The sequence below is a fragment of the Hymenobacter duratus genome, assembly GCF_014698995.1.
Taxonomy (GTDB): domain Bacteria; phylum Bacteroidota; class Bacteroidia; order Cytophagales; family Hymenobacteraceae; genus Hymenobacter; species Hymenobacter duratus.
In genome coordinates, this window is sequence record NZ_JACWZZ010000002.1 from 287,953 (window position 1) to 344,990 (window position 57,038).

General features: G+C 60.1%; 50 protein-coding genes (2 of these 50 only partly in view). 17 read left to right on the forward strand and 33 right to left on the reverse strand.

What is annotated here, in order from left to right; all coding sequences use genetic code 11:
- The 5 genes from IC231_RS09130 to IC231_RS09150 form a co-directional block, all read right to left on the reverse strand.
- Positions 1–1,165, reverse strand: partial view of an ABC transporter permease gene (locus IC231_RS09130; protein WP_190784224.1) — the 5' portion only. It extends 26 nt beyond the left edge of the window; only the first 1,165 of its 1,191 coding nucleotides appear in the window; it begins with the start codon at positions 1,163–1,165; its stop codon lies off the left edge, out of view.
- 2 nt (positions 1,166–1,167) lie between these two features.
- Positions 1,168–1,425, reverse strand: coding sequence for a helix-turn-helix domain-containing protein (locus IC231_RS09135; protein ID WP_185886943.1), 258 nt, complete (start codon positions 1,423–1,425; stop codon positions 1,168–1,170).
- A 247-nt stretch (positions 1,426–1,672) separates the two neighbouring features.
- A complete protein-coding gene (locus tag IC231_RS09140) occupies positions 1,673–3,667 on the reverse strand; it encodes a pectate lyase family protein (RefSeq protein ID WP_190784225.1) in 1,995 nt (664 codons plus the stop codon).
- A gap of 390 nt (positions 3,668–4,057) precedes the next feature.
- Positions 4,058–5,221 (reverse strand): glycosyltransferase, encoded by a 1,164-nt coding sequence (locus IC231_RS09145; protein WP_190784226.1) that lies wholly within the window; start codon positions 5,219–5,221, stop codon positions 4,058–4,060.
- Positions 5,218–6,288, reverse strand: a complete 1,071-nt coding sequence (locus IC231_RS09150; RefSeq protein WP_190784227.1) for a lysylphosphatidylglycerol synthase transmembrane domain-containing protein — start codon at positions 6,286–6,288, stop codon at positions 5,218–5,220. The genes IC231_RS09145 and IC231_RS09150 overlap by 4 nt, the downstream gene beginning before the upstream one ends.
- A gap of 92 nt (positions 6,289–6,380) precedes the next feature.
- Between IC231_RS09150 and ruvC the strand changes: the two genes are divergently transcribed.
- From ruvC to IC231_RS09170, 4 genes are all read left to right on the forward strand, one after another.
- Positions 6,381–7,013, forward strand: a complete 633-nt coding sequence (gene ruvC / locus IC231_RS09155) for a crossover junction endodeoxyribonuclease RuvC (protein ID WP_190784228.1) — start codon at positions 6,381–6,383, stop codon at positions 7,011–7,013.
- 77 nt (positions 7,014–7,090) lie between these two features.
- Positions 7,091–7,306 (forward strand): KTSC domain-containing protein, encoded by a 216-nt coding sequence (locus tag IC231_RS09160; RefSeq protein ID WP_190784229.1) that lies wholly within the window; start codon positions 7,091–7,093, stop codon positions 7,304–7,306.
- Positions 7,307–7,447: 141 nt separating this feature from the next.
- The gene (locus IC231_RS09165) at positions 7,448–8,719 is read left to right on the forward strand and encodes an LVIVD repeat-containing protein (protein ID WP_190784230.1); all 1,272 of its coding nucleotides are present in this window, start codon (positions 7,448–7,450) and stop codon (positions 8,717–8,719) included.
- Positions 8,719–9,405 carry a hypothetical protein gene (locus tag IC231_RS09170; protein ID WP_190784231.1) on the forward strand — a complete coding sequence of 229 codons (687 nt, stop codon included), beginning with the start codon at positions 8,719–8,721 and terminating at the stop codon, positions 9,403–9,405. The genes IC231_RS09165 and IC231_RS09170 overlap by 1 nt, the downstream gene beginning before the upstream one ends.
- 125 nt (positions 9,406–9,530) lie before the next feature.
- Here the strand turns inward: IC231_RS09170 and IC231_RS09175 are convergent, their stop codons facing one another.
- Positions 9,531–10,325, reverse strand: coding sequence for a PhzF family phenazine biosynthesis protein (locus IC231_RS09175; protein ID WP_190784232.1), 795 nt, complete (start codon positions 10,323–10,325; stop codon positions 9,531–9,533).
- A gap of 228 nt (positions 10,326–10,553) precedes the next feature.
- On the opposite strand from IC231_RS09175, the gene IC231_RS09180 reads away from it, so the two are divergent.
- The 3 genes from IC231_RS09180 to IC231_RS09190 all read left to right on the forward strand — a co-directional run bounded on the left by IC231_RS09180 (position 10,554) and on the right by IC231_RS09190 (position 13,701).
- Entirely contained in the window at positions 10,554–11,102 is a 549-nt protein-coding gene (locus IC231_RS09180; protein WP_190784233.1) for an RNA polymerase sigma factor, read from the forward strand.
- An 800-nt stretch (positions 11,103–11,902) separates the two neighbouring features.
- Positions 11,903–12,655: an outer membrane beta-barrel protein gene (locus IC231_RS09185; RefSeq protein ID WP_190784234.1), complete on the forward strand. Its 753-nt coding sequence runs from the start codon at positions 11,903–11,905 to the stop codon at positions 12,653–12,655.
- 68 nt (positions 12,656–12,723) lie between these two features.
- Positions 12,724–13,701: a hypothetical protein gene (locus IC231_RS09190; RefSeq protein ID WP_190784235.1), complete on the forward strand. Its 978-nt coding sequence runs from the start codon at positions 12,724–12,726 to the stop codon at positions 13,699–13,701.
- Between the two features lie 73 nt (positions 13,702–13,774).
- Here the strand turns inward: IC231_RS09190 and hutI are convergent, their stop codons facing one another.
- A complete protein-coding gene (gene hutI, locus IC231_RS09195) occupies positions 13,775–15,028 on the reverse strand; it encodes an imidazolonepropionase (protein ID WP_190784236.1) in 1,254 nt (417 codons plus the stop codon).
- A 291-nt stretch (positions 15,029–15,319) separates the two neighbouring features.
- Here hutI and IC231_RS09200 point away from each other — a divergent pair, with 291 nt between their 5' ends.
- The gene (locus IC231_RS09200; protein ID WP_190784237.1) at positions 15,320–16,906 is read left to right on the forward strand and encodes a T9SS type A sorting domain-containing protein; all 1,587 of its coding nucleotides are present in this window, start codon (positions 15,320–15,322) and stop codon (positions 16,904–16,906) included.
- A 101-nt stretch (positions 16,907–17,007) separates the two neighbouring features.
- Positions 17,008–17,523 carry a 2'-5' RNA ligase family protein gene (locus tag IC231_RS09205; protein ID WP_190784238.1) on the forward strand — a complete coding sequence of 172 codons (516 nt, stop codon included), beginning with the start codon at positions 17,008–17,010 and terminating at the stop codon, positions 17,521–17,523.
- Positions 17,524–17,616: 93 nt separating this feature from the next.
- Here the strand turns inward: IC231_RS09205 and IC231_RS09210 are convergent, their stop codons facing one another.
- The 16 genes from IC231_RS09210 to kduD form a co-directional block, all read right to left on the reverse strand.
- Positions 17,617–19,155, reverse strand: a complete 1,539-nt coding sequence (locus tag IC231_RS09210) for an aldehyde dehydrogenase family protein (RefSeq protein WP_190784239.1) — start codon at positions 19,153–19,155, stop codon at positions 17,617–17,619.
- Between the two features lie 83 nt (positions 19,156–19,238).
- Entirely contained in the window at positions 19,239–20,594 is a 1,356-nt protein-coding gene (locus IC231_RS09215) for a Gfo/Idh/MocA family oxidoreductase (protein ID WP_190784240.1), read from the reverse strand.
- A gap of 48 nt (positions 20,595–20,642) precedes the next feature.
- On the reverse strand, positions 20,643–21,662 hold the full coding sequence (gene fbp, locus IC231_RS09220; RefSeq protein WP_190784241.1) for a class 1 fructose-bisphosphatase: 1,020 nt from the start codon (positions 21,660–21,662) through the stop codon (positions 20,643–20,645).
- Between the two features lie 157 nt (positions 21,663–21,819).
- The gene (locus IC231_RS09225) at positions 21,820–22,284 is read right to left on the reverse strand and encodes a nuclear transport factor 2 family protein (RefSeq protein ID WP_190784242.1); all 465 of its coding nucleotides are present in this window, start codon (positions 22,282–22,284) and stop codon (positions 21,820–21,822) included.
- An 18-nt stretch (positions 22,285–22,302) separates the two neighbouring features.
- The gene (locus tag IC231_RS09230; RefSeq protein WP_190784243.1) at positions 22,303–23,658 is read right to left on the reverse strand and encodes an MFS transporter; all 1,356 of its coding nucleotides are present in this window, start codon (positions 23,656–23,658) and stop codon (positions 22,303–22,305) included.
- An 81-nt stretch (positions 23,659–23,739) separates the two neighbouring features.
- A complete protein-coding gene (locus IC231_RS09235) occupies positions 23,740–24,393 on the reverse strand; it encodes a beta/alpha barrel domain-containing protein (RefSeq protein ID WP_190784244.1) in 654 nt (217 codons plus the stop codon).
- Between the two features lie 54 nt (positions 24,394–24,447).
- The gene (locus IC231_RS09240) at positions 24,448–25,458 is read right to left on the reverse strand and encodes a sugar kinase (RefSeq protein ID WP_211538968.1); all 1,011 of its coding nucleotides are present in this window, start codon (positions 25,456–25,458) and stop codon (positions 24,448–24,450) included.
- Between the two features lie 36 nt (positions 25,459–25,494).
- Complete coding sequence (uxaC, locus tag IC231_RS09245) at positions 25,495–26,931, reverse strand: glucuronate isomerase (protein WP_190784245.1); 1,437 nt, start codon at positions 26,929–26,931, stop codon at positions 25,495–25,497.
- Between the two features lie 159 nt (positions 26,932–27,090).
- The gene (locus IC231_RS09250) at positions 27,091–28,743 is read right to left on the reverse strand and encodes a UxaA family hydrolase (protein ID WP_190784246.1); all 1,653 of its coding nucleotides are present in this window, start codon (positions 28,741–28,743) and stop codon (positions 27,091–27,093) included.
- Between the two features lie 106 nt (positions 28,744–28,849).
- Positions 28,850–30,373 (reverse strand): tagaturonate reductase, encoded by a 1,524-nt coding sequence (locus IC231_RS09255; RefSeq protein WP_190784247.1) that lies wholly within the window; start codon positions 30,371–30,373, stop codon positions 28,850–28,852.
- 8 nt (positions 30,374–30,381) lie between these two features.
- Positions 30,382–32,502 (reverse strand): pectate lyase, encoded by a 2,121-nt coding sequence (gene pelA, locus IC231_RS20025; RefSeq protein ID WP_211538969.1) that lies wholly within the window; start codon positions 32,500–32,502, stop codon positions 30,382–30,384.
- A 71-nt stretch (positions 32,503–32,573) separates the two neighbouring features.
- Entirely contained in the window at positions 32,574–32,915 is a 342-nt protein-coding gene (locus IC231_RS09270) for a cupin domain-containing protein (protein WP_190784248.1), read from the reverse strand.
- Between the two features lie 15 nt (positions 32,916–32,930).
- A complete protein-coding gene (locus IC231_RS09275; RefSeq protein ID WP_190784249.1) occupies positions 32,931–34,799 on the reverse strand; it encodes a RagB/SusD family nutrient uptake outer membrane protein in 1,869 nt (622 codons plus the stop codon).
- A gap of 19 nt (positions 34,800–34,818) precedes the next feature.
- Positions 34,819–38,073 carry a SusC/RagA family TonB-linked outer membrane protein gene (locus IC231_RS09280; RefSeq protein ID WP_190784250.1) on the reverse strand — a complete coding sequence of 1,085 codons (3,255 nt, stop codon included), beginning with the start codon at positions 38,071–38,073 and terminating at the stop codon, positions 34,819–34,821.
- A gap of 43 nt (positions 38,074–38,116) precedes the next feature.
- Positions 38,117–38,947 (reverse strand): 5-dehydro-4-deoxy-D-glucuronate isomerase, encoded by an 831-nt coding sequence (gene kduI / locus IC231_RS09285; protein ID WP_190784251.1) that lies wholly within the window; start codon positions 38,945–38,947, stop codon positions 38,117–38,119.
- 36 nt (positions 38,948–38,983) lie between these two features.
- Positions 38,984–39,754 carry a 2-dehydro-3-deoxy-D-gluconate 5-dehydrogenase KduD gene (kduD, locus tag IC231_RS09290; RefSeq protein WP_190784252.1) on the reverse strand — a complete coding sequence of 257 codons (771 nt, stop codon included), beginning with the start codon at positions 39,752–39,754 and terminating at the stop codon, positions 38,984–38,986.
- Between the two features lie 303 nt (positions 39,755–40,057).
- Here kduD and IC231_RS09295 point away from each other — a divergent pair, with 303 nt between their 5' ends.
- Positions 40,058–41,107 carry a LacI family DNA-binding transcriptional regulator gene (locus IC231_RS09295; protein WP_190784253.1) on the forward strand — a complete coding sequence of 350 codons (1,050 nt, stop codon included), beginning with the start codon at positions 40,058–40,060 and terminating at the stop codon, positions 41,105–41,107.
- A gap of 92 nt (positions 41,108–41,199) precedes the next feature.
- Here the strand turns inward: IC231_RS09295 and IC231_RS09300 are convergent, their stop codons facing one another.
- Together IC231_RS09300 and IC231_RS09305 are read right to left on the reverse strand one after the other, a co-directional pair.
- The gene (locus tag IC231_RS09300) at positions 41,200–43,131 is read right to left on the reverse strand and encodes a DUF4350 domain-containing protein (protein ID WP_190784254.1); all 1,932 of its coding nucleotides are present in this window, start codon (positions 43,129–43,131) and stop codon (positions 41,200–41,202) included.
- A 272-nt stretch (positions 43,132–43,403) separates the two neighbouring features.
- The gene (locus tag IC231_RS09305) at positions 43,404–45,743 is read right to left on the reverse strand and encodes a glycosyl hydrolase family 28 protein (protein WP_190784255.1); all 2,340 of its coding nucleotides are present in this window, start codon (positions 45,741–45,743) and stop codon (positions 43,404–43,406) included.
- Between the two features lie 375 nt (positions 45,744–46,118).
- Between IC231_RS09305 and pncA the strand changes: the two genes are divergently transcribed.
- Positions 46,119–46,730 (forward strand): bifunctional nicotinamidase/pyrazinamidase, encoded by a 612-nt coding sequence (gene pncA, locus IC231_RS09310; protein WP_190784256.1) that lies wholly within the window; start codon positions 46,119–46,121, stop codon positions 46,728–46,730.
- A 2-nt stretch (positions 46,731–46,732) separates the two neighbouring features.
- Here the strand turns inward: pncA and IC231_RS09315 are convergent, their stop codons facing one another.
- Together IC231_RS09315 and IC231_RS09320 are read right to left on the reverse strand one after the other, a co-directional pair.
- On the reverse strand, positions 46,733–47,539 hold the full coding sequence (locus tag IC231_RS09315; RefSeq protein ID WP_190784257.1) for a class I SAM-dependent methyltransferase: 807 nt from the start codon (positions 47,537–47,539) through the stop codon (positions 46,733–46,735).
- 9 nt (positions 47,540–47,548) lie between these two features.
- Positions 47,549–47,977 carry a BLUF domain-containing protein gene (locus tag IC231_RS09320; RefSeq protein ID WP_190784258.1) on the reverse strand — a complete coding sequence of 143 codons (429 nt, stop codon included), beginning with the start codon at positions 47,975–47,977 and terminating at the stop codon, positions 47,549–47,551.
- Positions 47,978–48,194: 217 nt separating this feature from the next.
- Between IC231_RS09320 and IC231_RS09325 the strand changes: the two genes are divergently transcribed.
- The gene (locus IC231_RS09325) at positions 48,195–49,298 is read left to right on the forward strand and encodes a mechanosensitive ion channel family protein (protein ID WP_211538970.1); all 1,104 of its coding nucleotides are present in this window, start codon (positions 48,195–48,197) and stop codon (positions 49,296–49,298) included.
- Positions 49,299–49,326: 28 nt separating this feature from the next.
- Here the strand turns inward: IC231_RS09325 and IC231_RS09330 are convergent, their stop codons facing one another.
- Positions 49,327–50,037: a hypothetical protein gene (locus IC231_RS09330; protein ID WP_190784259.1), complete on the reverse strand. Its 711-nt coding sequence runs from the start codon at positions 50,035–50,037 to the stop codon at positions 49,327–49,329.
- A gap of 227 nt (positions 50,038–50,264) precedes the next feature.
- On the opposite strand from IC231_RS09330, the gene IC231_RS09335 reads away from it, so the two are divergent.
- A complete protein-coding gene (locus IC231_RS09335; RefSeq protein WP_190784260.1) occupies positions 50,265–50,804 on the forward strand; it encodes a GNAT family N-acetyltransferase in 540 nt (179 codons plus the stop codon).
- 87 nt (positions 50,805–50,891) lie between these two features.
- Here the strand turns inward: IC231_RS09335 and IC231_RS20185 are convergent, their stop codons facing one another.
- Complete coding sequence (locus tag IC231_RS20185) at positions 50,892–51,026, reverse strand: hypothetical protein (RefSeq protein WP_262892759.1); 135 nt, start codon at positions 51,024–51,026, stop codon at positions 50,892–50,894.
- Positions 51,027–51,162: 136 nt separating this feature from the next.
- Between IC231_RS20185 and IC231_RS09340 the strand changes: the two genes are divergently transcribed.
- Positions 51,163–52,674 carry a malate:quinone oxidoreductase gene (locus IC231_RS09340; protein ID WP_190784261.1) on the forward strand — a complete coding sequence of 504 codons (1,512 nt, stop codon included), beginning with the start codon at positions 51,163–51,165 and terminating at the stop codon, positions 52,672–52,674.
- 88 nt (positions 52,675–52,762) lie between these two features.
- On the opposite strand, the gene ctlX is transcribed toward IC231_RS09340, so the two are convergent.
- Positions 52,763–53,692, reverse strand: a complete 930-nt coding sequence (ctlX, locus tag IC231_RS09345) for a citrulline utilization hydrolase CtlX (protein ID WP_211538971.1) — start codon at positions 53,690–53,692, stop codon at positions 52,763–52,765.
- Positions 53,693–53,829: 137 nt separating this feature from the next.
- Between ctlX and IC231_RS09350 the strand changes: the two genes are divergently transcribed.
- Together IC231_RS09350 and IC231_RS09355 are read left to right on the forward strand one after the other, a co-directional pair.
- A complete protein-coding gene (locus tag IC231_RS09350; protein ID WP_190784263.1) occupies positions 53,830–54,231 on the forward strand; it encodes a hypothetical protein in 402 nt (133 codons plus the stop codon).
- A 54-nt stretch (positions 54,232–54,285) separates the two neighbouring features.
- Positions 54,286–55,119, forward strand: coding sequence for an ion transporter (locus tag IC231_RS09355; RefSeq protein WP_190784264.1), 834 nt, complete (start codon positions 54,286–54,288; stop codon positions 55,117–55,119).
- 12 nt (positions 55,120–55,131) lie between these two features.
- On the opposite strand, the gene IC231_RS09360 is transcribed toward IC231_RS09355, so the two are convergent.
- The 3 genes from IC231_RS09360 to IC231_RS09370 all read right to left on the reverse strand — a co-directional run bounded on the left by IC231_RS09360 (position 55,132) and on the right by IC231_RS09370 (position 56,478).
- Positions 55,132–55,500 (reverse strand): hypothetical protein, encoded by a 369-nt coding sequence (locus IC231_RS09360; RefSeq protein WP_190784265.1) that lies wholly within the window; start codon positions 55,498–55,500, stop codon positions 55,132–55,134.
- 110 nt (positions 55,501–55,610) lie between these two features.
- Positions 55,611–56,054, reverse strand: coding sequence for a BLUF domain-containing protein (locus IC231_RS09365; protein WP_190784266.1), 444 nt, complete (start codon positions 56,052–56,054; stop codon positions 55,611–55,613).
- A 232-nt stretch (positions 56,055–56,286) separates the two neighbouring features.
- On the reverse strand, positions 56,287–56,478 hold the full coding sequence (locus tag IC231_RS09370; protein WP_073287653.1) for a cold-shock protein: 192 nt from the start codon (positions 56,476–56,478) through the stop codon (positions 56,287–56,289).
- A 524-nt stretch (positions 56,479–57,002) separates the two neighbouring features.
- On the opposite strand from IC231_RS09370, the gene IC231_RS09375 reads away from it, so the two are divergent.
- Positions 57,003–57,038, forward strand: partial view of a hypothetical protein gene (locus IC231_RS09375; RefSeq protein ID WP_190784267.1) — the start only. The gene runs 549 nt beyond the window's last position; the window shows 36 of its 585 coding nt (coding positions 1–36); the start codon lies at positions 57,003–57,005; the stop codon falls past the right edge of the window.

Below are 57,038 nucleotides of genomic sequence, written 5' to 3' on the forward strand. Positions count from 1 at the left end.
CGTAGGCGTCGCGCAGGCCATTGCCGAGCAGGTTGAAGCTAAGCACCAGCAGGCTGATAGCCAAGCCTGGCAGCAGCGTGAGCCACAGGCCGGCTTCGGTACCCAGCAGTTGAAACCCTTCATTCACCATCAGGCCCCACGAGGGCGAGGGTGGCTGCACGCCCAGGCCCAGGAAGCTCAACCCGGCTTCGAGCAGAATAGCCGCCGCGAAGTTACTGGTTGCAATGACGATGAGCGGACCGGTCATGTTGGGCAGCAGATGCCGGATGATGAGGCGGCTTTGCGGCAAACCCAGCACGCGGCCGGCTTCCACAAAGGTTTTCTCGCGCAGGCTCAACATCTGGCCGCGCACCACCCGGGCCACATCTACCCACATGGTGAGGCCCACAGCTACAAACGACGTCCAGACGCCTTTGCTGTCGAGGGCCAGGGAAATGGCAATAACCAGCATGATGCCCGGAATGCTCCACACCACGGTCATCACGCCCAGCAGCAGACTATCGACCCAGCCGCCCACGTAGCCGGCCACGGCCCCGATAGCCATGCCCAGCACCACCGAAATCAGTACAGCTACCAGCCCGATGCCCAGGCTCACGCGGGTGCCCAGCAACAGCCGGCTTAGCTCGTCCCGCCCCGATTTGTCGGTACCCAGCCAGTACGTGCGCTTCGTGATGCGCTCCTGCTCGACTATGGGGCGCAACTCGGCCGCCGGCCCGCTTTGGCCCGCTACCTGCGCCAGCGAATAGCGCCGGGGCGCATCGGCCAGGGCCGAATGGTTCTTATAGGGAGCTATGAAAACGGAGTCACCCTGAATGCGGTAACCGCCAATGGGCACTTCCTGGTAGCGCGGCGCACGGCCGTAGAGCCAGGTGTGGAAGATGTTGTCGGAAGCGGCACGGGCCGAATCCGGCATGGGCATACGCAATACCGTGGCCTGAAAGCCGGGTGCTTCCTTCTGCAACTGTACAAGGCTGTTGTTGGCGTTGGGCGAGTTGTCGGGCAGTACCCAGTAGCCCAGCACCCCAATCAAAGCACACAGCACAATAAACCCCAGCCCGGCCATGGCAGGTCGGTTCTGGAGCAGGCGCTGGCGCACGTAGTAGCCCGGCGGCCGGGCGGCCGGCGCGCTGGCTACGGGAGCAGCAGAAACAACAGGCCCGGCCACGACTAGCGGGTATTGTGCTGAAGCAGGCCTTCCTTGGAAGCCAGGAAAAAGCAGTCCTGGCTCAGAGCACCGAAGGAGCTTTCCTCGTAGGCCAGCTCGGTATCGGGGTCGGGCCAGAAGCTGCGGATGAGCCCCTGCTCCAGCAGACCGCGCAGGTGCTGGGTCAGCTCAGCGGCCGGCAGCCGGGTTTTCTGGCTCAGGTCGCGGAAGGAAGTGACGAAGTACAGCTCGTCGAGAATATCGAATTGGGGGTCAGTCACGGACAAAAGGGCAAACAGCGGGAATAGTACCCAAAGGTAGCAGCCCGGCCGGTATCCGCCGATATGTGCTAGTATCCGTTTCGATTCATGGCCTCACTCAGTTATGGTAGTGCCTTGTATCTGGGGTGAATACAGCGCGTAACCTGATGAATTCAGGCTGAAAAGCCTCTTTTTAACAACTGGTAATGCATAAAAAAGAGGATGCAGACTTGTACTGCGTCCTCTTTCTCATCTTGCTGCCCGAGGGCTATTCTACCAGCAGCTTGCCCGAACAGGTTTCGTGGCCGGTTTCCAGTATGTAGTAGTACATGCCGGCCGGCAGCGCCGGGTTCTGGCAGCGCAGCTGGTGCGAGCCGGCTGGCAGCAGCCGGCCACCGGGCAGCAGGTCGGCTACTTTTGCGCCGGCAGCGGAATACAGCGCTGCCTGCACGCGGCCGGCGCGGCGCAGGGTCACATCAAACGTGAAAGCCGATTTGCCGGGATTCGGGTAAACCTGCACCACGGCCGCCGCGCCGCGCGGGGCCTTCACGGGCAGCACGCCGGTGATGGTACCTACCGCGCTGGCACAGTTGGCAGCCACCAGGCGCGTACCCGAAACCTCCAGCCAGTCGATATCCGCGAAAGAAGCCGTCTGGGTGGTTTCCAGCCTGATTTCGTTGACGCCCGGCCCCAGCGTCACGTCCAGGGTGGCCAGCGCGAAAGTGGTGCTGTTGGAAGTGCGTGGAAATGGTACAGCCGGGTTTACTTCCGTACCGTTGATGCTTAGCTTCGCCGTGAAAGCTGAAGAAGCACTGCTGTTCACGTAGCGCCATTTAAGCTGATAGAGGCCTGCCGGCGCCACTTCTACTTTCCAGGTGATACCCCGCCCGCTGGAATTGGTCAGGTTGATAACCGAGCCGTTGTCGGCGCCGCTGTTGGTGCTCACCACTCCATCGAAGCTGCACAGGCCCGTGGTCGGCAAAGCCGAGTCCTCGATGCGGACCAGACTACCCGGCGCACCCGGCGTGGTGCTTTGCGTGAAAGTGGCGGTGAGGGCGCGGCTGCGGCGCACCGGAAACGTGAGCGGGTTGGTGGTAGCCATCGTGTCGCCGGACCAGCCCGCGAACTGCCAGCCGGAAGCCGGCGTGGCGGTCAGCGTCAGCAGCTGGCCCTGGTTGTAGACGCCGCTGGCCGGGCTTACACTCCCCTGCCCTACTACGGCCGTGCTCACCTGAAACGTGCCCGGAGCCAGCGTAGGCCCTACTATCCCGATACCGGCGTTGGCCAGCACCAGCGCCGGCACATCGGCAGCCGGATTCAGCACACTGGCATACGTGTAAGGGATGGTGGCCGTGCAGACGGGCAGTACGCGCACGTCGGAAGCATACACGAATGGGCTGTTCACCAGCACATTGCCCGACACATCCCCGAAGCCATCCTGGGCGCTGTAGGCCGTCACGTAGGGGTTGCGGGCGTTGTCGAAGTAGTTGTTCTCGATTTTCACGCAGGCTCCCATGCGCGAATTGATGCTGGTGGAGGCAATGTCTTTGTAGTAGTTGTTGAACACGTGGCCGCTGCCAAAGCGAAACAGGGGCAGGCGGGAGTTGATGTTCTCGAAGCGGTTGTGGTGATAGGTGATTTTACGGTCGAAATTGTCGGTATCCGTGAAGCCCATCAGGCTGGCTTTCCAGGCGTCGTGAAGGTAGTTCCAGGAAAAGGTCAGGTACTCGCAGTCGGATTTGGCGTCCAGCAGGCCGTCGTAATCATCAACACCTGCGCCCTGGTATACATTGTACAGTTCGCAGTGGTCTACCCACACGTGGCTGGCCGGCCCCTCGATGCTGATACAGTCGCCGTCGCCGAAAGAAGCCAGCACGTGGTGCACCTTCAGGTTCTGCAGAATAATGTTATTGGCCCGGAATACCTTGATACCGATACCGTTGAACTCACCCAGCGTCGCGAAGCCGATAATGGAAATATCGTTTTTATTCTTGACCTCAATCTTGTCGAGGCCCGGTGAATTGGCGGGCGTGATGGTGCCGTTGATGTAGATGGTGAGCGGCTGCGCGCCTTTGCCGTTGATGGCTGTCTGCAGGGCCGCACCGGTGTTCACGGTAACAGAAGTGCCGCCTGCGCCGCCAGTAGTGCCCGTGGTGGCACCCGCGTAGCCAAACAGGCCAAAGGTGGCGCCAGGCGTCTGGGCGCGGCTGCCCGGCCCGGCCAGCAGCAGAGCCAGCAGCAGAAAGAGTAGTGGTTTATTCATGGGAACTTATAGGTAGTGGAAAGATTGAGCGCGGCTATAGATGCTTGTCCGGCTGGATTCCAACATGTTGCTCCCGGCCCCACTCCTGCTTTCTGTTACGCGCAAGCACCTATCTATCAATAGTATCTCATTCCGGAGCGGAAAACGCCGGTTCACACGCCTTTCTTTGCGCAATCGATGCCGGGAACGTTGCCAAGTGGCAGGTCAGGTTGAAAGCCGTGCGAGCCGCTCAGCCCGTTGCTGCTTTTCCGCCCGGTGCCACGCGCTGGGCGAGGATGGAGTTGAGCTTAATTTTCACGTAATCAGCAGCTGACAGCTACGGTAAAGCTGTAACTTACTTCCCTCTTAAAACAGGCAAATTGGTGCCTGCGGGCTTGGCTGTTGCTGCTTCTACCGTACAGCGCGGCCTTTCCAGACGTAGCCGCCGCGCAGCCCGGCCAGGCCCACGGCCAGCGCGTAGGGCGCATAGGCCAGCTGCAGCACCGGCACCCACCACAGCCAGCGCCGCCGCTCCAGAAAAGCCAGCACCGGACTCAGAAACCATATATCGGCACCCAACTTGAGCAGCCAGGCTGTGGCCGCCCAGGGAGCCAGCGTCGGCAGCCACGGCAGGGCCAGCGCGCCGGCAGCCAGGGCCACGTTGGCCAGCAGCACCAGCACCGCCAGCTGCTGCGAGGCCGGGTGCCGGTAGTGCCGCCACTTGCTGGCCCAGCGCACCCGCTGCCGCAACAACGCCGCCAGCGTGGACGGGCCGGCCGTGCGTACCAGCGCCGCCGGATGCTTCAAAAATCGGATGCTCCCCGGAAACGCTGCGTGCAGCTTGTGCATCAGAAACTCGTCGTCGCCGCTGGCTAGGTGCTCGTTGCCGGCGAAGCCTGCTACGGCCGCAAAAGCGTCGCGGCGGTAGGCCAGGTTGGCGCCGTTGCACATCGTGGGCAATTCGGCGCCTATGCTGGCCGCGCCCGTACCCACCAGGCCGGCAAATTCCAGTCCGGAGAGGCTGTGCAGAAGTGTTTCGGGCCCCGTCAGCAGCACCGGGCCGCTTACCAAGCGGACTTCCGGTCCGGCTTCATCCAGCAGCGCGGCATAGCTGAGGAGCCAGTCGGGCTGTACGCGGCAGTCGGCATCGGTGCAGACAATCCAGGGGGCGCGGGCCTGGGCCAGAGCGGCCTGCAGGGCAGCTTTCTTGCCGGTGTCGGCTCCCGGCACCTCGGCCAGTTGAATAACACGTAATGCAAACGGCACCTTGAATGCAGCGGCTACTGTGGCTGTGGCATCCGTGGAATGGTCATCGACAATCAGCACCTCAAACTGCTGCACGGGTAAGGTTTGGCAGGCGAGGTCGGCCAGCAGCAGCGGCAGATTCTCAGCTTCGTTGCGAGCAGCTATAATTACCGAGAAGCGCAACGACTCACCCTGCAAGGCTGTACTACTTGCTGAAGCCGGTGGCAGCATAGGCACCGGCAGCCGGTCCCAGGCGCGGCGGAGCGCCAGCATCCGGGCCGCGTACAGAACCGGCGCGGCCAGCAGCAACATTCCCAGCCATGTGCTCATGCGGCCGGGTTCCGGGGGCTGGCTTCCGTAGACGCAGCGCTGGCGGGAGTATTGTTGCGCTTACGAAGCACCTTTAGCCGCAGCACAAATACCAGTCCGGCGGCGCTTGGCAAGGCAATGTTGAGAATCCAGAGGCTAAGGCTGGCACTGAGTACTGGCAGCGCCGGCTCGCCCAGCAGCCCAAACAGGTGCGTAGCCGACAGTTCGCGCACACCTACATCGGCCAGGGCATTGAGCGAGGGCACCAGTGACTTCAGCAGAAACGTGGACGCCACGGCCGCCGCGCCTGGCAGCAGCTGCGCCTGCGTTCCGTAGGCTTTCAGCAGCAGCCCAAACTGCGCGCAAAACACCACGTACCGCAGCCCCGATAGGGCCAGCACCGCATGAATGGCGCGGGCCGGATACGTAGGCATTACGGCCAGAAACCGGCGAAACCGGCGTAGCGGCCTGATAGCTGACAGCACTGCCAGCAGCAGCCGTGAGCGGTACAGCGGCAGCAAAACCGCCGCATTTATCAGCGCAACCGCTACTACCACGCCTAGCTTGGAGGCCGCGTAACCCTCCAAATAATACGCCAGCAGAAAGTACAGCAGTCCGGCAGTGCCCGCCAACACCGTCACGACGAGTTGGGCGTAGCGGCCCAGAAACACCGCACCCAATGCATCGAGGCGGCGGCTTTTCAGCTCGATGATGCGGCCGGCATAGTCGCCGACGCGGTTGGGCGTCACGAAGCCGAGCGTGAGGCCCACCAGCACCGCCCGAAAGCTGCGTCGGAACGACACGGGCTCCAGATGCCGGGCCAGCCGCCACCATTTCCAGGCCTCCACCCCCCAGTTTACGGGCACCAGCGCCAGCGCCAGCAGCACCGGCCCACGCCCGGCCCCCGTGAAAGTGGCCGCCAGCAGGCCGCGCCAGGCCGCCGCCGTGGCCACATCGGCAAACACCGAATGGTAGAGCAGCCCCAGCGTGAGGGCCGTGATGAGCAGCTTGCCGGCCACCACCCACCAGCGCCGCCGCGAGGCGGCAACTTCCGGCTTTTGGACGTAGTTTTGTAGATGAGTGGACAAGACGGCGGCAGGGTATTCGGTTGAATGCGGCAAGTTACCGACGAAAATCAACGACAGCTCTACCTCCTTCCCTTCTCCTCCCGCTACCGCGCATGATTCTTCCCCTCGCCCCCACCGATCTGCTGCCCAAAGTCATTATGGGTGTCGACCCCGGCACGCAGATAATGGGCTATGCCGTGATAGAGGTGCAGGGCCAGCGCGTGCGCATGCTCCAGTACGACGTCATTGATATGCGCAAGCTGGGCACCAATCATGCCCTCAAGCTCAAGAAGATATTTGAGCGGATGACCGAGCTGATTGACGAGTTCTTGCCCGATGAGTTGGCCATTGAAGCGCCGTTTTTCGGGGTGAACGTGCAGAGTATGCTCAAGCTAGGCCGGGCACAGGGCGTGGCTATTGCCGCTTGCCTCGCCCGCCAGATTCCGTACGTGGAATACGCGCCGACCAAGGTAAAACAGTCGGTAACGGGCTCCGGCAACGCCACCAAGGAACAGGTGGCCCACATGCTACGCCAGACCCTGAAACTGCCACCCCTGGAAGAAGCGCCCAAATTTCTAGATGCTACCGATGCGCTGGCCGTGGCCATGTGCCACCATTACCAGAAGGGCAACAACGTAAAAGCCGGCGGCAAAAGCTGGGGCAAGTTCCTGGCCGATAACCCCGGCAAGCTCGCCGCCACTACCACCGTCAAGAAGGCGCCGTCCCGCAAAAAACCCGCGGCCTGACTTTCCTTATCGGCCGGCCTGCGCTGTAGTCTGTTGCCCAAGAGTATCTTGCTGAGCAACTTCAGTTAGTTACTTCTATGCAGCGCCGTCCTATCCGTTCTACCTCGCTCAAAGCCGTTGGCTACGACGAAGCCACCCAAACACTGGAACTCGAATACCGCCACGGCGGGCTGGTGCGCTACACCGGCGTGCCTGAAACCATGTACCGGGCGCTGCTGGAGGTGCCGGGCAAGGCTATGTTTGTAGAGCAGGTAGTGGAGCGCGGCGGCTACGGGCGGGAGCAAGTACGCTGAGTGTCTGGCACTACTATATTTGGTTGGTAAAATATTCTGATTGAATTGCAACTTCTACTCAGAATAGCGGCTCTGAAAGAGGGAGGCCAAGCCTTGGCTAGCTTCCCGACCCTCATCTGCCACTTTTATCATCACTGGTGTATGCTCAAAATCTTTACTTATCTGTCTGGCCTGTTGCTGCTGCTGGGCACGCAGTCCTGCTCCAACGACGAACCCCAACCCACTACCGCCTACTACGACGGCTATTGCCCGCAACTCATGGACCGTGCGGTGCTGGAGCAGTCGGTGGCGGCCTTGGCGGCCCGGCCCATGCACAACACCGGCAAAATCTACCTGTATGGCCGCTACCTGTTCATCAATGAGCGGTACGAAGGCGTGCATATCATTGACAACCAAAACCCGGCGCTGCCACGCATTATCGGCTTCATCCGGATTCCTGGCAACGTGGATATTGCGGTGAAGGGCAACCTGCTCTATGCCGACAACGGGCCCGACCTCGTGACGATTGACATATCGAATCCGGCGGCCGTGCAGGTGCAGAGCCGGGTACGAGACGCCTTCCGTGAACTGCCGATGCCCGAAATGGCCGGCATGCCTTCCGAATGCTTCCCCGAAAACCGTCCGGCTAACGCGGTGGTGGTAGGCTGGCAGAAAGTGAAGATTCCGTATACCATCAATCCGCGGCCTGGCACCGGGTGGGGCGGCTTTAATGACCGGGTGACCTTCAACACAACGGCTACCGCGTCAGCGCCAGGAACCACCGGAAAAGGCGGCTCGCTGGCTCGCTTCGCCATTCTGGGCCAGACGCTCTACACCGTGGACGAGCAAAGCCTGCGGCCTTTCAGCCTGGGAAATCCGAACCAGCCGGCTCCCGGCACCAAAATCCAGCTGCAGTTTGGCGTCGAAACCATCTTCCCCAAAGACCATTATCTGTTCCTGGGCACGCAGCGCGGCATGTACATCTTCGACGCGGCCACGCCCCAGTCGCCGCGGCAAGTGGCGTATTACCAGCACGTAGTAAGCTGCGACCCAGTGGTGGTAGACAACCGCTATGCTTACGTGACCCTGCGCAACGGCCGCAACTGTGGCGGCGGGTCCAATCAGCTCCAGGTGATAGATCTGAACAACATGAGCCAGCCGCGCCTGGCCCAGACGTACCCCATGAGCGGGCCACAGGGCTTGGGCGTAGATGGCAACCAGCTATTTGTCTGCGACAGTGACGGGCTGAAGGTGTTCGATACCAGCCAAGCCCCGGTGCTCACGCAGCAGCAATTCTTCCCGATACAGGTAGTAGATGTAATTCCGGATGGCGGCACGCTCATGGCCATTGGCGCTGCTGGCCTGTATCAGTATAACTACACCGGCACTACGCTGCAGCAACTGAGTCTGCTGCCCATTACGCCGCTACCCTGATGCTGCTCTATCGTTGCCTTGTACTTGGGGGCCTGCTGCTGCGGGTGGGTACGGCGGCGGCGCAGGAAAGCACTTTCCAGCTCAACCTGTTGCTGAAAGCAGCACCGCAACATGTGGTGGTAAGTGGCTACTGGCTGGAAGTGGAAAAGCGCTGGAATCAGCAGCCGCGCCATAGCTTCATCATCACGCCCCAGCTCTATGCCGGCCCCACCGGCCAGCCCGACGTGGAGGCCGCCAGCCGCCGCATTGCCCGCAACGAATCGGTGCGGGGTGCCGGCCTGCAGGTGCAGCACCGCTGGTATATATGCGCAGCAGAAGCAGTCTACCCGGCCGGGTTATACATCAGCGCAGGACCTGTTTTCCAGCACTTCGCCGTTTCGCGCGACGAGCAGGGCTGGACGGAGGTGGTAGACCCCACCGGCCTGCCGCGCTACGAATACCGCGACATCCGGCGTACCGAAACCATTAACCGCTACGGCGCTACGGCGCAGCTAGGCTATCAGGCACCGCTGCCGCCGGGTCGGGTGTTTCTGGACCTGTACGCGGGTGTGGGGTGGCGCATGAGCCAGAGCAGCCACAGCCCAGACCCCGAAAGCGGCAGCCGCTACCAGTCCGGCCCTTCCGACTACGGCCATGCGGGTTTCTACGTCCCGGCCGGCTTCAAAATAGGTGTTGCGCTGCGGTAAACGTTGCCTTTGGCGTTTCCAAAGTAAAAGAGCCGTTCTAAAGACAATAATCTGGTTTTAGTCAGATACTGTCTTCAGAACGGCTCTTTACATTTCGTCTTGGTTGGGTTTTGCTTTCAGGTGTTTCACATCTCTATCTCCCCCCGCAGATACGTTACGGCGTAGCCGCTGATGTGCACCCGCTCTTCCAGCAGCTCACACCACAACTCCCCGCCTCGCGCCGATACCTGCCGGGCTTTGAGCGTGGTTTTGCCCAGCCGTGCGGCCCAATACGGGATGAGCGTGGTATGCGCTGAGCCCGTTACCGGGTCTTCGGGCACGCCCACCCGCGGACCGAAAAAGCGCGACACGAAGTCGGTTTCCGGATCGGCGGCGGGGGCCGTTGCAATGATGCCGCGGTATTCTATCTGAGCCAGACGCGCCTGGTCGGGGCGCAAAGCCCGCACCTCGGCTTCGGAGTTGAACACGGCTATCAGGTCGGGGCCGGCCAGTACGTGGAGCGGCGTGGCCCGCAGGCCGTCGGCGAGGCCATCGGGGTGGCCCGCGAGAGGCTGAGGCGGCCGGCTGGGAAAGTCCAGTGTGAGGCGGCCATCGGTTTCGCGTAGTACCCGGAGCAGGCCGCTTTGCGAGTGAAACACGATTTCCGGTCCCTGAAAGCCCAGATGCTGGTGCAGCACGTGCGCCGAGGCCAGCGTGGCGTGTCCGCACAGCTCCACTTCCACGGCCGGCGTAAACCACCGGATTTCATACTCGTGGCCCTGACGGGGCACGAAAAAGGCGGTTTCGGCAAGGTTGTTTTCGGCGGCAATGGCCTGCATGGTTTCGGCGGGCAGCCACTCGCTTAAAGGGCACACAGCGGCCGGGTTGCCGGCAAAAGGCCGGGCCGAAAAAGCATCGACCTGATAGATAGGAAGGGGCATGGCGCAGAGAAACGGGTGAGTGGAATAACGGGCTGAATCTACATATTGCCGGTCGTAGTACTGAAGAGCGACACCGTACAAGATTGATTTTTAGGTGTAGTACGGGCTCCTTTCCCACCTTTCCAGGCTTCACAAATTTATTTTGATCCCCGCGCAACCCGGCCCGGCTGGTGCTGGTCATGGGGTCAGAAGCTTGCTAGCACTTATCCTTCGTTCTCTATTCCGCGCATGCCGCAGCCTCTCGAAGACCTTCTGGCCGACTGCCGACGCGGGCGCCCCGCGGCGCAACGGGAGCTGTATGAGCGGCTAGCGTACCGGCTGCTGGGCGTGTGCCTGCGCTACTGCCCCAGCCGGGCCGAGGCCGAGGATGCGCTGCAGGTCACGTTTGTCAAGATTTTCACCCGCCTCGACCAATACCGGGGACAAGGGCCTTTCGAGGCGTGGGCCCGCCGGATTGCAGTTACCACGTCGCTTACGGCTTATCACCAGCACCGCCAACGGGCCCCGCAGGTAGAATATGATGAAGCCACCGAAATGGCCCACCCGGACGGCACCCCGCTTGACCAGCTTTCGGCCGAAGAAGTTGTGACCCTCATCAATACGTTGCCTCCGGGCTACCGCACCGTGCTCAACCTCTACGCCATAGAAGGCTATTCGCACCAGGAAATAGGCGAAATGCTGGGCATTTCGGAAGGTACCAGCAAGTCGCAGCTCTCGCGGGCACGCCGGCTGCTGGAAGAACGGCTACTGGCTAATAATAACTTTTCTCTGTCATGACGGAACGCGAATCGGAAGAACTGTTTGAAGAACTTCGGCGCAAGCTGCAGGACTACGGCAGCCACCCGTCGGAGGACGTGTGGCAGGGCATCCGGCAGCAGCTGCCGGATGCCCTGCCACACGTGCCGTCGGTCCCGCAACCGGCTCTGCGGAGCCGGCGGCTAGTGGCGGCCTTGCTGTTCCTGCTGGTTAGCGTTGTGGCCACTGTATTGATGGTGCAGCCTTCTGGCACCAAGCGGGAGTTTGCCAGCCAGCCAGCAAAGCCTAAGGAGCGCTCTAGCAAGTCAGTTTTCACTCCAAATAATCAGCAACAAACAACCTCATCAGCTTCGGTCAGCTCTGACAAAACACGTCCTGGAGTCATCATCTTGCCCCAGGCACCTCAACCGGCTTCTGCTACTACTGCCGCCCAGGCTACAAGCCCGAACGCAACACAGGAACCCGCAGGCAGTTCCGAACCGACGTCTCCAGCAACTCCCACCAACCGCATGCCGCAGCGGAAGCGTCGTTCTGCGCTGCTGGCGGCATATGTGCCTTCTGCTACTCAGCCTATTTCTGAAGTTGCTCCCAAAAAATCTGTGGCCTCGGTACGTGCGAGTAATCGTTCTGGTGCTACAAAGCCCTCTATTTCTAGTTCAGAGGCCCTTACTGCCAGTGGTAGTACAATCAGCCGCGTACTTCCGGCCGCCTGGAATGCTCCTGCTGCATTTGGTACACTGGCAACGGCAACCAATAGCAGTGGCAGCTCCGAGCCAGATGGCCAAAGCTATTCTGCTTCTGCAACGCTAGCCCGAACAGGCATGATGCCCTCTCTTCTGCTCCGGCCAGTGTCGGTCCAGCGGCAGCTGCCCAATAATCCGGTTGTTCAGCTAGTAGTGCTGGATTCGGTGGTGCCGCGTCGGCCAAGCCGCTGGGCGCTGGAAGTGCTGGCAGGTCCTGCCCTGGCCTATCGGCGGCTGGGGGCTGACTCCGCGAATAGCACTAGCCAATACGAGCGGCCCGCAGTGGCTTTTGCGGCCCAGGTACAGGCGCGCTATAGCCTCACGCCTCGTTTATACCTGACAGGAGGCGTAGGCTACGCCACGTACAGTACTCATCTCGACTTGGTACTTCGGCAACGGCAGCGCGACTCGGCTGCTACCACAGTTGACCGGGCTATAAGGCAGCGTGATGTATTTCGCTACTTCACGCTGCCCGTGCAGGTGCAGTACCAGCTGCAACGCCGGGGCCGCCTGCAGTACGGAGTGCTGGGCGGCGTCTTGCTGGATGTATATGCTGGCGGACGGACGAGCGGCAGCACGCCCTGCACCTGCGAGCAGCAGCAAAGCTGGTCCTCGGCAGATAGCCCCTATCGGCGGGTGGGCCTGAGCCTGAGCGCCGGTCTGGACCTACGCTATGCCCTCACGCCCCGCCTGACGCTGCTGGCTCAACCCATGGGCCGCTACTCCGTGCTTTCTGTTTCTGATTCCGATAAGAATAGTTCTCCTGCATTGCCCGCTCGCCATCCATTCGCGGTGGGGCTGCTTACCGGCTTTTCATTCAACCTGCGCTAACGCTGCCCGACTGGCCACCGGGCCGGCTGCCACGAGGTTGTATTCTCCACTTTTCATCCTTCCTACTTATGAAAACGCAATTCTTTGCCTTGCTGGCCACTGGTCTGCTCTTATTTAGTGGCTGTAAAAAAGACGCTGACCTGCTTCAAATTGACTGTGAAGAGCCTGCTGCACAGCATGCGCTGGCCAATTTCTGGGCACGCAATGGCGCTCCGGTCCAAAAATTTACATTTACCAGTTCCACCTACCCTCCCCAAACCACTGCGAAAGGAAATCAACTATACGTCGGGTCTACTTCCTTCGCCTATACTGATGGCAGTGCTTTATCAGCCAATGCGACTATAGAGCTTGAATTTCGGGAGATTGAAACCAAAGCAGAAATGATCCTGAGCAATATGCCTACTTCCTCCAACGGCATGCCCTTGGAATCCGGAGGCGAGTATTACTTTAAAGTTACCGAAGGCAACAAACGCCTGCGCATGACTCCACAGGGCCGCATCTACATGGCTACGGCATATCGGTCCAGCTCCACGCGCAATTCAGGTATGCAATTGTTCTTCGGCCAGAATACCCCAAACGGTTTCAACTGGCTGCTTCCGTCCTCACAGGATGTTGTTTCCGGAGTTGGACCCTCTCAGGATACTGTTACTGCAACAGGTACGCTCTTCCAATACATTTTCACCCTCAACAACGACAGCCTAGGCTGGGTAAACTGTGACGCCTTCATCAATGCCACCCCTCGCACTCCAGTATTCATAACTGCCAATGGCACCAATATGACGAAGGACAACACGGCCATGTATCTAGTGTTCAAACGTCGAAACTCGGTAGTATCTACTGGCATTTTGTCCTTCGGAAGTGGGCTCACACTGCAGCTTCCCAACGTACCGGTTGGGGAGGAAGTTGATGCTGTTGTGCTGCATAAATTCAACGACAAATATTATTTCGGCAAACAAAGCGCTACCGTAGCAGCCAATCAGGTTATTGCGCCACCTATCCGAGAAGTCACAGAGGCCGAACTTGTTGCAGAAATTCAACAATTGTAAGTAGCTATTTATCGTGCTGTGCCAAAACAAAAGGAGCCGCTGCTAGCGGCTCCTTTTGTTTCAAACGGACCAGTTACTGCACTTCTCCTCCTATCACCACTTGCTGCACCGGATTTTCGCCCAGCCAGTACGGAATTTCCTCGTAGTCTTGCACATCCAGTAGGAGCAGGTCGGCGCGCTTGCCGGGCTCCAGGCTGCCGATTTCGGTTTGCAGATTGAGGGCCCAGGCCGCATTGAGCGTGGCGGCGGCCAAAGCTTCTTTGGGAGTGAGGCCCATTTTGAGGCAGGCCACTGACAGGGCCAGCCACAGATTTTTGCTGGGACAGGAGCCGGGGTTGAAATCGGTGCTGATGGCGACGGGCACGCCCGCCTTGATGAGGCGGCGGCCGGGCGCGTACACGTCCTGGCGCAGAAACAGTGGCACCAGCGGCAGCAGCACCACCACCGTCCGGCCATTGGCCGCAATGCGCGCCGCATCGGCTTCGTTGAGGTAGTCGCAATGATCCACGCTAACGGCGCCCAGCGTGGCTGCCATAGCCGCGCCGCCCAGGTCGTGGAGCTGCTCGGCATGGATTTTCAGCTGAAAGCCCCGTTGCCGGGCCTGCTCCAGAAACTGACGAGACTCCTTGACGCTGAAAGCTCCTTCCTCACAGAAGATATCCACAAACGGCACCTCGGCCGGGTCGAGTTGCGGCAGTACTTCAGTAGCCAGCATCTGCAGATACTCGGCGGGGCGGCCTTTGTATTCGGGGCCGGGCACGTGGGCGCCCAGAAACGTGGGCACCACCCGCGCCGGCTGTTGCCTACCCGCCTCCTGCGCCACCCGCACCAGCCGCAACTCCGTTTCGGCATCGAGGCCGTAGCCGCTTTTGGCTTCCAACGTCGTGATGCCGTAGCGCCGGAAGCCTGCCAGATGGTGTAGCGCGTTGGAGAGCAACTCCGCCTCAGACGCGGCTCGCGTAGCACGCACGGTGCTCAGGATGCCGCCGCCGCTGGCCAGGATATCCAGATACGACTCGCCCTGCAGCTTGCGCTGGAACTCGTGGGCCCGGTTGCCGCCGAACACCAGATGCGTATGGCACTCTACCAATCCCGGCATCACTACGCGCCCGCCTGCATCGAGCACGCGCGTACCGGGCCCTATCCGGGTGGCGTCCAACTCTGCCATTGGCCCCAGCGCCACGATTCGGTCCTGCTCACAGGCTATATAAGCATCGGTCAGCACCTGCCAGTTGTGCAGCGCAGCGCCGGTAAGCGGCTGGCTGGCAGCAGCTCCGCTCAGCGTGAGCAACTGGCCACAATTGCGGATAAGAAGCGTGTAAGGCATAGGCGGCGGGAAAAAAGAGAGGCAGAAGGCTGACGCAGTAAATATGCAGATAAGCTTGCCATGAGGCCACTTCGGCCTTCAGTCAGGCCAGCAATACGAAGCCATACTTTTCTCTCTCTATATGTACATTATCCAATGATAACCAGCACTATATATACAAATTTATCCCGTATCTTTTATATACCCATTTTGAGAGAATACAAGTAAACGGCTTCACAGTGAAAGCCGCACCACATGCTGCTCTGCTCAATTAATCAGTCACTTTTACCCCGTACTGTCATGCTTCCCGGAATGAGAAAAACTCTACTTGCGTTTCTTCTGCTTGCCTGTGGCCATGACCTGCTGGCCCAGCTCCCTACCAACAGTTTTGCCGTGACGTCGGCGTGCCCGGCCAGCGCCGGCAACCCGTCGGTGCTGCAACAGGTGAATACCGATGGCTCGCTCACGCCTATCGGCACCGTAACGGATGGAACTACCCCGATTATCCTGAACGCGCTGGGCTCCGACGATAATAACCCGAGCGTGGTGTACGGCCTGAACGTGCAGCAGCCGATTACGGTAGCCAACATCAACACGCCGCCCAACCTCTACCGCGTGAGCCTGGCCACGGCGCAGGCTACCAACCTGGGCCCCGTGACACCGCCCGCTTCGCCCGGCGACGTAACAACCCCCACGCAATCCGGCGAAGCCGGCTCCTACGATGCCCGGCTCACGCTGAATTTTATTGGTGACGGCGACGCCAGCTCGAACTACTACGTGGCCGGTGCCACGTTCCGGGTATTCTACGTGTTCGATTTGTCCTTTCCGTTTCCGTTTCTGCGACCGGTGCGCGTTTCCGACCTGCGGCTGTATGTGGGCGTAGTTCCGCTGGCTACCTTCCCGGCCACGCCTCCTGCCTGGAACCGGCTCGATACGTCCGATCCGGCTACGGCCGCCGTCGTTGCCAGCTACCAGGCCGAAGTGCAGGCTTTCCTGACCAGCAACGGCGCGCTACCCGTTCCGGAAGGTGGCATTCAGGACTGGGTATTCGATGTTCGTTCGGGCAACCTGATCAGCTACCTCGGACAGGACGATAAGTTCATCAGCATCAGCACCCCTGCCACCAACCCCGTCGGGACTACCACCCAGCCAACTTCCCCCATTCCTACCCAGCAGAATATCGGCTCGATGTTTACGGACCGCGACGGCAACATTTACGCCGTAGACGCGGACGGCGGTACTATCTACAAAATCGACCGGCTGACCGGCAACTATTCGGGCAGTTCTTACGGCTCGGCATTTGGCTGCTCGCGCGGTGATGCCGTGAGCCTGCCCGGCGCCCTGCCCCTGCCGGTTAAGCTGAAAAGTTTCACGGCTAAAGCCAGCAATGGGGCAGTTCGCATCAATTGGGTCACAGCCAGCGAGGAGCACGCCGAATCCTTCCTGATCCAGCGCAGCCGCACTGGCACCGAGTGGCAGACTGTGCAGACTGTGAAGGCCGGCAACCGCCCGTCCGGCCAGAGCTACAGTGCACTGGATTCTGCCCCATTGGCCGGCCAGTCGTATTACCGGCTGGGCATGCGCGACACGGATGGCAGCACCGTCTACTCGCCGGCACAGGCAGTTTCTCTGACCGGTAAGCTGGTGGTTCAGACCTTCCCGAACCCTGCCACCGGCCGCTTTACTGTACTCCTTTCCGCGGCCAGCGACGCGGGCACCAGTGTTGAACTACTTACCCCTATGGGCCAGTTGGTGCGGCGCTTTCAGCCCGAAGCCGGCACTACTTCCTTCCCGTTTGATGCTCTGGGGCTTCCTGACGGACTGTACTACCTGCGTGTAGAGCAGACCGGAAGCATGCAGACGGTTCCGATAGTGCTGGTGCCGGAGAGCGGCCGATAAAACCAGATCCGAGCTTTACGAACAATGCCTGTGGCGTTTGCTACAGGCATTTTCGTGTGTAGCGGCCAACCCTACCTGGCTGCCAGCAGTTAACTATACTGATGCTCCATTCTACCCCACTTATTCTTACGCTGGCCCTGGATGCCAGCTCCCAGCTTTTTTTCAACGAGTTGCGGCAGCGCCACTTTCCGCCGGAGCGCAATTTCCTACAGGCGCACCTCACGCTGTTTCATCACCTGCCCGGCTCCCAGCATGATGCGCTCTGCACCCAAATAGAATCCCTGACCGCACGCACGGAGCCACTGACGCTGGCCGTAACCGGCGTGCGCTTTTTGGGGCGCGGCGTGGCGTATACGCTCGAAAACCAGCAGTTGCGCGCCTTGCATAAGGAGCTGCAGGCTCTCTGGCAACCCGACCTGACTCCCCAGGATCTGCAGAAGCTACAGCCGCATGTTACAGTCCAGAATAAAGTGGAGCCAGCCATAGCCCGCACGCTGCACCGGGAGCTTTCGGAAGACTTCCAGCCATTTGAGGCTACCGGAACGGGGCTGCAGCTGTGGGCCTACCGCGGCGGACCATGGGAATCATTGCAGACATTTTCTTTCAAAGGATTGTAGCGCAGGCAGCAGCCGGTAGCGCGCAACACGCCCCAATCGGACCGGAATTTTCGGCCAATTGGGGCGCTGTTATGTAGTGCCGACTGTCTCGGGCTAGATTTTCTCCGGCAGCAGAATAGCGTCTTCGTAGTTGCCCAGCACCGGCTTGTCGCCTTCTGTCACGGCTTCTACCAGCAGCGCACCGCCCACGAAAGCGCCTTTCCACGACTCACCGAGGCCACCGAACACCTCTTCCCGGTCGCCGCGCGAGCGGAGCTTGTTGATGCCCATCTTAAAGGCGCGGACTTCCTTGGCGGTGCGCTTGGCCCACTTCTCGTCGTCGGAGGCTAGGGCACCCACCAAGGCCCCGTTGCTGATATTCATTTCGCCCACCAATTCCTCTACCCTGTCTACCAGCACAATGCTGTCGATGGGGCCGAACGGCTCTTTGAAGTATAGCTCGCTCTGGCGGGGCAGATTTACAAGGGCACGGGGCGCGCGGTACGCCGAGCGGTCCTGGCCGGGTAGGAAGAGGCTGTCGTCGAGCTTGCCTTCGAAGATGGGCGTGGCGCCGGTTTTCAGCGCATCAGCATAGAGACGGTCCAGGTCCTCGGCCTGGGCTTTATTGATGACCGGGCCAAACGCCAGGTCCGGTAGCTTGTCGTCGGCGCTGTCTACGAGCGTGGGGTTACCCACTTTCAGGCTTTTGATGGTGTTCCAGTAGGTTTCCACGAACTGCGGGAACAACCGGCGCTCCACCACGAAGCGCACGTAGGCCGTGCAGCGCTGCTTGCCATAGTCGTAGCCCTTTTTGAGCTGGTCGGAAAGGCCATCCCAGTCACTGAAATTCCAGATGCCGTAGGTGTTCACGCCTTCCATTTCCAGCATGTAGCGCTTGTGCTCCGAGCTGAGGGCGTCGGCAATGTTGCGGCCGTTGTAGCGGCCACCCACGAAGCTGAGGCAATCTACGGCGTCATTTTTCACCAGCACGTCGCTCAGCTCGCCGCCCGAGCCGCTTACCAGCGTCACGGGCAGGCCGCAGCGGCGCGCAATGGCAAACGTCAGGCTCAGGGAAATGAAGCCGCCATCAGTAGGCGTTTTGGCAATGACCGAGTTGCCGCACAGCGCCTGCACCAGCACCGCGTGCAGCAGCACCGACATCGGGTAGTTCCAGGAGGCAATGTTGCTCACCAGGCCCAGCGGCTTGCGGCTGCCCAGCATGCCTTCGATGTTATCGACGTACCACTGCACACCCTCGATAGCGCGGTCGATGTCGGTGAAGCCCAGCTTGTAAGTTTTGCCGATTTCCCACATGATAAGCTTGCCAGTCAGCTCTACCTGCTGGCGCAGCTGGTCGAGGCAGTCCTGCACCCGGCGCTTGCGCTCATCCAGGTCCACTTTGGCCCACTCGGCGGCTTCCTTTTTGGCGGCCTGCACGGCGCGCAGCGCGGTAGCGTGGTCGAGCATGGGCAGGCTGCCGAGTTCGGTGCCATCAATGGGCGACGTGAACGGGCGGGGCTTGCCAGGCTCCTGCCAGCGGCCTTCCAGCAGGTTCAGAAACTGACCATCTTGGCCGAAAACTTCCGGCGTTACGGCTTTCATCTGGCTCAGCAAGCTGCTGAACTCGACCTGGGGCGAAATGATTTTAGGCATAAGCGAAGAGAAGCCGTGTGGTGGTAGTGGTGAAGGAGTACGAATGCTCCTAAAAGTAGGTGGTGAAGAAGTTGTTTCGGAGGTCAGGCTTTTACGGCCTGCGGCCGCAGCGAGGTAAGGTCGGCAATACGCACGGGCTGGCCGCTGGCCATGCTTTTGCGGGCCCCGATGCCGACCAGAATAGCCATGGCGCCGTCGCGGCTGCCGGCGGCCTGCCGCCAGGTGTCGGGCGCATTGGGGGTGCGGAAGATACGCTCCCGCAGCAGCTTGTCGCCGCCGCCGTGGCCTTCAGCCTGCGGCACCTGAATGTACTCGACCGGCCCGAAATTGCGCGCCAGCATTATCTCATCGTAGGGCTCCCGTTTCATGGCTCCCGACTCTTTGATCCACGCGTCGATGCGTCCTTTGGTGCCGTTGAAGGCAATGCGGTAGCCCTCGTAGGGTGAATATGCCGTGAGGGAGTAGCTGACCTGCACGCCGTTGGCGTAACCGATGGTGGCCGCCATCTTGTCGTAGATGTTCACGTCTTCCTTGTACACGCAGCCGTCGCGCAGATAACCGTCGTGCTGCTCGTTGGCAGCGTACAGGGCCATCAGGCGGGCGTCCTTGGTCATGTCCCAGTAGTAGAGGCACTGGGCTTTGTGCGGGCAGGGGCGGCAGTTGCTGAACCGGAACGGGCCGTTTTTGCCGTAGTTCTCCAGCGCGCCCTTCGCATACACCGTCTCGGGCTCCGACTCCAGCCACCAGTTCAGCAAGTCGAAATGATGACTGGCTTTGTGCACCCACAGCGAGCCGCTTTGTTCGGTGAGGCGGTGCCAGCGGCGGAAGTAATCGGCACCGTGGCGGTTGTCGAGGTACCAGTGAAAATCAACGGAGGTGACGGTACCAATGGCGCCCTGCCGGATCAGGTCGTAGATTTTCTGGCGGTGCGGCGAGTAGCGGTAGTTGAACGTGACGGTCACCTTTTTGCCGGTGCGCTTCTCGGCATCCAAGATGGCCTGGCACTTGGTTTCGTCGGTAGTCATGGGCTTCTCCGATACGATGTCGGCCCCCATTTCCATGCCTTTGATGATAAACGCGTCGTGGGTGGCATCCACGGTGGTTACAATCAGGATTTCGGGCTTCTGCTTGCGCATCATCAGTTCGAAATCAGTGAACGTGGGACACGAAACGCCCATCATCTTGCGGGCCGTTTCGAGCCGTCCCTTGTTGCTGTCGCAGAGACCCACAAACTCTATCACGTCGCCGTGCTCTTGCAGCAGCTGCGTGCCCCACATGCCCGTGCCGCGGTGGCCGGTTCCTACCATGGCTACGCGCCGCTTTTTGGCCGCCGGCTCTGCCAGTACGGCCAGCGGCCCAGTGGTCAGCAGGCCGGCCGTAGCCAGCGCTGATTTCTGCAGGAAGGAACGGCGGGAAGAATCGTGTAGCGTTTGGTTCATGAGACCGATGTGCAGAAGCGAAGACTGTTAAACCAAAACCGGGGAATGCTACGCGGGCGTGGCTTCTACCGGAGCCAGTGCCACCAGGTCCTGCACCAGCGTAGCGGAGCCCACGTACAGCGGGGCACGTTGGTGAAATTCGGTCGGCTCGATATCCAGTACGGCCCCGGTTCCGGTTTCCGCGCGGCCACCGGCCTGCTCAATCACGAACGCCAGCGGGTAGCCTTCGTACAGCAGGCGCAGCTTGCCCTGTGGGTTTTTGGCCGTGGGCGGATACAAATAGATGCCGCCTGTAAACAGGTTGCGGTGGTAGTCGGCCACCAAGGAGCCCACGTAGCGGCCACTCATGCGCTGCTGCTTGCACTGCGTCAGGAAGTCGCGCACGTACTGGGCGTAGTCGAACCAGTTGCCTTCGTTGCAGGAGAAGGTAGTGCCGCTGGCCGGAATCCGAATGCTGGGGTGCGAGAGGAAGAATTCGCCCAGCGAGTTTTCGTAGGTGAAGCCCACCACACCGTGGCCGGTAGTGTATACGAGCATGGTGCTGGAGCCGTACAGAATGTAGCCCGCCGCCACCTGCTTGCGCCCGCCCTGCAGAAAATCCTCGCGCGTGGCTTCCAGCCCCACCGGCGTCACGCGGCGGTAAATGCTGAAGATGGTACCAATGCTGATGTTGACGTCGATGTTGCTGGAGCCGTCGAGCGGGTCGATGGCTACCACATATTTGCCTTGGCAGTTGCCGGTGTGGATGATGTCGTCCTCTTCCTCGCTCAGCACGGCGCAGGCCTCGCCCCCGTTGGTGAGGGCCCGGATGAAGCGGATGTTGGCTTCCACGTCCAGCTTTTGCTGGGCCTCGCCCTGCACGTTCTGCTGGCCCATGGCCCCGATGATGCTCGTCAGGCCCGCGCGGTTCACTTCGCGGTTTACGATTTTACCCGCCAGCGCAATGTCGCGCAGCAGCTGGCTCAACTCGCCGGTGGCAAAGGCAAATTCGGCCTGCTTGCGCATGATATAGCGCTCCAGCGTAGTGCCAACCGGCTGGGCTATGGCGTTTTCATTCGTGATACTCATGCAGTGGGAAGGATAACGGAGGGGCGTAGTAAGGGTGCGGCGGCCTTCCGGATGGTTCGTGGCCCCTAACCTCCACTCCCCTCTTTCAGCCGCCGCATTTTCTTAGCAGACCGGTACGTAGCCGGCCTCATCGGAACGCGTGGTTCCGTATGTCTTGTCAGCTTTTCGCCTCAGGCTGTTTCTGGCTCTGCCACAGCACCACCTGCCAGCCTTTTTTGGCGTCCTTCACCTGCACCACCACATACTTGAGGTGGGCCAGGTTGGGCGTGCCATCGGGCTTGTTGGGCAGCGTGATGGTGATGGTGCCATTTACTACGGCCGCTTTGCCATCGTTGTAGGCCCGCACATTCAGTGCTTCCACCTCAATTTTGTCGTACACGCTTTTGCCGTCGCGGATACTTTGCAGGTATTCGGTTTTGTTGTTCTGCTTGCCGTTGGAATGGGTGTAAACCAGGTCATCGGCAAACAGCTTTTCCAGCAGCGGATAATCCTTTTTCACCTGCGCCTCAAAGCGTTGGCGTTCCAGCATTTCTACCTCCTTGGTAGCCGCTTGGTCTTTTTTGGATTGGGCGAAGGTGAGTACCGGCAGCAGAAACGCCAGTAGCAGCAAGATCTTTTTCATAGCAGACAGAAAGGAAAGTTAGCGAGCAGAAGGCACAGAATCAAGCTCAATCTGCTTCATGCGCGGAGCCAGGAAATGCATCAGCACCCAAGCCAGCAGATACGCACCACCACAAATCAGGAACATGATGAAATAGGCCGTTTCCTTCTGCCCGATGCTTTCATAGTACACAAACATGCGCTTCTGCACCAGCGCCGACAGCAGAATGCCGCCCAGCCCGCCGGCCATGCCACCGATGCCCGTCACGGAAGCCACGGCGCGCTTCGGGAACATATCCGACACGGTGGTGAAGATGTTGGCGCTCCAGGCCTGGTGAGCCGCCGCCGCAATGCCAATCACCAGGACTGCCAGCCACATATTAATCTGGCCGAGGTATTGGGCAAACACAATTGGGAACACGCACAGCGCAATCAGCAGCATGCTGGTTTTGCGGGCCTTAAATGGCTCCCAGCCCTTCTTGATGAAGTTCAGCGGAATCCAGCCGCCGCCCACGCTGCCCACACTCGACAGAATGTAGACCATGGCTACCGGGAAGGCAATATCAGTTCCCTTCAGGCCGTACTGCTTGTTGAGGAAGTCAGGCAACCAGAACAGGTAAAACCACCAGATAGGATCCGTCAGGAACTTGCCGAGCACGAAGGCCCAGGTCTGGCGGAAAGTGAGCAGCTTGAACCACGAAACCTTGGGCTCGGTGGTAATGGAAGCCGCAGCCATGTCGTCCACGTCGCTGTGGATGTAGTCGAATTCGGCTTTGGTGAGACGGGCATGACGGGCCGGCACTTCATAGTACACAAACCACAGAATCAGCCACACAAAACCGAGGGCACCGGTAATCACGAAGGCCCATTTCCAGCCAATGGTTTCGGCAATGAGCGGTACAGTAAGCGGCGCAATGATGGCCCCCACGTTGGAGCCCGAGTTAAAGATGCCGGTAGCCAAAGCCCGCTCCTTCTGCGGAAACCACTCGGCGGTGGTTTTGATGGCCGCCGGGAAGTTGCCGGCTTCTGTCACGCCCAGAAATGCCCGCGCTACACTAAAGCCAAACGTGCTGCTTACAAAAGCATGCCCAATGGCCGCCAGACTCCACAGGAAAGTGGAAAGCGCATAGCCCATTTTGGTCCCAAGCTTGTCGATGACGCGCCCTACACCCAGCATGCCCAGCGAGTAGGCCAGCTTGAAGGCTATTTCGATGTTGGCGTAGTCGGCATCAGTCCACTTGAACTCAGTTTCCAGGTAGGGTTTGAGCAGGGAAATAACGGCCCGGTCCAGGTAATTGACGGTCGTGGCGAAGAATACCAGGGAACAGATAGTCCAGCGGTACCTGCCAATGGCGTCGGAAACGGGAGCCGAAGTAGCGGGGGGAGCTTGTATCATCGGGCGGGTGGAAAAACGGTGAGCGTATGGCCGCAGAAAGGCGCGGCTGAAGCCGCCGGGTGGCGGCTGGGAAGGCGAAGGTTATTTTCGGAGGGTCGGCAGGAAGACCAGCAAATCGGTGAGCAACTGCTTCAGCGCAGTTGGGTCGTCGTTTTTGAACAGTTGGGAACCCATGCCTACCACATTTACACCCGCGCCAAACCACTCGCGCAGGCTTTCTGTGGTCGGCTCCACGCCGCCCGTCACCATCAGTGGCACACTCGGCATCGGGCCGCGCAGGCTCTTGATGAAGCCGGGCCCAACCACGTTGCCCGGGAAAATCTTCACGAGCGCCGCGCCCAGCTGCGTGGCTTCGTACACTTCACGCACGGTCATGGTGCCCGGCATCCAAGGCGTCTGATGGCGGCGGCAGGCCTCAGCCACTTCGGCCGTAATGCAAGGCTGCACCACGAAATCGGCGCCAGCCTCGATAAACCGCTCCGCATCAGCGGCCGTGTAGATAGTGCCAATGCCCAGCAGCAGCTCCGGGCAGTTTTCGCGCACGAATTTTACCAGCTCTCCGAACACCTCAAAGGCCTGAGTGCCCCGGTTGGTGAACTCAAACACGCGCAGGCCTCCATCGTAGCAGGTCTGCACAATGCGCGTGGCATACGCGGCATCAGCGTGGAAGAACACCGGCACGATGGGCGTGCGCAGTACGGTTTCGAGAATATGGTCGGCGGAGAAACGCGGCATTGCAGAAGAATCATGTGCCCGAGGCATAAGCCCCTACACGGAGGGAAGGAGAAGCTAGCGGAGCAGCCGGCCGGTGGTGTTGCCGGCCATGATATGCTCCACTTCGGCGGCCGTCACCAGGTTGACGTCGCCGTGGATGGTGTGCTTGAGCGCCGAAGCAGCCGTTGCGAAGGTCAGGGCCTCCTCTACCGTTGGGTAGTGCAGCTGCCCGTAGATGTAGCCCGAAATGAACGAGTCGCCGCCCCCGATGCGGTCCACAACAGGGTTGATGTCGAAGTACTGCGTCTGATGATACGCGCCCTCCACGTAGGCCATTCCCTTGATGCGCTCATGCGAGGCACTCTGGGTTTTGCGCCTGGTGGCAATAACCTGCTTGATCTGCGGAAACTGGGCAATCAGCTTTTCGCTCATCGACACGAAGCTATTTTCGGCCCCTTCGTCAGCCTTGATGCCGAACAGGTCGGCGGCGTCGCCTTCGGTGCACACCACCATGTCGCAGCCGGCCACCAGTTCGGGCATTACGTCCTGTGCTTTCTGGCCATACTGCCACAGGTTGCGGCGGTAGTTCACATCAGCCGATACCATGATGCCCAGCCGGCGGGCGGCCTGAATGGCTTCACGCGTGGCTTGAGCCGCCGAGGCCGAAATAGCAGGTGTGATGCCCGTCCAGTGCAGCCATTGCGCATTTTTCAGGATTTCATCCCAGTTGAACCACTCCGGCTGCAGGTTGGCAAAAGCGGAGTTGTACCGGTCGTACACGATACGGCTGGCACGAAGCGAGGCCCCCACTTCTAGGAAGTACAGTCCCAGCCGCTCGCCTCGGAACACACAGTGGCTCATATCCACGCCGTGGGACTGGAAAGCCTGCGCGGCCGCGTGGCCCACGGCGTTGTCCGGAAAGCAACCTACGTGTGCGGCGGGCATGCCCAGGTGCACCAGCGCGGCGCCCACATTGGCATCGCCGCCGCCGTAGGTGATTTCCAGCGAACTGGCCTGCGGAATGCGGTAGTGGAGCGGCGGCGAAAGCCGCATCATGATTTCACCAAAGGTGACAACTTGCTTCATCAGAGAGTGGTAACGTGAACGTCTGGCGGGCGTGTGCTATACCGTGGCGGCTTCGGCGGGCTTTGCTACCGCCTCAAAACCGAAGTACTGTTTGGCGTTGCCGTGGCAGATGTTCTGAATGATGGTGCCCAGCCCTTCCATGTCGGCCGGCAGTTCGCCGTTCTCTACATCGTTGCCGAAGAGGTTGCAGAGCACGCGGCGGAAATACTCGTGGCGCGGGTACGAAAGAAAGCTGCGCGAGTCAGTGAGCATGCCCACAAAGCGGCTCAACAGGCCCATGTTGCTCAGCGCATTGATTTGTTTCTCCATGCCGTCCTTCTGATCCAGAAACCACCAGCCGGAGCCGAACTGCACCTTGCCGGCCACGGAGCCGTCGTTGAAGTTGCCAATCATAGTGGCAATCAGCTCGTTGTCAGCTGGATTCAGGTTGTAGATGATGGTTTTGGCCAGCTTGTCCTGCTCGTCGAGGCGGTTGAGGAACTTGGACAGGGCGCGGCCCTGCGGGAAGTCGCCGATGGAGTCCCAGCCAGTATCGGGGCCGAGCTGGCGCAGCATGCGGGCGTTGTTGTTGCGTAGCGCACCCAAATGAAACTGCTGGGTCCAGCCTTTCTCCCAGTCCATTTCAGCCAGCAGCACCAGCATAGCCGATTTGAAGCGCAGCACCTCATCGGCAGTCAGCTCCTCGCCACTCCGGATTTTAGCGAAAATGTCGTTGCAATCCGACTCGGTGTAGTCGGCGGCGTAAATCTGCTCCAGGCCGTGGTCAGAGAGGCGGCAGCCAAGGGCGGCGAAGTAGTCATGGCGCAGGCGCAGGGCCGTTTGCAGGTCGTAGAACGTGCGGATTTCTACGGCGGCGGCTTCGCCGAGCTTATCGAGGTACTGATTGAAGCTAGCAGCGTCCTCTACGGCCATAGCCTTATCAGGACGGAACGTAGGCAGCACGCGCACCTCAAAACCACTGGCGGCCAGCGCGCGGTGATGTTCCAGCGAATCGGCCGGATCATCAGTCGTGCAGAGCGTTTCCACCTTCATGCGGCGCAGCAGGTTTTGCACCGAGTACTCCGGCATGCGCAGCTTCTCGTTGCACTGGTCATAAATGCGGCGGGCACTACCGGCATTCAGTAGCTCTGTGATGCCGAAGTAGCGCTGTAGTTCCAGGTGCGTCCAGTGGTAGAGCGGGTTGCGCACCGTCTGAGGCACGGTTTCGGCCCACTTCTCAAACTTCTCCCAGTCGGAGGCGTCGCCGGTGATGTAGCGTTCCGGGATGCCGTTGGCCCGCATGGCGCGCCACTTGTAATGGTCGCCGTAGAGCCAAATCTGGGTGATATTGTCGAACTGCTTGTCGCCGGCAATTTGGTCGGGCAGCAGGTGGTTGTGGTAGTCGATGATGGGCATGGCCGCGGCATACTCGTGGTAGAGTTGCTGGGCCGTTGCGGTCTGCAGAAGAAAATCTTCGTTCAGGAAAGGCTTCATAATCAAAGGGAATTATGACGGGCGGTACCCTCAGAATCGGGTGGGTGGTGGGTGGCTAAAGGTATTCAGACAGGAGCAGCTTCCGGCCGTTTTCCGTTGCTGGGCGGCTCTGTTCATGGAAACGCTTGCGGTAGGTGGGCTACGGAAATGATTCCGGGCTTACAGGCTCACGCCGCGCTTCCACGGAATAAAGTCCGTTTGGCCGTGGCGTACGGCGGCTACTTCCTCACCGCTGGCGACTCGGATGACGTAATCCAGAATCCGTTCCCCAGCCTGTTCAATGGTTTCCTCACCGTCGATAACGGTGCCGGTGTTCACATCAATGATGTCGGGCATGCGCTTGGCCAGCGCCGTGTTAGTGGCAATTTTTACCACGGGCGCAATGGGGTTGCCGGTGGGCGTGCCGAGGCCGGTTGTGAAGAGCACTACGTTGGCACCCGACCCTACTTCGGCCGTGGTAGATTCCACGTCGTTGCCGGGGGTGCAGAGCAGGTTGAGGCCCGGCTTCGTGACAGGCTCCGGGTAGTCGAGCACGGCTACCACGGGCGAGGAGCCGCCTTTGCGCGCCGCCCCAGCCGATTTCATGGCGTCCGTAATCAGACCGTCGCGGATGTTGCCGGGCGAAGGGTTCATATCGAAGCCGGAGCCGACAGCAATGGCACTGTCGCCGTAGGCCTTCATCAGGAAGCTGAACCGCTCGGCGGTGGCCGTATCCACGCTGCGGTCTACCAGTTCCTGCTCAACGCCACACAACTCCGGAAACTCAGCCAAAATAACCGAACCGCCCAGTGCCACCAGCATATCCGAAACGTGACCCACAGCAGGGTTGGCGGAGATGCCGGAGAAGCCGTCGGAGCCACCGCACTCCAGCCCGATGCACAGCTTGCTGAGCGGGGCCGGCTGGCGGGTTTGCTGGTTGGCTTGCATCAGGCCGGCAAAGGTCTGGCGCAACGCCATGCTGATGAGGGTTTCCTCGGTGCCCAGCTTCTGCTGCTCAAGCACAAACAGGGGTTTGCTGAAGTTGGGGCTGCGCTTGTCGATTTCGTCCTGCAGCATGCTCACCTGCGCGTTCTGGCAACCGAGGCTGAGCACCGTAGCACCAGCCACATTGGGGTGCGTAATGTAGCCAGCCAGCAGGCCGCAGAGCGTTTGGGCATCCTGCCGGATGCCGCCGCAGCCGCCTTCGTGCTGCAGGAACCGGATGCCATCCACGTTCGGAAACAGCTTAGGCTTCTGGTGGCCGTTTTCGGCGGAGTGCAGGTCGGTGGCCAGAATTTCTTCCACCGACTTGCCAGCCTGCATCAACGAAATCAGTTCCTGCGTCTGAGGCTGGTAGGATTTGCGGCGGGCGTAGCCAAGGTCATTCACGAGGGCTTCTTCCAGCACCTGAATGTTGCGGTTTTCGCAGAACACCAGCGGAATCACCAGCCAGTAGTTGGCCGTGCCTACGCTCCCATCGGCACGATGAAAACCCATGAAAGTGCGGTCCTGCCACTTGTCCACGCTAGGAGCGGCCCAATCGGTGCGGTGCTGGTGGTGCTCGTCGTAACTGTCGGTGGCGTGCCGGATGTTGCTGGTAGTCAGCAGCCCGCCTACTCCAATAGCGTCGTTGGCTTTGCCTACCAACACACCATACATGTGTACCGGGTCGCCGGGGGCCAGAAACTGCAGCGCCAGCTTGTGCTTGGCCGGAATTTTCTCGGTGGTTGTTACGGTGGTGCCTTCCCACGTCACGGGGGTACCAGCAGGCAGGTCCGCAAGGGCTACCAGCACGTTGTCCTGCGGATGAATTTTGGCTACCAGATGTTTCATGGCTTGGGGTGTTGTCTACTTTCTTGGCCGGAAGCTAGGCTCCGAATACGGTTCGAGTGTCCTGCACTCTCTGGCACAACGCTGGTGTTTGCGCGACCCAGGCAGGCTACACGCTGACAGTTCTGTTCATGGCTCGTACCAGCGTGGCATGCACGCCGTATTCCAGCATGTTTTCCAGGTAGCGGCTCACACTATCGGCGAAGCCCGGCAACGCCGACAAATCGTGGCCCCAGAGGTTCTGGTTGTGCAGCACCGTCCGAACCAGCGCGGCTGGCTCCAAACGGTTCCACAGCTCCGCAAAGTACCCGGCCTTCTCATCCTGAATTGGGTATTGTCCTCCCAGAGCCTCCCCGTACCATACGTCGCCCTGCTGGTGCGTACCGCGCATAAAGAGCAGGTAGGCGGCAAAGCCCAGCGCCATGTAGTGCGGTACTGCCTGCTGCTGTTTGTAGTAATGCAGCAGCGTGGCCACGTTGCGCATCTGCATTTTCATGGTGTAGTTCATGCTGATGGACAGCCACCGGTGCTCGATGGCGGGGTTGCGGAACCGGTCGAGCACCTGCATCCCAAAACGCTGCCCTACTGCTTCGTCTACAGCGTAGGGAATACCAGGGAGCAGGTCGGTCAGCATCAGGTGCTGAATGAAGCCGGCCATATTCTCATCCTCCATAGCCTCGCGCACGGTTGGGAAGCCCGCCAGAAAGGCCAGCGCGCAGCTCAGTGTGTGCGTGCCATTCAGCAGGCGCAGCTTCAGCTCGCGGAAGAGGTTGATATCCGGCTGCACAATCACGCCGGCATCTGCCTGCTCGAAGCTCAGAATCTGCTTTACCCGCTCGTCGCCCTCAATGGCCCAGAGCGTGTATACCTCCGACATCGTCAGCAGGTCATCCTGGTAGCCCAGCTGGCTGGCCAGGGCGGCCTGGGTGGCGGCGTCGGGGCGGCCGGGCACGATGCGGTCCACGAGCGAGTTGCAGACCTGGTTGGCGCTTTCCAGCCAATCGATAAAATCAACCTCGAGGGCATTGCGGTGGGCCAGCTCCAGCAGAATTCCTTCCAGCTTGGTGCCATTGTCCGGAATCAGCTCGGTAGGTACTATCACCAAGCCCTTGTCTTTGGCGCCCTCGAAGGCCTGATAGCGGGCCAGCAGAAACGCCAGCAGCTTGCCCGGAAACGACTGCGGCGGGCTTTGGCAGATATCGTCGGAGGTAAGCTGAATGCCAACCTCGGTGGTGTTGGAAATAACCACCTGCAGCTCCGGATTGGCGGCGCAGGCCATAATTTCGTCCCACTGGCTTTTGGCCGACAGCACCCGGCTGATGGCTGAGCACACCACGATTTCTTCTACTTCGCGGCCCGCTTCGATGCCGCGGATGCTGAGCGTATACAGGCCATCCTGGCGGCGAAACGCGTCAATGTCGCCGCCATCCGTGGATTTCACCACCACGATGCGGCCGTTGAAAATGCCCTGGCGGTTGGCTTTGTCGATGAGGTAGTCGGGCAGGCCGCGCAGCAGCACGCCTGTGCCGAACTGCAGCACCTTCTCCGGTAGCTGGAAATGCGCCGGCTGAGGCAGCGCTACGGAAGCAGTAGCGGTGGCCTGAGCTAGCAGTTGTTGGGATAGATGCGACATAACGTGTCTTACTTTATGCTGCCCGGCGCGGGGCTGGCGGTTTTGTTCCATTTTTGCTGCCAGCGCGGATACTCGCGGCTCAGGAGCTTTTCGGGCCATACACCGGCGTAGGCATAGCCTGTGCGGCGCTCATACTCAATGTCGGCCAACCGGGACATTGGCTTGGATTCGCGGCCCACGTAAATTGGCTGGTTGGTAGTCAGGTCATAGAAACGGGCCCAGATGGTGGAGCCGGCTTCCGGCACGATTACCCGGTCGAAGCCCTTCGGCTGCTTGGGGTCGGGCTGGTCCTTCACCGTGTAGCCGCTCAGCTTCACGGCCTCCAGCCAAGCCACGGCTGCCTCCACGGATTTCCGGATTTCCGGCGAAGGATTGTCGGTGTCCATCAGGAACCGGACGATGCCGACGGTTTCCATGCCGCTGAGCGAAGCCAGCTCGAAGGCGCGGGCTTTGGCCGGCAACAACGTTTTCTCGTCGTGCTGAGCGCACCAGGCCGTGAGTTTGCCGCGCTGCACATACTGCGTTTTCAGCATGCACGCAATGCCCAGGTCCACGGCCTTGGCAGCCGGTGCCGTCAGGCTGGCGTCCAGGGCGTCGAGGTCGTTGGTGCGGCGGCTCAGGTCGCGCAGAACCTGCAGGGCCTTCACCATGGCGTTGTCGTTGTAGGTAATCTGGTGGCGGTAGCCACTCTCATCGGGGTAGTACTGCGGAAAACCGCCGTTGGGATACTGCATTGCCAGCAGGTAGCGGATGCCTCTCTCGGCCGCGGCCTTGTAGGCAGGATTCTGCGTGGCTTTGTAGGCCTTGGCTAGATACCGGATTTCGCGGGTGGTGGCGTCGTTGTCGATGGTGGCGTCGGACTTGGCGGGGACCTTACGGGCCGCTGCCCGCTCGGCAGTCGTCAGCGGGTGGTCGTACTTCACTTTCACGTCGTCCAGGGCTTTGGGCCAGCCGCCCACGCTCCGCTGATACAGCAGCATCCGCTCAGCCACGCTGTCGATGGCTACGGGTGCTGTGGCCCCGGCAACTGCCGTTGCGGCGGCCATCGGCACCGTGGAAGCCTGAGTCTGGGGCAGCGTGGAATACCGGTCCTTCGCCGTAGGGTCATACGCGGGCAGGACCACCGTGGCAGGCTTGCCCGATACCGGAAACCAGCGCCCGCCAAACGTCCAGTCGGCTGTGATGCCGGAAGCTTTGGGCGCTCCGGCCGCCGTGCTCAGGTTGTTTTTGTGCCAAGCATAGTCGCCGCCTTTGCGGTGGCAGTTCTGGTAGTACACGCGCCGGCCCCACTGCTTCGCGCCCGGGCCCGAATTGGCCCAGTAGATGTCGGCGTCGGCCATGTCGCGCGAGAAGTTGCAGTTCACCAGATAGAACTGCGCTTCCCGGTGAAAGCGGCCCAGCTTGTAGCCGGCGTCGCCCTCGAACGAGCAGTTTTTGAGCACCGTTTTCGATTCCTGGTTGCCGGAGCCGTCGTGCCAGATGGCCGCCGACGTGTTGTGGCAGATGAAGCGGCAGTTTTCGGCGAAGGCCCAGCCCCGGGGGCAGTAGAAATCCACGCCGCCTTCCAGGGTGCAGTCTTTGAAGTAGTACAGGCCGGCATCCACGTCCCAGGGGCTCACGGTGTCGCCACCGAAGGCCCGCAGGGTGCAGTGCTTTACCGTCAGGCGGGTAGTGCCCGGCATCGTGCGCAGCGCCATCTGGTGGCCGTTTTTGCCGATGGTGCGTTTGCCGTTTGCGGCTGTGGCGCAGGGTATTTCCACATCACCCTTCGCCTCGAAGCCGTAGCTGTTGATGATGGTGAGGTTTTCGAGCGTGATATCCGGCGAGTTGCGCATGTTGAGCGTAGCCACGCCCCAGTCATCCTGGCCGGCTACCGGGTCACAGCGCCACTCGTCGCGGGCCTGGGCATAGGTCAGCACCACACCCTTTTCGCTCTGGCCCTTGAGCGTGATTTTCTGCTTGCCATCGAGCATCACCTTCTCGCGGTAGGTGCCATTCTTGATGTACACCGTGCGCGGCTTGGCGGCCTCGTTGGGCAAGCTGTTGAGAGCAGCCTGGATGGTCCGGAACTCCCCCGAACCATCCGCTGCCACCGTCACCTGCTGAGCCCGGGCTGAAAAGATCCCCATCCCCCCTATTCCCGCCAGCAGGAGCAGTAGTTTTCTCACTGTTTTCATATGATTAGTACCTCCCACTACGCCTACACAAAATCTTCCCGCATGGGGCTGAAGGCGTCCAGCAGAACGCCTTTTTCCACGCATACCACCCCGTGCACCACGTTGGAGGGCGCATGAAAGGTGTCACCGGCCTGCAGTACCCGCATCACACCATCGATGGTGACATTGAATATGCCGCTGACGATGTGCGTCATCTGGGTATGCACATGCCGGTGCGGCGCCCCGATGCTCCCCGCCTCAAACTCTACCTGCACCAGCATCAGCTGGCTGTCGTAGGTCAGCACCTTGCGGCGCACACCTGCACCCACGGTTTCCCAGGGTTGGGCGTCATCTTCCAGAAACAGGCGGTTTGAAGCGAGGAGCATATGCAGCGACTGGAGTTAGTAGCCGAAGTTCTGCACCAGGGCCGGGTCGGCTACCAAGGTGCTCTGCGGAATTGGCAGTAGCTCTTTGCCCTGGCCCGGTACGTACTCGGCGGCCAGGCCCGTGGCGGTACTGGTGGCGCTGGTGGTACCGAGCGTGTAGGTGGCGCCTGCTGGCCGGGTATTCGCAACGTACGCGGCATCAATTCCCTGGCGCCAGTTCACGCGTACCGTGCCGGTTGGGGCCGTGTTGGGCGTGGGCGAAGGGCGGTAGAACGAGCGGGTCCACTGCACGTTGCCGGCGGCCGGCGTGCGGTAGTACATGTACAGCGGCACATTCTGGTACGGAGCTTCGCCTTTGGCCAGCTTCTCGATGTTGGCTTTCACTTCGGCCAGCTTGGTGGCAAACAGGTTCCAGCGCAGCAAATCGTATTTGCGGATGGCTTCGCTGCCAAACTCCAGATACCGCTCGTTTACAAGCGCATCAAAGAAGCTGGCTTTGCTCGACAGGCTGAAGCCGGCCTGCGTCAGGGTGGCCTGGGCGCGGGGCTGGTTGCCGGCGAAGGCCCGGGTCCGGACCCGCAGCAGGGCCTCCTGGGCAACAGCCGTGGGGCCATTCAGCTCGTTTTCGGTTTCAGCAAACATGAGCAGCACATCAGCGAAGCGGATGATAGGCCAGTTGTAGCCCAGATAGTTGCTGCTACCCGTGAGCGGCGGGCTGTGCCAGTCGCGGCGGAACTTGCCATCGGTGATGGAGCCAAGCGCCACCCCCGACTGGAAGTTGCTGGTGCTGGCAATGCCGTAGGTCGTGATGGTCACGTCCCGACGGGTATCCGTCGAGTCGAAAGCGTAGAAGTACGTGGGCACGACCGTTACGGCACCCTGCGTGGAGCCATAAATGCCGGACGCATTCTGCAGGCGCGGGCCGTTGTAGTAGCCCAGCTTGCTGTCCGACACCGCCGTGGAGCCGGTCATGCCAACCTGGAAAATGATTTCGTTGGCACTTTCCGAACGTTGCTCGTTGATGCTCTTGAACACCTCCAGGAAGCTCGGGTTCAGGCTATGCTCGCTGGGGCGCGCCATCAGCTCCATGCATTCCTGCCGCGCAATGCGGTAGTAGTCGAGGTAGTCGGTGGGGCGGGTCATCTGGCTGCCTTTCAGCGAATAACCGCCGCGAAACAGCGCAATCCGGGCCCGCAGGGCTTTCACGGCACCTTTCGTGATTCGCTCACTGGCGGCACCGGCCCGGCTGCGCCACGGCACCAGCTTCTGGGCAAGCGCCAGGTCATCCACCAGCCGGGCCAGCGTGGCATTGCGGTCTGCGTTGGGCAGGTTGAAATCCTGGCCCGAAACCGACGGCGTGAACTGGGCCGGCACATCGCCCCAGTTGCGCACCAACTCAAAATAATACTGCGCGCGCAACGTCAGGGCCTCGCCGTGCAGGCGGTGCATAGCAGCCGTATCGGCCGCGCTGCCGCCGTTATACACCGGCGACAACGGAATCTGCTGGATGCAGATGTTGCTGCGCTCTACCCCCTGGTACAGCGTGTTCCAGGGGTTGGTGATTTCGCTGTTTGTCGAAAGAGCTTTGTAGCGCGCAATGCTGCGGCGGCCCCCGTCAGCGGCCCCAGCCGACCCAATCATTTCGTCGGAATCGTAGGGAAAATACATGCTGACGCGGGTACCATAGCTCTGGTCGCCCGACAGTGGGTCGTAGGCACCAATAACGGCGGCCGTGGAGCCGGCAAGGGTGCTGAAGGTATACTCGGTGGTGTTGAGCGCCAGGGGCTCCACGTCGAGGTAGTCTTTGCAGGAAGTGACCAGTCCGGCGGCACCCACCAGGGCGCCGGCTGCCAGCGCGGTCCGGAAAAAGAGGATAGGTTTCATGATACGGAGCGAGTGGGAATTAGAGAGAAAGGTTCACGCCAACCAGAAACGCGCGGCTACGTGGGTAGGCGGCGTAGTCTACGCCGGGCGTTAGGGGCGTGGCACGGCGGGTGTTCACCTCCGGGTCGTAGCCGGTGTACTTCGTGAACGTGTACACGTTGTTGGCCGTCACGTAGAAGCGCAGGTTGTTGATTTTGGCGCGCGTCGTGAGCGTCTTGGGCACGGTGTAGCCCAGCGTCAGGTTGTTGATGCGCAGGAACGAGCCATCTTCAATAGCCCACGAATGCAGGAAGTAGTTGCTGGTCGGGCGCCAGATGTTGGCCCCCTGGTTCACTTCGCGCAGGCGGTCCAGCGTCGTGATGGGCGCCCCGTCGGCTTCCACAATGCGGTAGCGCGAGGCCATGTCGTCCAGCACGTTGCTGAACACGGTGTTGGCCGTATTGGTCGTGAATTCTACTTTGTTGGCGTTGTAGATGTCGTTGCCCAGCACGAAGTTCAGGAAGATGCTGGCATCAAATCCTTTGTAGGTAAATTGCTGGTTCAGACCGCCCACCACTTTCGGGTTAGCATCCCCGATAACCGTCTGGTCCTGGTCGTTGATCAGGCCATCCCCGTTCATGTCCTTTAGCTTGAGCAGGCCCGGCTGAGCAGCCAGTCCGTCGGGGGTGCCGGCCAGCAGCCGTCCCGACTTCAGCACCCAGCGCTGCGAGGTAGCGTTGTAGCTCTCGAAGTCGTCGGCGGTGTAGTAGCCATCGGTTACGTAGCCGTACATCTGGCCTACTGGCTGGCCTACTCGCGCCACATAGTCGCGGGTGAGGGCCGTGCCGGCCCAGCCCGACGACAGGCCGGGCAGCTCCGCCAGGTTTTCGCCCAGGCTCTCGATGCGGCCCCGGTTGAAGGAGGCGTTGGCCGTGGCGGTCCAGGTGAAGTTCTCGTTGTTGACGATGTTGCCCGTCAGCTGCAGTTCCAGGCCTTTGTTCGACGTCGAGCCGATGTTCTGCGTCTGGGTGGTGTAGCCCAGGAACGCCGGAATGGTCCGGTTGATAAGCAGGTCGCTGGTGGTGTTGTAGTAGGCGTCGGCCGTGAACTGAATCCGGTTTTCGAGCAGCGCTAAGTCAATACCAATGTTGCGGGACGTGGTGGTTTCCCACTTCAGGTCCTTGTTGGCCAGGCGCGTGGCGGCCGAGCCCAGCACGATGGAGTGGTTGAGCGAGTACGGGGCGCTACCGGCCGAGTAAAGCTGCTTGCCCAGGAAGTCGCCGATGCGGTTGTTGCCGGCCTGGCCCAGGCTCAGGCGCAGCTTCAGGTCATTCACCACCGACACAGACTTGAAGAAATCTTCGCGCGAGATGCGCCACGCCACCGAAGCGCCGGGGAAGTAGCCCCAGCGGTTGCCGGGCTCATACTTCGAGGAGCCGTCGGCCCGGAACGTACCCGTAAACAGGTACCGGTCGTCGTAGGAGTAGGTAAGGCGGCCGAAGCCCGAGAGCAAGCGGTAGTCCTGCTCGATATCGGTCTGGGGCAATACCGGCTGGCTGGTCTGGCCGGCTGGCAGCACACCCTGATTGATGTTGGCCAGCGCCCGCTCCGCCGTAATATCCAGCGGCAGGAAGTTGGTCTGGATGTACTGGATGTTGTTGGTCTGCTGGTATATCTCCTCCCCTACCAGCACACCAATGGAGTGCAGCCCGGTTTTGAGGTTGTAGTCCAGCACGTTGGAGTTGTTCAGCGTGTTCTGAGCACCCGTCCGGATGGAGGCAGTCGGCAGGTTCTGGTAGTTACCGGCTGGCTGGCGCAGCAGCGGCGAATAGCGGCCGTTGAACGTGCCCAGATTCTGGTTGGTAATGTCGAAGCCGGCGGTGGAGCGGAACGTCAGGTTCTTCAGAATGTCGAAGGCCACCGTGCCCCCGATGTTGAACGTCTGGCGCTTGTCGCGGCGGTACTCGCTGTCGATGGCCAGCACGGGGCTTACCAGCGTGGAGATGGTGAAAAACTCGTCGTCGAACGTGTTCGGGTCGAGCACGGCACCCGAGAGGCGCGGCACCTGCAGCGGCTGGTACTGCACCGAGTTGCGCAGGCGCGACGTCGTGTTTGAGCCGGTCGTGGAAGTGCCCGCGCCGTTGGTCGTCTGGTCGTTGAAGCGCAGGTTCAGCCCCACCCGGAACCGCTCGGTGGCCTTGGTATCAAACCGGAAGTTTACCAGCTTCCGGTCGTAGTCGGAGCCGCGCTGGATACCATCTTCCTTGTTGCGCGTCAGGCTCAGCGAATACGTGGTGCCTTTCACCCCGCCCGCAACCGACACGTTGTGCGTCTGCTGGAAAGCATCCCGGCCAAACACCTCGTCCTGCCAGTCGATGAACGGCGCATTGCGTGCATTCACCAGCGTGTCGCTGTTGTAGTTGCTGCTGCCAAACAGGCTCCTGAAGTTGTTCAGGCCGCCGGTGCCCGTGGCGCCCGCCACAAATGCCCGCTCATACTGCAGGTTGAGGTAGTCCTCGGGCTTGAGTACGTTCAGCTTTTTGGCAATGCGGCGGAAACCAGCAAAGCCATTATAGCTCACGACCGTGCGGCCTTCAATGCCTTTTTTGGTGGTGATGATAACCACGCCGTTGGCACCGCGTGCACCGTAAATGGCCGTTGCCGACGCATCCTTTAGCACATCGACCGAGGCAATGTCCTGCGGGGCAATAACGCCCAGCGCGTTTTCAATCTGGATACCGTCAACTACGTACAGCGGCGAGTTGTCCTGGGTGATGGAACCACCACCCCGCACGCGCACCTGCACATTCTGGTTGCCAGGCGTTCCTTCCGCCGATGTCAGCTGCACACCGGCCAAACGGCCGGTCAGAGCTTCTGCCGCTGAGTTAACCGGAATGTCTTTGATCTGCTGCGAGTTCACCGACGACACGGAGCCCGTTACGTCGCGGCGCGGCACGGCCTGGTAGCCGATTACCACCACGTCGTCGAGAACTTTGCTGTCTTCGTTGAGGGTGATATTGAGGTCCGTTTTGCTACCCACTGCCACATCCTGCGACACGTAGCCGATGTAGCTTACGCTGAGCGTAGCGTTGCTGCCCTCGGGCAGGGACAGGCTGAAGCGGCCGTCGCCATCGGTAGAGGCGCCATTGGTGGTGCCTTTTACCACCACCGTTACCCCGGGTAGTGCTTCGCCCTTGTCTGATTTCACGACACCCTGCACGCGGCGCTGTTGCGCCCAGGCGGGGGCAGCTGCACACACCATGAGCGGCGCGAGCAACAGTAGTTTTCTTTTCATGATGTGTGGGAATTTGTGTGTGAAGATTCAGGAAGGTGCAGACCTAGCGCAGCTGGTCAATCGGGGCCGGGTCCATGTCGGTGTACTCGCGGTTTTCGCCGCCCATGCCCCAGATGAAGGTGTAGCCGGCCGTGCCGCAGCCCGAGTGAATGGACCACGGCGGGGAGAGAATGGCCTGCCCCTCGCCCACCCACAGGTGGCGGGTTTCCTGGGGCTGGCCCATCAGGTGCAGCACGCGCTGGCCCTGCGGCATGTCGAAGTAGAGGTAAGCTTCCATGCGCCGGTCGTGGGTGTGCGCGGGCATGGTGTTCCACACGCTGCCGGCGTGCAGCTGCGTGAGGCCCATCACCAGCTGGCAACTCTGGATGCCCTCGGCGTAGATGTACTTGTAGATCGTGCGCTGATTGGCGGTTTCCAGTTCGCCCAGCGTCACGGGCGTGGCCTCGGCCTGGCTCAGGCGAGTGGTAGGATGCGTGGCGTGAGCCGGCGTAGAAAGCAGGTAGAACTTAGCAGGCTGCGCGGCATCAGTGCTGGCAAAGCTGACCTCTTTCGCGCCTTTGCCCACGTACAGGCAGTCCTGGCGGCCCAGCTCATACGCCGTGCCATCCACCGTCACGGTGCCGGCGCTACCGATGTTGAGGATGCCCAGCTCCCGGCGCTCCAGAAAAAACTCAGCTTTCAGGTTCTCCGGATTCGGCAGCGCAATGGCGCCGGTGGTGGGCACCACGCCGCCCACCATCATCCGGTCGTAGTGCGTGTACACCAACTCGATTTCACCGGGCACAAACAGGTCTTCTATCAGGAAATTTTCCCGTAGCTGCTGCGTGTTCATTGCCGCTGTTTCGCGCGGCCCGATGGCATATCGTTGGTTCATCTGGAGCAAGAGAAAAGGGAGGTAGAGGTGAAAAAGCTAGCGGCCCATCCAGCCGCCATCGACGGTGAGGATGGTGCCGTGCACGTAATCGGAGGCGGAAGAAGCCAGAAAAACCGTGGGTCCCTGGAAGTCTTCGGGCGTGCCCCAGCGGCCGGCCGGAATGCGGCCCAGAATGCTCTGGCTGCGCTCGGGGTCTTGGCGCAGCGCCTCCGTGTTGTCGGTGGCAATGTAGCCGGGCGCAATGGCGTTGACGTTGACGCCGCGGCCGGCCCATTCGTTGGCCAGCGCCTTCACCAGCGAACCGATGGCACCTTTACTGGCCGCGTAGCCCGGCACGTTGATACCGCCCTGAAACGTGAGTAGCGAAGCGGTGAAAATGATTTTGCCGCTGCCCTGCGTGAGCATACGCCCACCAATAGCACGGGCAATGCGGAAGGGCGCATCCAGGTTGATATGCAGCACCTCGTCCCAAAGTTCGTCGGAGTGCTCGGCGGCCGGAGCGCGCTTGATGGTGCCAGCGTTGTTAATCAGAATGTCGATGCGCGGAAAATCCTGCTGCACCTTTTCTAAAAAGGCATCAACGGCGCCGCGCTGGCTGAAGTCGGCCTGGTAGGCCGTGAACTGGCGGCCCAGTGCCCGCACCTGCTGCTCGGTGTCGGAGCCGTGCAGGGCCAGCGAGGCCGATACGCCGATGATGTCGGCGCCGGCCGCGGCCAGGCCCAGGGCCATACCCTGCCCGATTCCGCGGTTGCAGCCCGTAACCAGGGCAACTTTACCGGTCAGGTCAAAGGCGGAAGATATACTCATGCAACAGGTGGGTTTATAAACTTTTCGGAGAATGCCAGTGTATCTTTCCTACACCGCAGCCATCTTCCACTCTTATAAGGTTATGCGTTACGGGGCCCAATCGGAAGAATAGCACAATGTTTATTCGTGCAAACGTTGTCGGGAACGTTGCCAACGCGCCGGTTGGCACACCCGAAAAATTGGATTGAAGTGAAATCGACCAGCTATTTCTATTTTCAGCCCCGGAACCCCGCCTGTCCCGCCGTTTGCGGTTGTTGCATTTTGGTAAGTCAGCCCTCACCCACCCGCTAAAGCACCCACCCGTTGGAAACTTTCACGATAAAAGACATTGCCCGCGAGCTGAACATTTCCACCTCTACCGTATCGCGCGCACTGCGGGGCTCTTATGAAATAAACCCCGAAACCAAGCGCCTGGTGATGGAGTGCGCCGAGCGGCTTAATTACCGCCCCAACCCCATTGCCCTGAGCCTGAAAGGCAGCGCCAGCCGCGCCATCGGGGTGATAGTGCCCCAGATTGCCAACTATTTCTTTTCGCAGGCCATCAACGGTATCGAGGCCATTGCCTACAACCGGGGCTATCATGTCATCATTTTCCAGAGCCAGGAATCGTATGAGCGGGAAGTAGCCAACGTGCAGCAGGCACTGTCGCGGAAGGTAGACGGGCTACTGATTTCGCTTTCCAGCGAAACCTCCGACGTGACGCATCTGCAGGAAATGCAGGACAAGAACGTGCCGCTGGTACTCTTCGACCGGGTTTCGCCGGAGCTGGAAGCCACGCAGATAGTAGCCGACAACTTCGGCGGGGCCTTTTCGGCCACCGAGCACCTGATTCAGTCGGGCCGGCGGCGCATTGCGCACCTCACCATTCAGCCCTGGCTCAGCATCACGCGCGAACGGCTGGCCGGCTACCGTGCGGCGCTGGAGAAATACGGCCTGGAATTCGACGAAACGCTGGTGCGCTACGGCACCTTCGGGCCCGATGAAGTGGGGCCGATGGTAGACGATTTGATGCACCTGGAGTCGCCGCCCGATGCCTTCTTCACGGCTTCTGACCGGCTAGCCGTGGGCTGCCTGCAGGCCCTGCGCCAGCGCAAGCTGCAGATACCAGAAGACGTGTCGCTGATTGGCTTCACCAACCTCAACGTGGCTGACCTGCTAGACCCGTCGCTTAGCACGGTGGTGCAGCCGGCCACCGAAATCGGGCAGGTAGCGGCCGAGCGGCTCATCGACCTGATTGAGCGCAAACACCGGGCGCTGCCCATCGAAACGGTTAAGATTCCGACTGAGCTGATTGTGCGCGCCTCTACCCGACTGGCCGGGCAGCAGCAGCCCCTGAGCGTCGCGCACACCTAGCCTTTCCGCGCTGACTATCCTTCACAAAAAACGCGCTTCGCAGCCGGGCCCATTCACTCTCTGGGCCTTATTGGCAGCGAAGCGCGCTTTGTTTAGCGGCCTGACTGTTGCAGCAGCCAAGTCGCTATGTCTTTGGCGGCGCTGAAGTTCTCGAACGAAGCCGGAATCTTGCGCCCATCCACATATTCGTTGTAGAGCCACGGGTCGCCCACGGCAAACACGGTGCCCTTGCCTACTTTGGCCGTCGCAATGACGGTGTGCTCTCCCATCTTCACGAGCGGCGTGGCCGGCGCTTTCAAATCTAGCGGCGCCAGTTCCTTGATGTAGGCCGATTTCGAGGTTTTGAATACCGGCGTCCCGGCCGGAATTGTCACGCGGCCCTGCTCGAACTCACTGCCCTTCACCATATTCAGATTGAGTGGCTTGAACTGCATGCCGAAGGCCGCAGCCAGCGTGTTGAAGCGCGGAATTTCGCAGTTGCTCGTGTCGTTGGCCATCAGTACCAGCGTGCCGCCGTCTTTCACCCATTTCGTGAGGGCCTGCACGTCGGCGGGCTGTACGAAGTTGGGCTTTGCGGTTTCCTTTTTAGTGTCGGGGTCGACGATGATGTAGACGTCCACGCCTTTCAGCGAGGCAGCCGTGGGGGCCGTGCCAATGGTGGTGGTTTTAGCGCCCAGGTCGCGGAACTGCTGGCCCCAGAAGTAGAAGCCGCCGTGCGTCCGGTCGTTCCAGGTGTAGTGCCAGGCTTCCTGCTGGCCGCTGAGCTTGCTTTGGCGCAGCTCATGGTTGAAATAGTTGTCAACGGCCACGGTTTTGCCGTTGCCGAGGCGGCTTTCGGCGGCTACCTCCATTTCGATGCTGGCCAGAATGAACGGCCCCACTCCTTTCAGGTCGTTTTTGCGCAGCGGCTCGGAGAGGTAATACTCGAAGCTGCCGTCGCGGTAGGGCTTGCCGCCCAGCCCGCCCACGCTCACCGTGCCGTTGAAGGCCAGCGCGCCGCTTTCTTCGGCCACGAAGGTCTTCAGCAGACCGTCGTAGCCTTTGCGGGCCACATCAGCGTACTTTTTATCGAGGTAGCCCATGCGCGCGCCCTTCTGCAGGAAATACACGAACATGCTGCTGCCCGAAGCCTCGGCATAATTGCCTTTGCGCGAAGCCTGGTCCACGACCAACGACCAGGTGCCGGTTTTGGCGTCTTGGTACTTGGCCAGCACCGGCGCGAGGCGTTGCGCTGCTTTCACCAGCATAGGGCGTTGCGGGTGGTTCTGCGGGAAATAGTCCAGCACATCTACCAGCGCCATGGCATACCAGCCCATGCCCCGGTCCCAGAAGTTGGGGCTCTGGCCGGTGGTTTTGTTGGCCCACTGCTGCTCCCGGCTCTCGTCGTAGCCGTGATATAGCAGGCCGGTTTTGGGGTCCACGAGGTTCTTCTCAATCAGCGCGAACTGCTTGGCCACGTCATCGAAACCAGCGGGCTGGTTGAAAACCTGGCTGTACTCGGCGTAGAATGGCTCAGCCATGTACAGCCCGTCGAGCCACATCTGGTTGGTGTAGATTTTCTTGTGCCAGAAGCCGCCCGCGTTGGTGCGCGGCTGCCCATCGAGCTGCTTACGCAACAGCTGCGCGGCTTTCTGGTACTTCTCAGCCTGCGGCACCGACATCTGGCCCAGCGTGAGCAGCACGTGGCCAGTGGTCAGGTTGTCGAGGTTGTAGTCTTCGAGCTTGTAGGTGCGGATGGTGCCGTCCTTCTGCACAAACTGGTCGAGGTCCTTCTGGATGTAGGTGAAGTAGCGCGCGTCGCCGGTGCGCTGCCACACCCGCTCCAACGCCTTCAGCATCAGGCCCTGCTCATAGTCCCAGCGGGCCGTTTTGCGGTTGCCAATCAGGATTGAATCCGGATGCCAGCTGATAAACGCATCGGTCATGCGCTGCGACATAGGCCGGGCGGCGGCTGGCGCAGTTTGGGCCTGGGCAGACAGCGAGGCAGCGAGTAAGCAGGAAAGCAGGAAGGGGCGGAAGGACATGGATGGGAAGTTTTGTTCTCTTGAACGTTATGCTGAGCTTGCCGAAGCATCTCTACCGCTTCACCTGAACGTCATTCCGAGCCTGCGAGGAATCTCGCGTGCTGGTATTTGGAATGACAACCGCTCCATAGCCCAGGGTTTAAACCCTGGGCTAGTGAATCGTTCAGGCAAAGCGGTAGAGATGCTTCGGCAAGCTCAGCATGACGATTAGTTAAGCAACGTCAGCACGCGAGATTCCTCGGCAAGCTCGGAGTGACGTTCTATTTTGTTAGTTATAGCTTGCTTACCGTCACCGTTTTTTTGGCCACCTTCTCGCCCATTTCCACGCCTTTTTTAGCGGATTTGGTATCGGTGTTGCGCAGTACCACGGCTTTGCTGCGGGCGCCGGTTACGCGCAGCAGCAGCTCGGCACCGGGTGTGTAGCGCAGGTTATCGAAGCTGATGTTGCGGCTGTTCTGGACTTCCAGCACGGGCTTGGTTTCGTTGGAGAGCAGGGTCACGTTTTTCAGACGGATGCCGTCAGCTTCCTGGCACACCATGCCTTTGTTGCACTCCAGCACCGTATTTTCAATTTCGACGTTCTGCACTGCCATTTCGGGCAGGCCACGCACCAGAATGCCGGTATTAGCGCCCTTGCACGTTACGTTGGTGATGCGGAAATTCTTGAACTGCGGAGTGCCTTCTCCCAACGGTTCGGCCTTAATTTCGGGGATGCCATAGGCTTCGCCGTTCACCTGCACTGGGTCTTTGGCGGCGTAGTACATATCGAACAGAATGGCCTCGCCGGCAATGTCGGTCATGTCCACGCCGTCCACGAAGATGTTCTCGACCACGCCGCCCCGGCCGCGGGCCGTCTTGAAGCGCAGGCCTACATCGGTGCCCATAAAGGTGCAGTTGCTCACGTACAGGTTGCGGGCGCCGCCCGACATTTCCGAGCCAATCACGAAGCCGCCGTGGGCGTGGTACACTTTCGTGTCGCGGATGATGAAGTTTTCAGTAGGCACGCCGCGCTTGCGGCCCTCCGCGTCGCGGCCCGATTTGATGCAGATACCGTCGTCGCCGACGTCAAACGTGCAGCCTTCCACCAGGCCGTTGCGGCACGATTCCAGGTCGAGAGCATCAGTATTTTGGCCATACCACGGGTTGCGGGCCGTCACGTTGCGCAGCGTGATGTTGTCGCAGAGCAGCGGGTGGATGGTCCAGGCCGGAGAATTTTGGATGGTAAAGTCTTCGAGCAGAATCTGCTTGCAGCGCTGCAGACTCAGCATATTCGGCCGCAGGAAATCTTTGAACTCGGCAAACTTGCTGAAGTCCGGCTCCTGACCGGCGGTCAGGGTCCAGGGCTTGTTGAGCGTAGAGCCTTTGAATGAGCCGGCCGTGGGGTACCAGGTCGTGCCTTTCTCATCTACCACCCCACCCGATTTCACCAGCTTCTGCCACTGACCTGGGTTCAGCTTCTCCTTCTTCACCATGCGCCACGCGTCACCGGCCCCATCAAAGGTGCCTTCGCCGGTAATGGCAATGTTTTCGAGGTCGTAGCCGTAAATCGGCGACTGATTGCGCACGGCGTCTTCCCCTTCCCAGTTGGTTTTGAGCAGTTGATAGTCGGCGAGGTTGCTGCTGAACTGCACCAGCGCGCCGCGCTGCACGTGCAGGTTCACGTTGCTTTTCAGCTGAATGGGCCCCGTGAGCCACAGGCCGCGTGGCACCAGCACCACCCCGCCTTTCTGGCTGCAGGCGTCAATGGCTTTGCGGAAGGCTTCGGTATTGAGCGTCTGTCCATCCGCTACCGCGCCATACTTCACGATGTTGAACGTGTCCTTATTGAAGTAGGGCTGCAGCACCACCGGCAGGTCGAAGGCATACTTGCCAGCGAAAGCCAACGGCTTCAGGTTGGCGGCAAGGCCCAGGTTGAGCTTCTTGACATCCTGCGCTACCAGTTGTGCCACCCGCTCCGCACCATAGGCCGAGAAATGGGTGTTATCGAGCTTAGTGTTGTTGGCGCCGTTCTGGTAGCTCCAGAACAGCGGCTTGGTGCCTGCGTCGCCGAGCTGGCTGTACATGGCCCAGCTGGTTTCGTGCAGATCAATCAGGGGTACTTTCTGGGTTTTAGCTACCTCCTTCACCACTCCGGGATACTCGCCGTGGTCATCCTTGCGCTTGCCAGCCTCATCAAAGTATCGGCGTCCAACAGGCGTCAGCAGTACCGGGTTGGCCCCCTTGGCACGAGCTTCCTGCACGTAGCGGGTCAGATTCTGGCGGTAGGCGGTCTGAGGCGCAGCGTAGCGGGCGGTGTCTTCTTTCTTAGAATCGTTGTGGCCGAACTGAATCAGCACCCAGTCGCCAGGCTTCAGCTGCTCCAGCACTTTGGCCCAGCGGCCTTCGTGGCGGAAGTTGCGGGTGCTGCGGCCGTTCATGGCGTGGTTTTGCACGACCACGCCATCCTCAAAATACTGTTTGAAATACATGCCCCAGCCACGCTCAGCCTTGTCCAGCGGCTTGTCAGACATGGTGGAGTCGCCAACGAGGAAGATGGTAGGCTTGCGGCTGTCGGCAGCTGGGCGGAAGGCCAGCAGCAGCACGGCCAGGAATACAACACAGAGCTGTTTCATACGGGTGGGAATGGCAGGAGGCGGCACGATAAGTGGCTTCCAGAAAAGCAGTATTCCGGGAAGCTGCTGCCACCAAGGGCAGTAGACTGGTTGTTAAGGTTAACCGAATAGTTGGCTGACGCTGCACCATCCAGCCGCAATTTTTGTGCAATCGTTATCGGGAACGTTGCCATGCCCCCATTACCAGGGCCCGGATTGAGTTGGCAAATGCATTTTCTGCCAGCAAAAGGCTCTTTTTAAGTTACGGGTTGATGAGGCTCTTACTCACCGAAATTGCACTCTACTCATCTGCTTCTGCGCCGCAACAGTATCTGAGCAAAGTGACTCATCTTTGCGGCCTGATGCTTTGTTTCACACGTTATCCAATGCTAGCTGATGAAGGCGCTGCTTCTAATTGATATTCAAAACGATTTTGTGCCTGGTGGAGCACTGGCAGTGGCCGGTGGCGACACCATTATTCCGTCGGTAAACCGGCTGCAGCTGCATTTCGGGCTGGTGGTAGCTACCCAAGACTGGCACCCGGCTGGCCACGGAAGCTTCGCCAGCAGCCACCCGGGCCGCAAGCCCTTCGAGCAGACCGAGCTGCACGGCCTGCCCCAAACCCTCTGGCCCGACCACTGCGTGCAGGGCACACCCGGCGCCGACTTCCACGCCGCTTTGGACCAGCACCGCATTGAGGCCATTTTCCGTAAAGGCACCAACCCCGCAATAGATTCCTACAGCGGATTTTTCGACAACGGCCACCGCAAAAGCACCGGCCTGGCTGACTACCTGCGGGGGCGCGGCGTGACGCAGGTGTATCTGGCCGGTCTTGCCGCCGACTATTGCGTGTATTTCTCTGCCAAAGACGCTTTACAGGAAGGTTTCGAGGTGTGCTTCGTCGAGGATGCTGCCCGTGCCATTAGTGCCGACGGCTACCAGCAGGCCCGCACCGACCTGTTGCAGCGCGGTGCCCAATTCGTGACCGTAGCGGAAGTAGTCCGGTAGCATCAGGACCGTTTCTGAGCCACTACAGAGTACACCATCGGGAGCTTGCCAGGCAGGTGTCGGAGCCGGTACTGCCGTTCGCCGGTTTGTTCCAGCTCGGCAAAGCAGTTGTAGGGCGAGTAATCATACTCCTCGAATTGCTCAATTTCCAGTCCCTGTTTGAGCAAAGCACCCAGCACCTCGCCCAGGCTATGATTCCAGGATACGGAGGTGGTTTGTATGGGCGCGGTGCGGTCGGCGTAAGTGCCGGTTTCGGTTTCCGTAATGGTTTCGCGGTTGAAGTAAGAGTACTCCACGCGGGTGAAATTGGCGTCAAACATCCAGACTACCGGGTGAAACTCGACCAGCACCAGCCGGCCGCCGGGCTTCAGGAAATGGGCTACTACGGCGGCCCAGCGGTCCATATCGGGCAGCCAGCCCAGCACGCCATACGTCGTGAACACGACATCGAATTGCTGCTGCAAATGTTCCGGCAAGGCATACACATCGGAGCAGATAAACCGGGTGTCTAGGCCGAGCTGTGTTGCCAGCCGGCGGGCTGTATCTATAGCTTTATCCGATAGGTCTACGCCTGTTACGTGCGCGCCCATCCGGCTCAACGACATGGAATCCTGCCCGAAATGACACTGCAGATGCAGGATGTGCTGCCCGCTGATGTCGCCCAACAGCTCCATCTCAATGTTGTTCAGCGAAGATTCACCCGCCAGAAAGCCAGGCACGTTGTAGAATTCTGACTGCACATGGTACTCGGTTTTGGCATTCCAGAGGCTCCGGTTCAGGGCAGCGTAGTTGGCAGGATAGTCGGGCATATACCGGTTTCAGACAGGTGTTTCGGGGGTCGTGGCGAATTCTTTCAGCAGCTCAAAGAAGGGCTGGTCCATGCGCTGCGGCCGGGCCGCCAGAAAATCGGGGCTGGCCGGGTCCTGATAGCCGGCCAGCTGTGCAAAGTCGGCGGCAGAAGCCGTGGCAAATCCCATCGACCATTCGGGAAACGCCTGGCTGGCCACCGGACCATCGGCGAGCTTGTAGAGGTGGCTATGCCGGCAGTCCCGGGCAATGGTGTCGAACAGCGCCTGCACGGTTTCCTGCTTGCCCTCGAGTACCTGCAAAATATTGCCTGCGCTGAAAAGCAGCAGCCCCGTGATGTTGCGTTCCTCGTTTCGGCGGCGCGAATGCAGCAGTAAGGACCTCAGGGCAGCATCATCCATGTCTGCCACCGCCGAGCTGAGGTACACAATACGATACATAATCTGGAAATTCTGACTTCTATAATGGCGTGTCCGGGCGGTGAGTTTGACCCATCTGTCCGGCTGTAAGCAGAAAAGTTACTGAATAAGTAAGAAAGTCAGCTGCAAGAAAGCCCCACGGCCCGGATTTGCACACCAGCGAAAACCTTTCCCCGGCCCCCAGGGTACACCGGAAGCCTGTTTTACAAATCCGCGAGGCACTACTTCTCTCTTTCTGATGCCTTTTCAACTGCCTGCTCTGCTCCCCGAACAAATCGAAACTATCCTGCGGACTTCGGGAGTAGTACTGGGCAGCCTGGTAGTTGGGTGGCTGCTGAAAGTGGCGGTATTCGGGCTGTTGGCGGCCTACGTGCGGCGCGAGCCGATGGTGCTGGCCAGTTCTGTGCTGCGCCACCTGCGCCAGCCCAGCGCCTGGTTTTTCCCGGTGCTGGTGCTCTCTTTTCTGCTCCCGCTCACGCAGCTCGAAGACCGCGCCTTGGAGGTGGCCCGACGACTGGTAGAAACGCTCCTGCTGACCACCTTCGCCTGGGGGCTAGTGAAAACCGTGGACGTAGTTCAGGACTTGGTGCAGCAGCACTACCGCCTCACCGACAGCGACAACCTGCGGGTCCGGAAGCTTTTCACGCAGCTACAGTTCGTAAAAAAACTGGCCGTGTCGCTCATCATTTTCGTGGCCATTGCCCTGATTCTGATGAGCTTCGCTACGGTCCGCAAAATCGGGACGGGCCTGCTGACATCGGCTGGCATTGCCAGCGTGATTGTGGGCTTTGCGGCGCAGCGCTCCATCGGCAATCTGCTGGCGGGCTTCCAGATTGCCTTCACCCAGCCCATTCGCCTCGATGATGTGCTGGTGGTGGAAGGCGAGTGGGGCCGGGTGGAGGAAATCACCTTCACGTATGTGGTGCTGCGGATCTGGGACGAGCGGCGCCTGGTACTGCCGCTCAACTACTTCATCGAAAAGCCTTTCCAGAACTGGACCCGCAGCTCCTCGCAGCTATTGGGCACCGTATTTCTCTACACCGACTACACCATTCCGGTTGATGCCGTGCGTACCGAGTTGCAGCGTATCGTACAGCACAATCCGCTCTGGGACCAGCGCGTGTGCGTGCTGCAGGTCACGGACTCAAAAGAACGGACCCTGGAGCTGCGCTGCCTGGTAAGCGCCGTTAATTCCAGCCAGGCTTTTGACCTACGGTGCGCGGTGCGGGAGCAGCTGATAGCCTTTATTCAGCGCAACTACCCCGATTGCCTGCCCAAAACCCGCACCCTCACCCAGCCCACAGACCAGCCCTTCACGCCAGGATTGGCCATGGAAGACTAAGGGCGGAATGCCCAATCTGCGCCGCTGCTCAGCCGGCAAACACAAAGCGGCGCTGCCGAAGCCAGCTTTCCAGCAGCCGCGGGTCGGCGGAAATGCGGCCTACCACGCGGTAGCGCGACCGGAGCGCGGCAGAAGTAGCCGCTTCCTCGTTCACAACCTGGCCCGGCCCCAGGTAGGTGGAGTGAATGAAGCGCACTTGGCCGCCTTTCACCAGCAGAAACCCTACGTGGAAGTCCAGCCCCACCAGATACAGACCTTCCCCGAGTTGCTGCACCTGCCGCACAAACTGGCCGAGCGGCACCATCCGGTAGCGGCGAATATGGCCTTCATCCGTCAGGTTTTGGATCAGTTTCTCGGAAGTGGTTTTGGCCAGCGCTACCCGGTCCAGGCGTAAGCCGGCGTCGCGCAGGGTGGTCGTTACGAAGTAGCCGCAGGCAATGGAGTCCTGCTGCGGCACCTGGGTGGTTCCGTAAAATGCCCACGGTGTGCCGTACCACGCCGGCCAGATGGCCGTATCGAGCGACGCAACCAGCAACCGGCGCGCCTGCCGGAGCACGGCCGCTTCGGTGGCAGCCGTACGTGCCTGCTGGTACTGCGCAGCGAGAGCGGCCCGCTGGCTTGCCAGTGTCTGTAGCTGCTGCCGATATGGCACCGCTGCGTCCTGCTTTGGAAGCAGCGGAGCCGAATACCAACAGCGGACAGCGCCGGCCAGCACAGCCAGAAATAGCAGGAATTTCATAGAAGTAGCGGCCTGGAGTTGCATTGCAGCAGGACAAACGAACAGGGCATAGTTTATTGTACTATCAAATGAGGAGCTTACATTTTTTCTACCTTCCAGAAAAAACAGGGCGCTTCTACCGGAGTGCCGAACTATTCCCGCCCGGAAGGGTCTTATCTTAGCCAGCTTGCGCGCCTGCAGTGTGCGCGTGGCCCATTCTACTGCCTTCTTTCTCTGCTGCCTGCTGCATGATCAAACTGGAATATTTTACGCCTGCTGACTTCCCGCAACTCATCACCTGGATTACTGACCCCAAGCTGCTCATGAACTGGTCGGGCTCCCTTTTCAGCTTTCCGCTCACCGAAGACAAGCTGGCCTGGTACCTCGAAGACACCAATGACCCGGCCACCTCAGATGCCCTCATCTACAAGGCCATCGAAACCAAGACCGGCGAAGTAGTGGGCCACATTTCGCTGGGCGGCATCAGCCGCAAAAACAGCGCCGCCCGCATCAGCCGGGTGCTGGTCGGCAACAGCACGGCGCGGCGCCGGGGCATCTGCCAGGGCATGATGAAGGCCGTGCTTCGCATCGGGTTTGAGGAGCTGGGCCTGCACCGCATCGATTTGGGCGTGTACGACTTCAATACGGCGGCCATCCGGTGCTACGAAAAGGCAGGAATGCAGCAGGAAGGCCTCTCGCGCGACATTCTCAAGTACGAAAACGAATACTGGAGCCTGATTGAAATGAGTATGCTCGACCACGAGTGGCATGCCCTGCACTCCAAATAGGTCTGCTGGCTTTCCCTGGTTCAGCAACGTAAACGCCCTGCCTGGTTTGAGCCAGACGGGGCGTTTTCCTTTTTCCAGCGGCAGGTATCAGCGGTTGTTCAGCAGCGGGAAGCGGGCACTGAGCTGCTCGCGGGAGGCGCGCCGGACTTCTTCGGAGGTGCCATAGCCGACTTCTTGCTCCCCGGCTGCCCGCCGCTGCATCTTCGAGTCGGCAAACGCCAAACGCCTGCAGGCCGGGCAGCTGTGCCGTAGCAGTGCTTCGCACCTTGCTGGTGGCTGTCAGTTGCCGAATTATTTTGGGTCAGCAGCTACTTTTTCAGCTTTTCAGCGTAATGCCAAAGTCTTTTCTGAACCATCCATGAGCACGACCGACAGCGCTGCTCCACTCACCACCGACGTGGTGCTGATAGGAGCCGGAATCATGAGTGCAACTCTGGGGCTGATGCTCAAAGAGTTGGACCCCACTCTCACCATCACCATTTTTGAGCGGCTGGATGTAGCGGCTGCCGAAAGCTCCGATGCCTGGAACAACGCTGGCACCGGCCATTCGGCGTTCTGCGAGCTGAACTACACGCCTGAAAAGCCTGATGGCACCATCGACATCAGTAAGGCGCTCAAAATAGCTGAGCAGTTTGAGGAGAGTAAGCAGTTCTGGGCCTACCTCACCGAGCAGTACAACGTGAAGGAGATTCAGCGCTTCATCAACCACATTCCGCACATGAGCTTCGTGTGGGGCCACGAAAACGTGGATTATCTGCGCAAGCGCCACGCTGCCCTCACTCAGTCGGCCTTGTTTGAGGGCATGGAATACACGGAAGACCGCGCCCGGCTGCACGACTGGATGCCGCTGGTAATGGACGGCCGCGACCCACAGCAGCCCGTGGCAGCTACCCGCATGGATTTGGGTACTGATGTGAATTTCGGCTCCCTCACGCGCGGCATGTTCAATTTACTGCAGGAGAAACCCGGCGTTACGTTCTATTTCAATCATGAGGTAGAAAAGCTGCGCCACAAATTCGATGGCACATGGGGCGTGAAGGCCCAAAACCGCAAAACCGGCGAGGACCTGAAAGTGCGCGCCCGGTTCGTGTTTATCGGGGCCGGAGGAGGCTCGTTGCCGCTGCTGGAGAAATCCGGCATTCCGGAGGCCGACGGCTTTGGCGGGTTTCCGGTAAGCGGCCAGTGGCTGAAATGCACCAATCCGGACGTAATAGCACGCCACGAAGCTAAAGTGTACGGCAAAGCCGCCGTTGGCTCGCCCCCTATGTCGGTGCCGCACTTGGATACGCGCATGATTGACGGCCGCAAGGAGTTGCTGTTCGGGCCGTATGCCGGCTTCAGTACCAAGTTCCTCAAGACCGGCTCTTACCTCGACCTGCCGGCTTCGATTCAGCTCAACAACCTGCGCCCCATGATCATGGCAGGCCTCAAGAACCTACCCCTCACCAAATACCTCATTCAGCAGGTACGCCAGTCGCCGCAAGACCGGGTGGCGGCGCTGCGGGAGTACATGCCCGAGGCGCAACCCCAGGATTGGCAGCTAGCCGTGGCCGGACAGCGCGTGCAGGTTATCAAGAAAGACGAAAAGCAGGGGGGCGTGCTGGAGTTCGGGACGGAGATGGTAACTGCTTCCGATGGCTCTATCGCGGCCTTACTAGGCGCTTCGCCCGGCGCCTCCACGGCCGTGAGCATCATGCTGAGCCTTATTCAGAAATGCTTCCCGCAGCAATCCGCCTCGCCGGCGTGGCAGGCCAAGTTTCACGAGATGATTCCTTCCTTCGGCCAGTCATTGGCCACCAAGCCCGAGCTGGTGGCGGAAGTACGGGCCCGCACCAGCGCAGTGCTGGGTCTAGTGGAGGAAGTGAGATAAACCCACCTACCAGACGTTGTACACACCAAGGGCCCGCTCCATAGATGGAGGCGGGCCCTTGGTGTATGTTGCCTAGCCCAATAGGTTATCAGGAATGCAGTGTCTTTTGGTCACTTGCCTGTTTCTCCGGTGAGAACACCTCGGCCAGCATGCACCGGGCGCTGCCGCCCCCAATGGTTTCAATGGTCGGGATGGCCAGCGGCAGCAGGTCGGCGTAGCGGCTCAGCGTCTGGCGCTGCGAGGCAGTCAGGGCATCATAGGCACTCTGCGACATAGCCAGCAACTCCGGCCCGGCGGCGGGTTGCAGCGTCAGCATATTGCCGGCAAACCGGGCTACCTGCGCCAGAGAAATATCCACCAGCTCGTGGCCGGTCTGCTCCAGTGAACCTGTTACGGCCGCGCGCTCCGTTGGGTCGGTGATGCTTTCCAGGCATAGCACCGCAAAACGCGCCCCAACGCACAGCATTACGTTGGTGTGGTAGATGGCGTGGCCCTGCGCATCCTGCGCCCGAAAGGCAACCGGCCGGTAGCCCAGCTGTGCGCACACACTCCCAAATAAGTCAGCGTCGGTGCGGGCAGAGAGGCAGGCGTAGGCGACGCGGTGCACATGGTCAAAAATGATGCTGCCAGTGCCTTCCAGATACCGCCCTTCCTGCTCCGCGCCTGACAGGTCGTGCACCTGCGTAATAACAAACTCCCGGCCCAGCATTTCCAGAATATCTGGGCGGCGCTCCGGGCGGCGGTTTGGGGCACACATTGGATACAGCAGCACGCGCCCATCGGGGTGGAAAGTGCCCCAGTTGTTGGGAAATACCGCATCCGGTTTGGCAGGCTCCGGCGTATCGTCTACCACCAGCACGCGCATTCCTTTTCCGCGAAGAGTGCTTACCATGGCGTCAAACTCGGCAAAGGCCCGGGCCTGGATGGCACTTTCATCGAGGCCGGCTATGGCCTGCTGAAAGTGGTTGGAAACGGCCGTTTCGGGGTTGAAGCAGAACCGAGCGGGACGGACAAGCATTACGGTGCGCGCAGATTGCATGGGCAGTGACTAGTGGGTGGACGCAAAGAAACTCTCTGTGCATCAATCTTAATGAAAAGCCACGCCAACCAAGCCCTAGCTCAAGCGTACAGCCTACTTCGCTTCTACCTCCTCGTATGTACCATGCTTTACCCGCCCGGGACTTTCTGGACCTGAGCTACCGCGATGATATGTGCTTCATCATCAACCGCATTCTGCGGCCCTTGGCGCCTACTGAAGCGCAGGAAGCTTACGCGCTGATGCTGGATGCCGCCAACAGCCACGGGTGCCAGCACTGGCTGATTGACTTGCGCCGCGATACTACGTTCCAGCCGGACCTGCTCACTACCTTTTTTCCGCAGCCCGGCGACCAGCCCAGCAAGGTCACGTATCTGGCCTATCTGGTGTCGCCGATGCTGCTGGCCGAGCTCGAAAACCGGGACGTAGTGCCCTTGCCCGTACACTACGACGACCTGCCTTTCCGAGTCAAGCTGTTTGTGGATGAGCTGGCTGCCCAGGAGTGGCTGTCGGCCAACTGATGCACTACTAGGCAGCGCCGTACCTTGGCGCATAGCCAGCTCCGCTTCTCCCCCATGGATATTCGCCCCCGCGACACAGACTCCGACTGGCGCCGCCGTGCGTACAGCGTCATTTTTGAGTCGGACACGCCGGCCGGCCGCGCCTTCGATATTGCGGTGCTGGTAGCTATTGTGCTGAGTGTGGTGGCCGTGATGCTGGAAAGCGTACAGCGCATCAATCAGCAGTTTGGGGCCGTGCTGCGGGCCGTGGAATGGTTTTTCACGGGCCTTTTCCTGCTCGAATACATTGCCCGGCTGGTCGTGGTGCGTCGGCCGCTGACCTACGCCTTCAGCCTGCTGGGTATTATTGATTTTATGGCCATCGTGCCAACACTAGCCACACTGGTGCTGGCGGGCAGCCGCTACCTGCTCGTTATTCGCACGCTGCGGCTGCTGCGGGTGTTCCGCATCTTCAAGCTGGGCCGGTTTGTGGGCGAAGGCGAATTCATCGTAACGGCGCTGAAAGCCAGCCGCTTCAAAATATTGGTCTTTCTCACGGCAGTTCTCACGCTCGTGACGGTGGTTGGCACGCTGCTGTACGTGGTGGAAGGCGGCCAAAACGGCTTCACGAGTATTCCCAAGAGTATTTATTGGGCGGTGGTAACAGTCACGACCGTTGGGTACGGCGACATTTCGCCCGTCACGGTGCTGGGCCAGACGCTGGCCTCCATCCTCATGATTCTCGGCTACGCCATTATTGCGGTTCCTACCGGCATCGTTTCGGCCCAGATGGCCAGCCCGCGTGCTACAGCAGCCCCCACCTACAAGCAGGTGATATGCCATGTCTGCCAGGCCACCGACCATCGGCCCGAAGCGGACTATTGCTGGCGCTGCGGCGAGAAACTTTAGCCGGCCTGCAGGCTATTCCATCACTTCTACATCAGTCCAGCGGCGCGCTGCCTCCATCAGATACGGGCTGACAAAACGTAGCGCCACACTACCGGCCGGCGTTTGTACGGTGGTGCTGTAGATGGTAGTCCAGAGGAAGCTTGTAGCCCTGAAAGGCCCGATGGCTGACCACGGAATCAGGAGCGGTGGGTGGCCAACCTTGAACAGAAAACCAGTCTGCAGCGCCAGCCCCTGCGCCGATACCGCCGCTTCCAGGGCATTGCGGTAACTCATGCCCCCGATACTGGCCTGCGTCAGCGTAACCAGGCTGCCGGGCAGTGGCGCGGCCGCCCGAAAGTAGTTGGCGAGCCGCTGCCAGCCCATAAGAGCTATCAGTTTCACAACCAGGCACCAGAAAAGAACGAAACCGCCTACTGCCAGCGGCAGAATCCACAGAAGATGCAAGCCCATAGCCGCTGATACGGGCTACGCCGCAGAAAGTAGGCTTTCCGTCATAAACCATTGCCCCACAGCCGGGCATCATCGTTCACTACAAATGATTTGAGCAGTAGCAGCATGCTTTCCTCTATTTCCGGCAGGTGCGCATCCAGAAAGTTGGACCGGTACGGATCAATGTAGCCAGTCAGGCGCGCAAAATCGTCGCCGGAAAGCACCTGAAACCCCATGGACCAGTTGGCGAAAACGCGCGTTTCAATCGGGCCATCGGAGAGCCTCAGTACCCGCGTATGGCGCTGGTCCTGCACTATTCTACTGTAAATCTCCCGCACAGCATCCTCTGTTCCTTCCAGCACCTGCAGGAAGCTCCCGTTGCCATATAGCAGCAGCCCCGTGATATCCAGCCGGCTATTGTTGCTCCGCGACTGCTGCAGCAGGTGCTTTAGCTCGGCATTGGTCGGGTGGCCTACCGCATAACTTTGATACACGATATGGTGCATGTTCTGAGAGCTACGCCCGATGATAAACGACTGTTTACTACCGAGCAGGCCGGCCTAAACGGAACCACAACTACTGTTAAGATAGCATTTTGCCGGCAGCCGCACAAGCTTAACAATACCGGGCCTCCCACCTGCTTCGGGTTGATATGCCAGCGTACAGGCCTGAAACCGGCAAAAAAAAGAAGCATGCCGGGTGGCATGCTTCTTTGATTCTTCCGAGTGGGAAGGAGAATTAAGCGCGACGTACTTTAACGGCGCTCAGACCCTTACGGCCTTCTTCTACCTCGAACTCAACCTTGTCGTTGTCGCGGATTTCATCGATGAGGCCCGTTACGTGAACGAAAACGTCCTGACCGGTAGCACTGTTGTTGATGAAACCAAAGCCTTTGGTCTCATTGAAGAATTTTACGGTTCCTGTCTGCATGATTGCTAGGAAAAAAGTGAAAACGAAGCAACTGGCAGCGAAACTCTACTATTATTCAAAATGCGTGAATCAATGGTAGTGACACGAGGCAACTTGCCTTTAATACTGTAAACATACGGCTTATTTTCCGTTTGCCGCACATATAGCGCAACTTTCGGATATAAGATGTGATTTACGAGGACCTAACCGACAGGCTGTCCATTAGGTTCAGTTTGCGCGAAAACATACCTGCAGTAGCTTGCATGCTCCCTGCATAGTGCCTGGCGGGCTGGGGCTGCTTTCGTGCTGGGCTACCTCTTGTCTGGGCTTCTTCCGAGCCCTGATATCGGCGCGGACGTTACCGACTACCTGTTCACTGCCCCCGATTCCGGAATGCACAACGGCCCGAACGGCCTCCGAATGCCCCCCCCGTCGGTCCGGCTTTAGCAGAGCTTACCAGGGCCTTTGTCGGCCTCGTCCGGTTTCGCTGCGTATGCGCATCGTCTACGGTCGTGAAGTTCTGGTGCCTGCAATTGCTCTTGCCTATGAAAAAGCTCCTGCTGTTTCTCCCGCCGCTCCTG

What these genes read in the sequence shown, in the direction of transcription:
- IC231_RS09140 (WP_190784225.1), bottom strand. Translation starts at nt 3,667, where the DNA reads ATGAATAAACCACTACTCTTTCTGCTGCTGGCTCTGCTGCTGGCCGGG.
- IC231_RS09145 (WP_190784226.1), bottom strand. Translation starts at nt 5,221, where the DNA reads ATGAGCACATGGCTGGGAATGTTGCTGCTGGCCGCGCCGGTTCTGTAC.
- ruvC (WP_190784228.1), top strand. Translation starts at nt 6,381, where the DNA reads ATGATTCTTCCCCTCGCCCCCACCGATCTGCTGCCCAAAGTCATTATG.
- IC231_RS09160 (WP_190784229.1), top strand. Translation starts at nt 7,091, where the DNA reads ATGCAGCGCCGTCCTATCCGTTCTACCTCGCTCAAAGCCGTTGGCTAC.
- IC231_RS09165 (WP_190784230.1), top strand. Translation starts at nt 7,448, where the DNA reads ATGCTCAAAATCTTTACTTATCTGTCTGGCCTGTTGCTGCTGCTGGGC.
- IC231_RS09170 (WP_190784231.1), top strand. Translation starts at nt 8,719, where the DNA reads ATGCTGCTCTATCGTTGCCTTGTACTTGGGGGCCTGCTGCTGCGGGTG.
- IC231_RS09175 (WP_190784232.1), bottom strand. Translation starts at nt 10,325, where the DNA reads ATGCCCCTTCCTATCTATCAGGTCGATGCTTTTTCGGCCCGGCCTTTT.
- IC231_RS09180 (WP_190784233.1), top strand. Translation starts at nt 10,554, where the DNA reads ATGCCGCAGCCTCTCGAAGACCTTCTGGCCGACTGCCGACGCGGGCGC.
- IC231_RS09185 (WP_190784234.1), top strand. Translation starts at nt 11,903, where the DNA reads ATGATGCCCTCTCTTCTGCTCCGGCCAGTGTCGGTCCAGCGGCAGCTG.
- IC231_RS09190 (WP_190784235.1), top strand. Translation starts at nt 12,724, where the DNA reads ATGAAAACGCAATTCTTTGCCTTGCTGGCCACTGGTCTGCTCTTATTT.
- hutI (WP_190784236.1), bottom strand. Translation starts at nt 15,028, where the DNA reads ATGCCTTACACGCTTCTTATCCGCAATTGTGGCCAGTTGCTCACGCTG.
- IC231_RS09200 (WP_190784237.1), top strand. Translation starts at nt 15,320, where the DNA reads ATGAGAAAAACTCTACTTGCGTTTCTTCTGCTTGCCTGTGGCCATGAC.
- IC231_RS09205 (WP_190784238.1), top strand. Translation starts at nt 17,008, where the DNA reads ATGCTCCATTCTACCCCACTTATTCTTACGCTGGCCCTGGATGCCAGC.
- IC231_RS09210 (WP_190784239.1), bottom strand. Translation starts at nt 19,155, where the DNA reads ATGCCTAAAATCATTTCGCCCCAGGTCGAGTTCAGCAGCTTGCTGAGC.
- IC231_RS09215 (WP_190784240.1), bottom strand. Translation starts at nt 20,594, where the DNA reads ATGAACCAAACGCTACACGATTCTTCCCGCCGTTCCTTCCTGCAGAAA.
- fbp (WP_190784241.1), bottom strand. Translation starts at nt 21,662, where the DNA reads ATGAGTATCACGAATGAAAACGCCATAGCCCAGCCGGTTGGCACTACG.
- IC231_RS09225 (WP_190784242.1), bottom strand. Translation starts at nt 22,284, where the DNA reads ATGAAAAAGATCTTGCTGCTACTGGCGTTTCTGCTGCCGGTACTCACC.
- IC231_RS09230 (WP_190784243.1), bottom strand. Translation starts at nt 23,658, where the DNA reads ATGATACAAGCTCCCCCCGCTACTTCGGCTCCCGTTTCCGACGCCATT.
- IC231_RS09235 (WP_190784244.1), bottom strand. Translation starts at nt 24,393, where the DNA reads ATGCCGCGTTTCTCCGCCGACCATATTCTCGAAACCGTACTGCGCACG.
- IC231_RS09240 (WP_211538968.1), bottom strand. Translation starts at nt 25,458, where the DNA reads ATGAAGCAAGTTGTCACCTTTGGTGAAATCATGATGCGGCTTTCGCCG.
- uxaC (WP_190784245.1), bottom strand. Translation starts at nt 26,931, where the DNA reads ATGAAGCCTTTCCTGAACGAAGATTTTCTTCTGCAGACCGCAACGGCC.
- IC231_RS09250 (WP_190784246.1), bottom strand. Translation starts at nt 28,743, where the DNA reads ATGAAACATCTGGTAGCCAAAATTCATCCGCAGGACAACGTGCTGGTA.
- IC231_RS09255 (WP_190784247.1), bottom strand. Translation starts at nt 30,373, where the DNA reads ATGTCGCATCTATCCCAACAACTGCTAGCTCAGGCCACCGCTACTGCT.
- pelA (WP_211538969.1), bottom strand. Translation starts at nt 32,502, where the DNA reads ATGGGGATCTTTTCAGCCCGGGCTCAGCAGGTGACGGTGGCAGCGGAT.
- IC231_RS09270 (WP_190784248.1), bottom strand. Translation starts at nt 32,915, where the DNA reads ATGCTCCTCGCTTCAAACCGCCTGTTTCTGGAAGATGACGCCCAACCC.
- IC231_RS09275 (WP_190784249.1), bottom strand. Translation starts at nt 34,799, where the DNA reads ATGAAACCTATCCTCTTTTTCCGGACCGCGCTGGCAGCCGGCGCCCTG.
- IC231_RS09280 (WP_190784250.1), bottom strand. Translation starts at nt 38,073, where the DNA reads ATGAAAAGAAAACTACTGTTGCTCGCGCCGCTCATGGTGTGTGCAGCT.
- kduI (WP_190784251.1), bottom strand. Translation starts at nt 38,947, where the DNA reads ATGAACCAACGATATGCCATCGGGCCGCGCGAAACAGCGGCAATGAAC.
- kduD (WP_190784252.1), bottom strand. Translation starts at nt 39,754, where the DNA reads ATGAGTATATCTTCCGCCTTTGACCTGACCGGTAAAGTTGCCCTGGTT.
- IC231_RS09300 (WP_190784254.1), bottom strand. Translation starts at nt 43,131, where the DNA reads ATGTCCTTCCGCCCCTTCCTGCTTTCCTGCTTACTCGCTGCCTCGCTG.
- IC231_RS09305 (WP_190784255.1), bottom strand. Translation starts at nt 45,743, where the DNA reads ATGAAACAGCTCTGTGTTGTATTCCTGGCCGTGCTGCTGCTGGCCTTC.
- pncA (WP_190784256.1), top strand. Translation starts at nt 46,119, where the DNA reads ATGAAGGCGCTGCTTCTAATTGATATTCAAAACGATTTTGTGCCTGGT.
- IC231_RS09315 (WP_190784257.1), bottom strand. Translation starts at nt 47,539, where the DNA reads ATGCCCGACTATCCTGCCAACTACGCTGCCCTGAACCGGAGCCTCTGG.
- IC231_RS09320 (WP_190784258.1), bottom strand. Translation starts at nt 47,977, where the DNA reads ATGTATCGTATTGTGTACCTCAGCTCGGCGGTGGCAGACATGGATGAT.
- IC231_RS09325 (WP_211538970.1), top strand. Translation starts at nt 48,195, where the DNA reads ATGCCTTTTCAACTGCCTGCTCTGCTCCCCGAACAAATCGAAACTATC.
- IC231_RS09330 (WP_190784259.1), bottom strand. Translation starts at nt 50,037, where the DNA reads ATGAAATTCCTGCTATTTCTGGCTGTGCTGGCCGGCGCTGTCCGCTGT.
- IC231_RS09335 (WP_190784260.1), top strand. Translation starts at nt 50,265, where the DNA reads ATGATCAAACTGGAATATTTTACGCCTGCTGACTTCCCGCAACTCATC.
- IC231_RS09340 (WP_190784261.1), top strand. Translation starts at nt 51,163, where the DNA reads ATGAGCACGACCGACAGCGCTGCTCCACTCACCACCGACGTGGTGCTG.
- ctlX (WP_211538971.1), bottom strand. Translation starts at nt 53,692, where the DNA reads ATGCTTGTCCGTCCCGCTCGGTTCTGCTTCAACCCCGAAACGGCCGTT.
- IC231_RS09350 (WP_190784263.1), top strand. Translation starts at nt 53,830, where the DNA reads ATGTACCATGCTTTACCCGCCCGGGACTTTCTGGACCTGAGCTACCGC.
- IC231_RS09355 (WP_190784264.1), top strand. Translation starts at nt 54,286, where the DNA reads ATGGATATTCGCCCCCGCGACACAGACTCCGACTGGCGCCGCCGTGCG.
- IC231_RS09365 (WP_190784266.1), bottom strand. Translation starts at nt 56,054, where the DNA reads ATGCACCATATCGTGTATCAAAGTTATGCGGTAGGCCACCCGACCAAT.
- IC231_RS09370 (WP_073287653.1), bottom strand. Translation starts at nt 56,478, where the DNA reads ATGCAGACAGGAACCGTAAAATTCTTCAATGAGACCAAAGGCTTTGGT.